Source organism: Kribbella sp. NPDC003505, from assembly GCF_040610875.1.
In the GTDB taxonomy this organism is placed as follows: Bacteria; Actinomycetota; Actinomycetes; order Propionibacteriales; family Kribbellaceae; genus Kribbella.
Genome location: NZ_JBEXNA010000007.1, coordinates 1 through 57,280 on the forward strand (window position 1 = coordinate 1; position 57,280 = coordinate 57,280).

Below are 57,280 nucleotides of genomic sequence, written 5' to 3' on the forward strand. Positions count from 1 at the left end.
TCCACTCTCGACGAGGTGGAGGCCGAGCTGGCCCGCCGGGAGGCGTACCGGCTGAGCGTGATCGCCGCGATCGAGTCCACCGGGTACGCCGAAGAACTCGGGGCCCGCGACACCGCCGAGCTGCTGCGGTTCCGGTACCGCCTGGACGCTCCGGCCGCCCGCCGCACCCTCCGGCTGGCCCAGACCGCCCCGCACTACCCGGCCGTCTCGGCCGCCCTGGACCGCACGGCCTCCTCCGCCACCACCGACGCACGCACCGACGCCCCCGACGACAGCCGATCCGACGACAGCGGATCCGGCGACAACCAAGCCGATGACAGCGGATCGGGCGACGGCGGATCTGACGGCGGGTGGTTGGTGCGGCCGGCGCAGGCGGCCGCGATCGTGTTCGGGCTGGACCGGGTCCGCTCCCGGGTGCCGGTGGAGCATCTGGACGCGGCCGCGGAGCAGTTGGTCGGGCTGGCCGGTCACCTGTCGCCCGGTGAGCTGCGCACGGCCGCGAAGGAGATCGCCGATCTGCTGGACTCTGACGGCCCCGAACCCGACGAGCACAAGGCGTACGAACGGGAATCGCTGACGCTGTCGGCTGCGGACAACGGGGTGAAGTTCCGGGGCTTCCTGGCCAATGAGAACGCCGAGCTGTTGCGGGCGGTCGTGCATGCCGGTGCCCGCCCGCACAAGACCGTCGACGGCGAACACGACCCGCGGCCGCGTGACAAGCGCCAGGCCGACGCCCTGTCCACCGCCCTGGGCATCGCCGCCGCCGCGTGGGACACCACCGGCCCCACCACCAGCCCCACCACCGGCCCCACACCCGCCCCCGCCACGGGCACCGCGGGTATTGAGGGCGCTGCGGGTACAGGTGGTGCCGCGGGCACCGCGGGCACAGGGGATATGGCAGGCACCGCGGGTGCCGCGGCTTCGGCGGCTGAGAGCGCCGCGGGCACGGGTGGTCGGGTGGCCGGGTATGGCGCGAAGGCGACGATCACGGTCACGATCGACTTCGACGACCTGAAGGCCGCGACCGCGGACGCGGTCGGGCGCACCGTCTACAGCGGCGGGCTGTCCGCCGCCACGATCCGTCGGCTGGCCTGTGACGCGAACATCATCCCGCTGGTGCTGGGCTCGAATTCGGAGCCGCTGGATGTGGGGCGCCGGGTGCGGCTGGTCACCAAGGCGATGCGCCGCGCGCTGGAGGCCCGTGACCGTGGCTGTGTGGTCTGCGGAGCCCCGCCGGTCATGTGCGACGCCCATCACCTGGTCTCCTGGATCGACGGCGGCCACACCAAAGTCTCGAACCTGGCCCTGCTCTGCCGTCGTCACCACACCGACCTGCACAAGGGCCGCTGGCACCTCGCCATCCTCGACGGCATCGTCCGTGTCGCCCGCCCGGCCTGGGCCGAACCCGCACCCACCCCCGCCACCGCGCGACGCACCGCGCCTCCGCGCGCCCGGCCACCAGGCAGCGGGCCAGGCTCACGCGAGTCCGAGCCCACCGAGCCCACCGGGTCGACCGATGCCGCCGGGTCAGCCGGGCCGACCGGTGCCGCCGGGTCCGCCGAGCCGACCGGGCCCACCGGGCCCGCCGAAGCCGACCTGCGGGTGTCCGCTGGCGGCGCGGTGGCGGCCGTCGCCGACCGGTCGCGATGGCGGGCCGACGCGGCTGCGCTCCAGCAAGCGGCCGACTTCGCAGCCACCGGCTGACTTCGCAGCCACCGGCTCAGACCAATGAACACAACAACCTCCTACCCGCAGGCCCGCGGGCAGGAGGCCGCTGTGCTGCGGCGGGTCAGGGGGCCGCGGAAGCTTCCCAGTCGCCTTCGGCTTCGTGCGGCTCGTCTCGTCGCCCACACCGAACCGGTGAGTTTCCGCTCATCGATACCTCAGTCCCGCCTTCAGGCTGCTTCGTCCGGACACCGCGTTCAAGGCGAATGGACGCGCAGCATCTGGTCGAGCAGCGCATGATCGAGCGGTAGATCCGCGACACGAGTGGTGGGCTTCCGAGGTTGATCCTCGGTGCCTACTCGTCGCTGTTGATAGCGGCGATGGGTTCAGTGTCGCGCTCGGGGTAGAGCAGCGCTATGGAGCCTTCGGCCGGCGGGTTGCCGTCGTGCGTGCCGACGAGGCGGATCACTGTGGCGTCGTTGGGCGCGGCGTTTGATCTCCTTGTTGATCCGCTTCAGTGGGTTGGTCGACCAGATCTTGGACCAATGCGCGCCGCGGGAACGCGGTGAAGGCGACGACTTCGGTTTGGCGGCGGCCGGCGAGTTGGTCCCGGACCTGTTCCCGGGCCGCGGTGACGGTCTCGGCGTCGGGTTGGGCGAACACGCTGCGGAACACTGCGGCGGCCATGTCGGCGTGGGTTTGGGCACGTCGACCAGCAGGTTGAGAGCGAAGTACACCCGGCACCGCTGGTGCGCGGTGCCCTGGAAGCAACGCTTCAACGCGGCGACCAGGCCGGCGTACTGGTCGGAGACCACGAGCTGCACCCCGGCCAGGCCCGTTTCTTCAACCCGGCCAGGAAGGCCCGCCAGAACACCTCGTCCTCGCTGTCCCCGACATCCACGCCGAGGATCTTGCGGCCATCGTCGGCGCGGACGCTGGCCACCACCACCCGCCACCGACACCATCCGGGATGCGGTGTTGCGCACGTACCCGCCCAGAACTTCTCACCCTCGGACGCCCGTACCCAGATCCCCAGCGCGTGCTTGATGCCGTCGACCCCGATCGCGATATGTGCGGCCTTGTTCCGCACGTGCGCGCGCCGTCGCGGACCCGGCGCGAGCCCCCGAAGACGCCGGCCTCGCAGGAAAAGCGCTGTGTTCCAGCCAGCGGGGTGCGGAACGCGGTGAACACCTCGTCCAGCCTGGCGCAGATCGCCGACACCTCCGACTTGGAGATACCCGAGTCGATCCCAAACGCGACCACCAGAATCGTCGACGGACCGCGCCGAGACCCCGCACACGTAGGCCTCCATCACAGACAACGCCTTGTCGATCCGCCGCCGGGGTTCGAGGATGACCGGGAAGAGCCTCGCAGCTTCGGGATCCGAAGCTCCGACATCGCCGGCCTGCGCGGCCAGCAACCGGGCGCGACCCATCACCCTCGTGCTGCGCAAACCCCACCACTCGCAGGGACGCTCACAGACGGTCGGCCGGCTGGAGCGCACGCGACGACGGTCTGACCTGAACAGCCCGGTCTCCAACTCGGTGACACGCCTGCGCCCCGCAGACAAAGAGCTGCTCGAGGTTGCCGAACATGCGGCGCAACTTCCGTGCGGGTGGTTGCATCGTGTGAGGTGTGAAGAGCTATCTGAGACGAACCTTCGTCGCGGGGGCAACCACCGTGCTGTTCGGCGGTCTTGCCGTGGCGCCAGCGCGTGCCACGGTGACGGCGCCGGTCGGCACCACCGCCGCCTGTCAGATTCCCGTTGGATCCATCACCAGTGGAGGCGATCTCGCCGACACGACCGTCACCGCGACCACTCCGCCGACGGCCAATCGCACGCCGGGCAGGCACCTGTTCACCCCCGGCATCGCCAAGATCAGCTCGACCTGGACCTACGCGGTCCTCAACCCGGTCGGGTACCGCGACTCCGGGTACGTCGTCCTGAACTCGTCGCTGTACTACGCGGCGTACGGCGAGGACACCGACGGCTCGACGATCAACACGTTGAGCAAGATCGGCGGCGGGTGGGGCAACTTCACCGCGGTCGAGGAGTCGTTCTACTGGGGCAAGACCTTCCGCGGCGCGGTGTACGGCCTGCGCGACGACGGCGTGCTGTTCCGCTGGACCGACGGTTTCCGCAAGGTCAGCTCGTACCCGGGCTTCTCGGCGGTGAAGACGATGACGCTGATCAGCGAGACCGCGACGTACGACACCTTCCTGGCGAACACCCGCGGTGGAGCGCTCTACACGATCCACATCCCGGTGGCGACGCCGATGAAGCCGGTGGTCAAGCAGGTACGCAGCCGCACCTGGCAGGCCTTCGAGCACCTGGTCGCTGACAAGTGCGGCAGCCAGAGCACGCTCCTGACCGCGATCGACAAGGACACAGGCTCGGCGTACCTGTACGCGGTCAGCCACGCGAACGGCGCCTCCACCGTCATCAACAGTCTGGGCAAGGTGCCCGGCACCTTCACCGACCCCACCTACTACCTCAGCACCTACGAAGGAAACGCACCGCTGTTCGGCGAGTGACGAACCACGAAAGGCATATCGATGAAATTCAACCGGGCTTCTGCTGTCACGGCCTCAGCCCTCCTGCTCGGCGGGCTGGCCGCGGCGCCGGCCGGTACGGCGAGCGCCGCGTCCACCGCGACGACCGCCGCCACCGCGGCCTGCTCGATCAACCTCGGCTCGATCACGGCCGCCGGTGACATGGCCAACGCCTCCGTCACCGCCACATCGCCCGCCACCGTCAGGCGATCGACCGGTCCGCACATGTTCTCGCCGGGCCTCGCGAAGCTCGCGTCCACCTGGACCGACTCGCTCGGCGTCGGCGCGGACTACACGGTGTACGGCGACGTGATCGTGAACGGCACGCTGTACGGCGGTTCGTACGGCGTGGACGTCACCGGCAAGCCGTTCACCTCGCTGAAGTCCCGCGGCGGCGGGTACATCGGCTACAAGGCGATCGAGACCTCGTCGTACTGGGGCAAGGTCTTCCGCGGCGCGGAGTACCGGCTGCGCGGCGACGGCGTGCTCTACCGCTACGTCCCGTCCACCCGGGTGATGTCGCGCTGGGCCGGATACTCGGCGGTGAAGACGATGGCGCTGATCAGCGAAACCGCGACGTACGACACCTTCCTGGCCACCACGAACGGCGGCGCGCTCTACACGATCCACATCCCGGTCAGCGGGCAGCCGGTCGTGAAGAAGGTCCGCACGTCGACCTGGCAAGGCTTCGAGTACCTGGTCGCGGAGAAGTGCGGCGCGCAGAGCACGCTGCTCGCCGGGATCGACAAGGACAGCGGCTCGGTGTTCCTGTACGCCGTTGGTCACGCCAACGGCGCCGCGACCGTGATCAAGGGTCTGGGCAAGGTTCCCGGCGACTTCAAGGACCCGGTCTACTTCCTGAACACCGCGGAGGGCAACGCCCCGCTGTTCGGCGAGTGAGGACAGGACGAGGCCCCGGTGACCACCTGGTCACCGGGGCCTCGTCCTGGGTGTTCTAGAAGTCGCCGCCGAAGTCGCCGCCGCCGAAGTCGCCGCCGCCGAAGTCGAAGCCGCCGCCGTCACCGCCGCCGTCACCGCCGTCACCGCCCATGTCGCCGCCGCCGTCGGCCATTCCGTCCTCGTAGCCGGCCGCGTAGTCGCCGTACCCGCCGCCAGCGAACATGCCGCCGAGCGCCGTGCCGATGAACATGCCGGTCAGCACGCCGCCGACGCCGCCGAACAGGCCCTGCGCGTACGGCGAGTAGGCCGGGCCCGCCTCCCAGTACGGAACGCGCTGCGGGCCGACCATGACCTTGCGGACGTCCGGCTCGGCGCCGGCGCGGACCCGCTCGGCGTCGGCGGCACACGCCGGCACCTCTCGCGGGGCGCCGCCTGGCGGCGACCACATCACGTCGACCACCGACGGGCCGTGCTGCGGGTTGAAGAAGCAGGCCGGACGGCGCTGCGGCAGCGGCTCGCCGGCCACGCGGGCCTTCACGCAGGCCGCGGCGTACCGCCCGTCCTCGAGGATCTCGACCACGTGCTTGATCTGGTCGGCCTGGGTGACCTGACCGATCGCCTGCTTGGCGGACTCGTAGGAGTCCAGCGCGCGCTGGTAGTCCTGCCGCGCGCCGTCGCCGAGGTCCTTGCCGACCATCTCGAGGTCGAGGTCCTGCAGCTCTTCGCCGAAGCGGGTGATGTCCTCGTCCGCGGTCCGCTTGACCGCCTCGAGTTCAGCGGCGGTGATCTCGTGCTGCTTCTTGGTCTGCAGCTGGGTCCGGCGGTACGAGCGGTACGCCAGCACCGCGATCACCACGACAGCGATGAGCAGGATGAATTCCATGTCGGGCCTCTTCTCGGGGGCTCTTTGGGAAGAGCCTATCCAACCCCTCAAGACGCCACGCAGGGTGATCGAATCCCCGGAAAGCGGTCACTCGCGGCGCATAATCGAAGTCGCGCCGCCCAGCGTCTGTCCGACCCTGCCGGAAGGTCATCGATGGGCATCACCTTCATGGGCAAGACCGCGCGACTGCTGCCGCTGGTGCTGACCGCGGCCGGATTGGTCCCGCTACCGCACGAAAACCCGTCGCCTGATCCGTCGCGCCAGTCCTACCAGGAGATTCCGCTCGACGGCCTGTCCGTCCGGGCGCAGACCGAACCGTACGGAATGGTCGGCATCACCTGGCCCGGCGGCGTGCGGGACGTGACCGCGAAGGTCCGCGTCGAACGGGACGGGAAGTGGACCGACTGGCAGACCCTGCGGGTCGAGGACGACCACGGCCCGGATCCATCGGCGCCCGAAGGAATTGCGCGGTCCGGTACCGAACCGTTGTGGGTCGCGGACGCCACCGGCGTGCAGGCGAGCGCGGTGACCGGTACCGGCGCCGCGGTGGCCGGTGCGAAGGTGGTGCTGATCCAGCCCGGCGTGCTCGGGTCCGATTCCGAGGACGTCGGCGGCGTCGAGGCGGCGGCCGGCAAGGCTCCGTACCCGATGCCGTTGATGGTGAGCCGGAAACGCTGGGGCGCCGACGAGCGGCTGCGTGCGTACAACGGAGCCTCTTGTGTACGGCCGAAGTACACGACGACCGTGCTGGCGGCGTTCGTGCATCACACCGCCGACCGGAACGACTACACCCGTACGCAGGTCCCGGCGATGGTGCGGGCGATGTACGCGTACCACGTGAAGAGTCGCGGCTGGTGCGACCTCGGGTACAACTTCCTCGTCGACCGTTTCGGCCGGATCTTCGAGGGCCGGTCCGGCGGTGCGCAACTGCCGGTGCTCGGCGCGCACACTGCGTCGTACAACGCGAACTCGTTCGGCGTCGCGGTGATCGGAAACTTCGAGCAGACCGCGCCGCCGGCGGCGATGCTGGAGTCCACGGCGCGCGTGATCGCCTGGAAGCTGGACGCCAACTACCGCTCGCCGCTGGCCACCGTGGTGCTCGACGGAAATCGTCTGCACACGGTTTCCGGGCACCGCGACACGAAGCCGACCGCGTGCCCGGGAACCCAGCTGTACAAGCAGCTCGGCTGGCTGAAGGGGCGCGTGAACACCTTGATGGGCGGGAGTTTCACGACGCCGATCTATGTATTCGCACGGAAACTTGGTTTCCGAAACATCGGACAGCCGTTCTGGGGCGAGCATCCGACGCGGACCGGCCGAGCGGCCTACTTCAGCACTCGGGACGTCTTCTACTCCGTTGCCACCGGCCCGCATTCCACCGCGGGCGCCTTCCGGACCCGCTTCCGGCGGCTCGGGGCCGGGAGTGCGCGGATCGGGCTGCCGATCACCGAGGCGTACCAGGTCGCGGGCGGGGCGCGGCAGAAGTTCCAGCGCGGGTGGCTCGTCTGGGACCGGCGTGACCGGCAGGTTCAGCTCGTCTACGGGAGAGTGTCGTGAGGAAACGTGCGATCGCGGCTGTCGTTCTGTCGTCCACGGTGATCAGCGCGACCGCGCAGGCGCGCGAGGTCGTGCCGGAGGCGGCGCCGGACACGACCATCATGGGTCGCGGCTTCGGGCACGGTCGTGGGCTGTCGCAGTACGGCGCGCAGGGCGCCGCGCTGGCCGGGAAGTCGGCACGGCAGATCCTCGACTTCTATTACCCCGGAACGACCACCGGGAAGGCGATCGGCAGCATCCGGGTCCGGATCAGCGCCGACACCACCGACGGGGTCCGGGTCGGCGCGGTCAACGGGCTGGTGGTCCGCTCGCTGGCCACCGGCAAGATCTATCCGTTGCCGAGAGCATCGACACGGAACCAGTGGTCGATCGACCCGAACGGCGAGCACGGCACGAAACTCAGCTCGTACGACGCGAAGACCCGGAAATGGACGCTCTACAAGACGTTTTCCGCGATGGCGCAGTTCGAGGGCGCCGCCGTGATCGGACTGGTGCTGCCGAGCGGCGCGGTCCGCCGGTACCGCGGCGCACTGCGGGCGATCGACGTGTCCGGGACACACCTGGACACGGTCAACGTGCTGCCGCTCGAGCACTATCTGCGCGGCGTCGTACCGCGGGAGTCTGTCTCGAGCTGGCGGCCGGCCGCGTTGCAGGCGCAATCAGTTGCTGCGCGCACCTATTCGGTCTTCCACCGCGCCCGGGCGGCGCGGAAAGCGTACGACTTGTGCGACACCACGTCCTGCCAGGTCTACGGCGGGTACGACTCGGAGGAGACGTCGACGAACACCGCGATCGCGGCGACCGCCGGCCAGGTCCGGCTCTACCAGGGCAAGCCGATCATCGCGGAGTTCTCCTCGTCGAACGGCGGGGCGACGGCGGCGGGCGACGCGCCGTACCAGGTGACGAAGGTGGACGGCTGGGACGCGTACCCGAAGAACGGGAACCCGAACGTGTCCTGGACCGTGACCCGGACCGCGGCCGAGATGCAGGCGGTGTTCGACGTCGGCGCGATCCGCTACGTCCGGGTCCTGAAACGGACCGGCGTCGGCCCGGGCGGCGGCCGGGCGCTCACCGTCGAGGCCGCCGGATCGCGCGGAAAACGTGTTCTCACCGCCGACCAGGTCCGGATCCGGCTGCACCTGCGATCCGCGTGGATCAGTTTCCCGGCCCGCACTTCTTGATATACCAACCGGTGACTCCTTTGGGTGGTGGCTGAGGCATTGACGAGGCATCCATGCGCCGGTTAGAACATGACATCGCTGTCAATCACCGCCCAAGAGGAGCAGGTCGATGCGCAGGAAAATTGGTATATCAACTCGTCTGGCCGCTGGAGTGCTCGCGGTCGCGGTCCTCGGATCGCTGAACATGACCACGGCCAGCGCCGGTGCGGCCGGGACCGACCCGACCGCCGCCGCGCGGGCGCGCGCGTCGTACGACGCGATCAACACCTACTTCGACGCCGGGAAGGGGTTGCTGCTCGAGGACTACCCCAGGACCGGGTCGAACCCGTACTCGTACGTCTGGCCGTACTCGCAGGCGGCGATCGCGGCCGAGAACCTCGCGGGTGTGCCGGGTGCCGGCCGCGCGGGTTCCGCGGAGGCCGACCGGCGCCTCGCGGCGTACGAGTTCTACTGGAACGCCGGCACGACGCCGACCGGCTACGACTCCTACGTCCGGCCGCCGAACGGGCAGGGCGGGGACAAGTTCTACGACGACAACGAGTGGATCGGGCTGAACCTGATCCAGCGGTTCAAGCGGACTGGTGACCGCGCTGCACTCGCTCGGGCGAAGGACATCTTCGCGCTCGTCGTGCACGGCTGGGACACCGACCCGGCGCACCCGTGCGCGGGCGGCGTGTACTGGACCCAGGCGCCGTGGAGCCAGGACCGCAACACGGTGTCGAACGGTCCGGGCGCCGAGCTCGGGGCGCACCTGTACCTGCTGACCCGGGACAAGTCGTACCTGACCTGGGCGCAGCGGATGTACCAGTGGGCGCAGACCTGCATGCTCGCGCCGAACGGGCTGTACTGGGACCACATCGACCTGGCCGGCAACATCGAGAAGACTCAGTGGAGCTACAACCAGGGCGTGATGCTCGGCGCCGGCGTCCTGTTGTTCAAGGCAACGGGTGACGCCCGCTACCTGCGCGACGCGAAGTCGGTCGCGAACGCGTCCCTGGCGTTCTACGACACGCCGGAGATCCTCGCCAAGAACGGCGCCGCGTTCAACTCGATCTGGTTCAAGAACCTGCTGATCCTGGACTCGGTCGCGCCGGATCCGCGCTACCGCAAGGCGATGCAGTCCTACGCCGACTACAACTGGAACACCACCCGGGACCCCGCCACGAACCTCTACAAGTTCCACGACGGCTCGGTGGAACTGCTGCAGCAGTCGGGCATCACGCAGATCCACGCCCTGCTGGCCTGGCCGCGCTCGCAGTACCACCTGCTCGCCTGACGCCTCTCGCACAAAAGCGCGCCGCCCGGCCCTGGAACTCGGGGACGGGCGGCGCGGTTTTCTTGTCAGGCTGCCGCCGTGGCCGACTTGATGTCGACCGGCGTGACCGGAGTGCCGTCCTGCGGGCCGTTCTGCGGGATGACACCGGCCTGGGCGACCTTGTCGATCAGCTTCAGGCTCGCCTCGTCGATCGTCCCGAACGCCGTGTACTGCGGGGTCAGGCCCGAGGCGTCGCCGTACACGATGAAGAACTGGCTGCCGTTCGTGTTGGCGCCCGAGTTCGCCATCGCGAGGATGCCGCGGCCGTACTTCAGCGTCGGGTAGACCTCGTCGGCGAAGCTGTACCCGGGCCCGCCCGAGCCGGTTCCGGTCGGGTCGCCGCACTGCAGCACCTGCAGGCCCTCGCCGACCGTGAGCCGATGACACTTGGTGTTGTCGAAGTACTTCTGCCCGACCAGGCTGAGGAAGTTCTTCACGGTGCACGGCGCCAGCGCGCTGTCCAGTGTGAGCTGCAGGTCGCCGATCGAGGTGTTCAGGCTGACGTTCGACGTCCCCGATGCCTTGGTCTTGCCATCCGCCGGCGGCTCGACCTTCTTCGCGGCCGCCTCGCCGGTCTTCTTGTACGTGCAGCTCACCTCGGCCGGGAGCGGAGTCTCCCGCTTGGGCGCCGCCGCCATCGCGGTCGGGATGCTGGCCGGCTTGTTCTCCGGGGCGACGGAGGGCGTCGCGGCCGGCTCGTCGTCACCGCCGACCCCGAACACCACGAAGACCCCCACGAGGACCGCGACCACCACTGCGATCGCGGACACGGTGATCCCCAGATTCCGCCGCTGCCGCCGCCGCTCGGCCTCCCGCTCCGCCTGCCGCCGAGCCTTCCGCGCCGCCAACTGCTGCTCATGGGTCTTCTTGGACATGCAGTAACCCTCCTCACCGAAACGCCTGGAGGGAACCTACAGCGAAAACCTGAGAACTGTCTGTCAATCCACGCCAAGCTGATCACCCGCGGCCGGCGGACCGGTACATCCACCAATTCACAACGATCCCCCGTCCCGTGTTAGCCGGTCACCCCACCGCCACACCTGCCCGGCCGGCCTCCTGCGAGGCGCGCCGGCCGTGGTGAAGCCCGTAGTGATCGGCGGAGGGACTGTGCCGATGCAGGGTGTCCTCGGTCGACGCGGCCGTGTGGGCACGGGGAGTTGGGGGGAGGATCCGCGCCGCGGCTGGCTCGGTGGGGGTGAACAGGGGATCGGGTCTGGGAACAGGTAATAGCTTGTTCACAGTCCCTAGGAGGTGTCGCCGGACGCGATGCGTGGGTCGGGGACGAGAACCCTGGATGCGAGCATCGATTACGAGCCTTACAAGGCAACCAGAGCGTTCTGGGAGCGAATGGGCTTCTTGCAGATCGACACGATCGACCCGCTACCAGGCTGGACCCCGGGGAACCCGGCGGCGATCTACGTTGCCGTCACCGATGCGTGGCCCGGGCGAGGGTAGGGCGCGCGGCGGTGTTCTTCAGAGGGCGTGTCCTTGGTCAAGGGCGGGTGGGGGAGCCGGCACCCCAGACGAAGCAGAATTCGTTGCCTTCCGGGTCTCGCATGACTTGCCAGAGGTCGCCGTCGTAGATGTCGTCGGCGCGGGTGGCGCCGAGGCGGAGGGCGTTGGCGATCGCCTGGTCCTTGCGGTCGGGTGGGACGTACAGGTCGAGGTGCACGCGGTTCTTGCGGACCTGCTTGCCCTCGGGGACCTGGGCGAAGTCCAGGCGGACGCGACCGCCGTGCAGTTCGATCACGCCGTCCCCCGGGCGCAGTTCACCGCCGAGCAGCGACTGCCAGAACTGCCCGAGCCCGTCCGGATCCTCGCAGTCGAACGCGACCGCGTCGATCACCGGCACCGGCTCGGGCGCCGCTCCCGCCTCCGGCACGGGTCAGTCCTTGATCTCGCAGATGGCCGCGCCGGCGGTGACGGTGGCGCCGACCTCGGCGGTGAGGCCGGTGACGATGCCGGACTTGTGGGCGTTGAGCGGCTGCTCCATCTTCATCGCCTCGAGCACGACGATCAGGTCGCCCTCGGTGACCGTGGCGCCTTCCTCGACGGCGATCTTGACGATCGTGCCCTGCATCGGCGACGTCAGCGAGTCGCCGGAGGCGGCCGAGTTCTTCGTACCGCCCGCGCGCCGCGCCGGCTTCTTCTTCGACCCGGCGGCGGCCGTGGCTGCGCCGACCGCACCGAGCCCGGCGGGGAGGACCACCTCGAGTCGCTTGCCGCCGACCTCGACGGTCACCTTCTCGCGCTCGGCGTCGGACGGCGCCTCGGCGGTCGGGCCCTCGTACGGCGTGAGCTGGTTGTCGTACTCGGTCTCGATCCACCGGGTGTGCACCGTGAACCCGTCGGTGCCGACGAACGCCGGGTCGGACACCACCGACGCGTGGAACGGGATCACGGTCGGCATGCCCTCGACGACGAACTCACGCAGTGCCCGCCGCGACCGCTCCAGCGCCTGCGTGCGGTCCCGCCCGGTGACGATCAGCTTCGCGACCAGCGAGTCGAACGCGCCCGGCACCGTCTCGCCCTGGTCGTACCCGCCGTCGAGGCGCACCCCCGGACCGGACGGCGCGTGCCACCGGGTCAGCGTCCCGGGAGCGGGCAGGAATCCGCGCCCGCCGTCCTCGGCGTTGATCCGGAACTCGATCGAGTGGCCGGACACGACCGGGTCGTCGTACCCGAGCTCCTCGCCCTGGGCGATCCGGAACATCTCGCGGACCAGGTCCAGACCGGTGACCTCCTCGGAGACCGGGTGCTCGACCTGCAGCCGGGTGTTCACCTCGAGGAACGAGATCATCCCGTCCTGCCCGACCAGGAACTCGCACGTCCCGGCGCCGACGTACCCGGCCTCGCGGAGGATCTTCTTCGACGACGAGTACAAGATCTCCAGCTGCTCGCCGGACAGGAACGGCGCCGGGGCCTCCTCGACCAGCTTCTGGTACCGGCGCTGCAGCGAACAGTCCCGCGTCGACACCACGACAACGTTGCCGTGGGCATCGGCCAGGCACTGGGTCTCGACGTGCCGCGGCTTGTCCAGGTACCGCTCGACGAAGCACTCGCCGCGCCCGAACGCGCTGACCGCCTCGCGCGTCGCCGACTCGAACAGCTCGGGGATCTCGTCCAGCGTCCGCGCGACCTTCATGCCGCGCCCACCGCCGCCGTACGCCGCCTTGATCGCGATCGGCAGACCGTACTGCTCCGCGAACGCGACGACCTCGGAGGCGTCGGCGACCGGATCCGGCGTCCCCGGGACCTGCGGCGCGCCGACCTTCTCCGCGATGTGCCGCGCCTTGACCTTGTCGCCCAGCGAGTCGATCGCCGACGGCGGCGGCCCGATCCAGATCAGGCCGGCGTCGATCACGGCCTGCGCGAACTCGGCGTTCTCGGCCAGGAACCCGTAGCCCGGGTGCACGGCGTCGGCGCCCGAGCGGGCGGCCACGTCGAGGATCTTGGCGATGTTCAGGTAGGAGTCGGCCGGTGTCGACCCGTCCAGCGCGTACGCCTCGTCGGCGAGCCGGACGAACAGCGCGTCGCGGTCCTGGTCGGCGTACAGGGCGACACTGCTCAGCCCCGCGTCGGCGGCGGCCCGGACGACCCGGACGGCGATCTCGCCCCGGTTGGCGACCAGCACCTTGGTGATCTGCTTGCTGTCGGTCACAGCTGACTCCCTTCGGTGGCCCGAGTCTAGGGTCAAGCGGCCGTCCTGGGGGCAGGGTGTTGCTCACACCACGGTCACAGTGCGGCGGGTTGTTTCTCGAAGAAGGTTTCCAGCACCACGATTGTCTGAGTGCTGGTCACCCCGTCCACTTGATGGAGCGCGCGCAGGGTCGCCTGCAGGTCCTCGGTGGTCGCCGTGCGGACCTTCACCAGCACCGACGCGGGGCCGGCGATGATGTGCGCCTCCTCGACGGCGGGGATCGTCCGCAACGCCTGCAGTGTCGGCTCGTCGCCCATCCAGGCGCCGGCGTCGAGCAGGACGAACGCCAGCACGCCGAGCCCGACCGCGGCCGGGTCGACGTCGACCGTCGTCCGCCGGATCACACCGGCCGCCTTGAGTTTCCGGACCCGTTCGTGGGCGGACCCGGCGGACAGCCCGACCGCCTGGCCGAGCGCGGCGTACGACTGGCCGGCGTCGTCCTGCAGCGCGGCGAGCAGGCCACGGTCCACATCATCTATTGTCATATCGGTCACAAGCCAAATCTCGTTCTGTCCGAATTGTCAGCAACAGGATAGCGTTCGGTTCATGACGATCACGATCAACGCCGCGCCGCGGCGGCTGCGGGCCGACCTGGTGGTGCTCGACGACCGTTTCCGCGCGATCGCCGGCGACGAGTACCTCGAATGCCTGTACGACGGGGGCCGCTGGCTCGAGGGACCGGCGTACTCGCCGGCCTGGCGCTGCCTGGTGGTCAGCGACATCCCGAACGACCGGATGCTCCGCTGGGACGAAAGCTCCGGTCACGTCAGCGTGTTCCGGGAGCCGTCCGGCTACGTCAACGGCAACACGATCGACCGCGCCGGCCGCCTGATCAGCTGCTCTCAGGGCGACCGCCAGGTGGTGCGGACCGAGCACGACGGCCGCCGTACGGTGCTCGCCTCACACTTCGAGGGCCGCAGACTCAACAGCCCGAACGACGTCGTCGAGCACAGCGACGGGTCGATCTGGTTCACCGACCCGCCGTACGGGATCACCTCGAGCTACGAGGGTCACGCCGCCGAGCAGGAGATCGACGGGTGCCACGTCTACCGGATCGGGCCGGACGGCACGCTGAGCGTCGTCGCGGACGACTTCGTCCGGCCGAACGGACTGGCGTTCTCGAACGACGAGTCCCGGCTGTATGTCGTCGACACGCCCGCCAAGCACATCCGGCGGTTCGACGTCGACGGCGACAAGTTGATCGGCGGCGAGGTGTTCGCGCCGTGCGAGGCCGGCATGTTCGACGGGATCCGGCTGGACAGCGCCGGCCGGGTCTGGGCGGCGACCCACGAAGGGGTGCACTGCTTCGACCCGGACGGCACGCTGATCGGCAAGCTGCTGCTGCCGGACGTCGTCTCCAACCTGACCTTCGGCGGCCCGAAAGGAAACCGCCTGTTCATCACCGCGACCACGACCGTGTGGTCGTGGCTGACGACCGCCTGTGGACAGCCGGGAGCGAACCGCGCCGCGACCGCATAGGCTCGGCGGCGGGCGTTTGCAGCCGAGTTCGCGAGGAGTCGTGATGACGGGAATTCTCGAGCCGTTGGCAGGGACCGCACCGGCCGTCTGGGAGAAGCTGGACGACCGGTTCGCCGGGATCCGCGGCGACAGCCGGCTCGAGCGGCTGTGGACCGGCGGCCGCTGGGTCGAGGGCCCGGTGTACTCGGCTGCCGGCCGCTACCTGCTCTGGAGCGACATCCCGAACGACCGGATCCTGCGCTGGGACGAGACGTCGTACCAGGTTTCCGTTTTCCGGCACCCGGCCGGAAACACGAACGGGCACACCCGCGACACCGAGGGCCGGCTGGTGAGCTGCGAGCACGGCAACCGCCGTGTGACCAGGACCGAGCACCACGGCGGTATCACCGTGCTCGCCCATGAGTACGACGGAAAACGTTTGAACAGCCCGAACGACGTAGTGGTCAAGCGCGACGGATCGGTCTGGTTCACGGACCCGGCGTACGGCATCGACAGCGACTACGAGGGGTACCAAGGCGCGATCGAGACCGGCGGGTGCCACGTCTACCGGGTCTCGCCGAACGGTGTGCTGACCCGCGTCGCCGACGACTTCAACCGGCCGAACGGGCTCGCCTTCTCGGTCGACGAGTCGTTGCTCTACATCACCGATTCGGAGGAGGCGACGATCCGCGTCTTCACCGTCGACGGTGACAAACTGAGCGGCGGCGAACTGTTCGCCGAGTGCGGCAACGGCATCTTCGACGGCATCCGCCTCGACACCCAGGGCCGCATCTGGGCCTCGGCCGCGGACGGCGTCCACATCTATCACCCCGACGGCACGCTGCTCGGCAAGCTCCTGGTCCCCGAGACCGTCAGCAACCTGACCTGGGGCGGCCCCAAGCGCAACCGCCTGTTCCTCACCGCGACCACCTCGGTCTACTCGCTCTTCACCACCGCCAACGGAGCCCCGGAGGCCTACGGCCCGGCCCGGTAATTCGGTCGCTCACCGACCCGTGGCTGCGTGATGATGGCCTGCTGACCTGATCCAAGGAGGACTGGTGAGCATGATTCCGGAACATCTCCGGGTGGTGGCGGACAACGTGGTGGCCGAGGCGGAGCGGGACCCGCGGGTGCTGGCGGTGCTGGCCGGCGGATCAGTCGCCACCGGCACCAGTGACGAGCACTCCGATCTCGACCTGGTGCTGGTGTGTACGGCGGAAGGCCAGCCCACGTGCCTCGCCGAGGCGAAGGAGTTCGCGGGCCGGGTCGGTCCGCTGCTGACGAGTTTCACCGGTGAGCACGTCGGCGAGCCGCGGCTGCTGATCGCGCTCTACGGGCCGCCGCTGCTGCATGTCGACCTCAAGTTCGTCACACCGGACGGCCTGCGGACGCGGGTCGAGGACGGCGTCGTCCTGTGGCAGCGGGACGGGACCGTCGACCGGATCCGGCAGGAAGGCGCGCCGGCCTGGCCGCAACCGGATCCGCAGTGGATCGAGGACCGGTTCTGGTGCTGGGTGCATTACACGGCCGTCAAGATCGCGCGCGGGGAACTGTTCGAGGCGATCGGGGCCCTCGATACGCTCCGCTCGGCAGCGATCGCGCCACTGGCCACGCTCGGCCGGACGGCGAGACCGGCCGGTGTCCGGCGGTTCGAGACGCTGGCGCCCGACCTCGTGCCGGAGTTGCGTGCCACGCTCGCAGACGCGGATCCCGAGGACTGTCTGCGCGCGCTCCGCGCAGCCGTCGACGTCTATCGCAAGGTCCGCGAGGGCGTCGAGGTGGTCCGGCGGACCGCGGCCGAGGAAGCAGTGGTCGACTTCCTCGGACACTGACCCGCCATTGAATCGGTCTGGTCAGTTCCTCCGGCCGGACCGGTTCGCCACTCGCGCGGAGACCCGCCCGAGCGCGGGCATGACGAGGTTCGTCATAGCGGTCACAAGGACACCGCTGATCAACAACGCCCGCACCGCCACCGGCAGAGATTCCAGCCAGGGGCCGGCGACCAGCAGCAGTACCGTCACGATCAAGTAGGCAGCCAGCCAGGCCAACAGCGTTACGGCGATCCGGCCCCCGACCCGCCGGCCCGGTACGACCTGTGAAGTGTTCATGGCCAAGACGCTACGAGTAACCAGGTCGATAAGTCCAAGACCTGTTGCTGCTGGTCATCATAGGATCTGCTTATGGAACTTCGGCAGCTGGCCTACTTCCTCGCCGTCGCGGAGGAACGCAACTTCACCCGCGCGGCCGAGCGGGTAGCGATCGCCCAACCGGCGATCAGCCAGCAGATCCAGCGCCTCGAAGCAGAGCTGAAGGAACGGCTGTTCGTCCGGGACCGACGAGCCGTGACGCTGACCCCGGCCGGTGAGGCGTTGCTGCCGCACGCCCGTTCGCTGCTCCTCGGCGCGGATCGCGCCCGAGAGGCGGTCGCGGAGTTGTCCGGCCTGATCACCGGCCGGCTCGCGATCGGTCTGGTGCAGCCGTTGCCGGATCGCCGGATCATCGGGCTGCTCGGCGCGTTCCACCGGGATCACCCGGCGATCGAGTTGTCCGTTGCCGAAGGCGAGACCGACGGGCTGCTCGACGGTGTGCGGGCGGGTCGGCTCGACGTCGCCCTGATCGGCCTCGGTCCGTACGACGATCGGCCGGGCGACCTGCGAGCCCTGGTGATGGACCGCGAACCCGTCGTCGTCGCGCTGCACCCGTCCAGCCCCCTCGCGCGCCGTCGTACGGTCGAGCTGGCGGCCTTGCGTGACGAGCCGATGGTCACGCTGACTCACGCCAGCAAACTCCGCACGACCCTGGAGGCCGCCTGCCGGACGGCGGGGTTCGCGCCCCGGATCGTCGCCGAGAGCAGCGATCTCGGGGTTGTCGTCGCGCTGGCCGCCGAGCAGGTCGGCGTGGCCGTCCTGCCGCGGTCGGCACTCGACGGCTCCACCGGTGTCGTCCGGCGGCGGCTCACCGCGCCGGCACTGGAGCGCCGGCTGCTGCTGATCTCGCCGGCTTCCGGCGCCTCGCCGGCGGGTCGCGCATTCGACGCGCTGGCCCGCCGGCGGTTTCCGGCGATGTCTAGAGCTTCTTCGCCTGGTCGATGATCGTGAAGACGGCCAGGAAGCCGAAGGCCAGGAACGAGAACCACAGGACCGCCGAGCGCCAGGTGGTGATCCGGATGGCGTGCGGGAGGGCTCTGGAGTTCATCCACCACAGCAGCCCGGAGTACACGAACATCATGGTGCCGGCGGTGCAGGCCGAGATCACCAGCAGGACCAGCGGCTGGGTGAGGCCGGCCAGCAGGACGATGATGCCGAAGGCAACAAGTCCCCAGACCAGCCAGAAGTACAGCTTCGACTCGGTGACGGCCGAGTCGCGCAGGTACCGGGCCTTGACCATGTCGGCCGCCAGCCGGGACGTGTAGTCGACGATGCCGGCCGCGGCGGCGAACAGCGCGAACGCGCCGATCGCCCAGAACAGGTACCCGAACCAGCCGCCGACGATCGTCTGCAGCGTCGTGCCCTCGACCTTCAGGAAGCTGATGCTGTTCTTCACGGCGTCGTTCCCGAACAGCGTGGCGTGCGCGAGCATCGACGTGAACACGATCGTCACCACGGTGATCGCCACGAAGGTCAGGGCCTGCTCGAGGTTCGCGAACTTCCACCAGCGCCGCCAGCGCGCCAGGTTCGCGTCGTTCGGCTCGAACGTGTACCCGTTGGCGGTCGGGTCGGCCTCGGTCTCGCCGGTCACCGGCGACGTCAGCCGCGGCACGTGCACGCCCATCCCGAAGCCCTTGTCGCGGATCCAGTTGCTCTGCACGAGGTTCTGCCCGCCGCCCGCGCCGGCGTACGCGATCGCGCCCATCACCAGCGCGAACCCGAGCTGCTCGGCCGGGAACTGCGGCTGCGTCACCGCGTCCCCGAGCGCGCTGTACGTCTTGCCCCGGATCGCGAACACCAGCGCCAGTACGACGAGCAGCGCGACGGCCGCGATCTTCACCGCGATCAGCCGCTCCAGCATCACGTACACGACCGGCGCCAGGGTCAGGATCGCCCCGATCACCACCAGCATCCCGATCGCGATCCAGCGCGGGTCGCCGCCGCCGAACAAGTACGTCAGCATGCTCGCCGAGCTCGTCGCCCAGCCGGGCCAGAGGTTCGCGAAATACGTCATGATCGCGAAGAACAGACCCCAGTGCTTCCCGTACCGGTTGAAGCCGGTCAACGCTGTCTCACCAGTTGCCAGCGTGTACCGCTCGATCTCCATGTTCAGGAACCACTGGACCACCACGCCGACCACGGCGCCCCAGAGGAACACCAGGCCGACCTGGCTGGAGATGTAGGGCCAGAGGATGAACTCGCCCGAGGCCAGCCCGACGCCGGCGCCGACCATGCCCGGGCCGATGATCTTCCAGGTCTTGCTGGGCGGCTCGGGAAGGTCGCGAACCTGCGGTGCGGGCAGGTTCTTGGTGGGCAGTGCGAATCTGCCGTGGTCAGTCGACTTGGTGTCTGCCATTGAGGCTCCTCACGGTCTCGAATATCACCGAGTCTCGACCCCCTGCTTCGCGAGAGTAGCGAATACTGTCGACAACGGCGACCCGACACAGGCAAATGGCAGACTGACGCGTATGGGTGGGGTGACAGTTCTCGTTGCGTCGTACGCCGGTGCCGCCAGCGCGCCCGCGTACGCACGGCTGGCGGGCCTGGCAGCGGAACTACCCGGGGAGCGCCTGATACGGCGGGACGCCGGGTGGCCCGTCCTGGCGTACGGCGATCCGGCGGAAGCGATCGCTGCCGCCGAGACGCTCCGGGAGGCGGCCGCTCTGGTCCCTGCAGGCGAATTCCTGCGGATCGCCTTGCACTCCGCGCCGGCCACCGCACCGGCGGTTCGCCACGCCGAACACCTGCTGGCACTGGCCAACGCCGGGCAAACGTTGCTGACCGCAACAACTGCGACGGCCGTCGAATCCGCGGCGGAGCCTTTACGTGATCTCGGCCTGCACCGGCTGCGGGACCTCGGCTCGCCCGAGCGGATCTTCGAGCTCACCACAACGACGGAGCCGCTGCGTTCTCTCGACCTGGTGCCGAACAACCTTCCGGTCATGCTCACCAGCTTCGTCGGCCGGGCGACCCAGGTCGCCGCCCTCCGCACACAGCTCGCCGGCAGCCGGCTCGTCACACTGACAGGCCCCGGCGGCAGTGGGAAGACCCGCCTGGCCGCGCAAACGGCCGCGCAGCTGGCCGAGCGCTGGCCGGACGGTGTCTGGTGGGTCGACCTGTCCGCGGTGACGGACAGTGCCCAGATTCCCGAGGCGGTCGCCGCCGCCAGCGGTCTGCTGGTCGAGTCGGGAGATCGGCTGCTGATCGGCCAACTGCGGACCAAGCGATCCCTCGTCTGCCTCGACAATTGCGAGCAGATCGTCGACGGTGCCGCTGAGTTCGTCACCGCGCTGCAAACCGGCTGTCCCGAACTCTCGATCCTCGCCACCAGCCGCGAACCGCTGGACGTCCCCGGCGAGACGATCTGGCGCGTCCCGCAGTTGGCGCCCGATGAGGCCCGAGCGCTGTTCCTCGAACGCTCCGCGACCAGCGAAGCCGAGCCGGAGTCGGAGTCGGACGCTGTTCGGGCGATCTGCACGCGGCTCGACGGCATCCCGCTCGCACTGGAGCTCGCCGCCGCGTGGACACGAACCCTGACACCGACGCAGATCGAAGCAGGCCTGGACGACCGGTTCGGTCTGCTGACGAAGAACGTTCGTGGGGTCGCGGCCCGCCAGCGCACGCTCGCCGCATCGATCGACTGGAGCTACGACCTGCTCGACGAGGACGAACGTCGTGCCTTCAGCCGTCTTGCGGTCTTCGCCGGCAGCTTCACCCTGGACGCCGCATCGGCCGTGACCGGCGCCGTGCTCGCTACGATCGCGCGTCTTGTCGACAAATCGCTCGTCGTTGCCGAAGGCGGGCGGTACCGGCTGCTGGAGACGATCCGCGCGTACGCCGCGACTCGCCTGGTGGACGCCGACGACGTACGCGACCGGCACCTCGACCACTATCTGCAGCTCGCCGAGACCGCGGAACCCTTGCTGGACAAGGATCGCGACGCCTGGCGCGCCCTGATCGAGCCGGACCGGGAGAACTTCCGCGCCGCACTGGAGCACGGCCTCGCCGCGGCCGACCCGGAACGCGCCCGGCGACTGGCTGCCGCGCTGAGATGGCTGTGGAACCTCCAGGCGACCGGCACCGAGGGCATCGGCTACCTGCGCCGCGCGATCGACCGCGCACCGGACGACCGAACGGCGCTCCAGGCCCGCTTGCTGTATGCCTACGCGACCGTCGCCGACACCGTCGACCCGTTCGGGTACGACGCCGCGGGCCGCGGGCTGGAGCTCGCGACCGAGTTGCGCGACGACCGGCTGCGTTCGCTGTTCCTCGCACTGGTCGCGGTCGGCGAGTTCTTCACCGACTTCCGGAAGGCCTGGGACCTGACGACCGAGGGAGTATGCCTCGCGGACGGGATCGGCGATGAAGCAGCCCGGAACGCGAACGTCGCGCTGCAGTGCGTACTGCTTGCGCTGTGGGACCGCCACGACGAGCTCCGTCCGCTGCTCGACCGCGCCGCCGACGGCCTGATCGCCAGCGGCGAACGCGGTATCGCCTCCACCGTGCTGACCGTCTGGTCCGAGAGCCTGTTCGCCACCGGGGAGCCGTTGCGGGCGGTCGAAGTGGCCGAGCGTGCTCTCGCCGCGGCCGAGCCCCTCGCCGACTTCCATCGCGTCGGCACGGCTCGCGCGCAGTTGGCGACGATGCTGGTCAGGACAGGCCGCCCCGACGACGCGCGGGCGCTGATGCGGCCGTTGGTCGAGCTGGCCGAGACCGCGGGCGCCGTCGTGCCGAATCTGGGGCAGGCGATGAGCCTGATCTCGTACTGGACCGGCGAGTACGACGCCGCGGTCGACTGGCTGGCCCGCGACACCGTGCCGGACAGCCCGCTCGCCGCGACGTTCGCGCCCGCGATGCTGCTGCCGACCGTCGCCGCGGCGGAACGCGCTCGTGGCCACGACGCCACCGCCCTGCTCGAACGCGCCGCCGAGTTGGCGCGCCGCTACGACCTGCCGCGGATCCTGGCCGACGCGCTCGATCAGCTCGGCCGGATCGCGATCACCGACCACCCCGAGCGGGCGGCAGACCTGCTCCACCAGGCCCTCACGATCCGCGTCGACCACGGCCTGCGCACGTACGTCGTCGACAGCCTGGAATCCCTTGCCCTGCTGGCGAACCACACGAACCGCGCAGCGGACGCCGCCCGGCTCGCCGGCGCAGCCTCCGCCGCCCGCGCCGACCTGGGCCTCGCGACACCGGCTGACCGTCCCGACCTGCCGCCGTCGGACGAGCCGACACTCGCGATGGACGACGCCGTCGCCTACGTCCGCCGTACGCGCGGAGCTCGCGGGCGGCCGTCGTCAGGGTGGGCCAGCCTGACGCCCACCGAGGAGCAGGTGGTTGCCCTCGCGGTCGACGGGCTCAGCAATCCGGAGATCGGCGAGCGGCTGTTCATCAGCCGCGGCACGGTCAAGACCCACCTGGCCCATGTCTACGCGAAACTGGGCGTCTCCAACCGCACCGAACTGGCGTCCCTCAAGAAGCCCTGAGCATCTCCAGCGCCGTCGCGAAAACCCGGCCGGTTACTTCTCCTTGGAGAGTTTGCTGGGCCACCAGATCTTCGGGCCGACGTCGTGGGCGAGGGAGGGGACCAGGAGGGAGCGGACGACGGTGGTGTCGAGAAGGACGCCGAAGGCGACCATGAAGGCGATCTGGACCAGGAACAGGATGGGCAAGACGGCGAGGGCCGAGAAGGTGGCGGCCAGGACGACGCCGGCCGACGTGATGACGCCGCCGGTGACGGCGAGGCCGACCAGGATGCCGGGTCTGGTGCCGTGTTCCTGTGACTCCTCGCGGACCCTGGTCATCAGGAAGATCGAATAGTCGATGCCCAGGGCAACCAGGAACACGAAGGCGTAGAGCGGGATACCGGGATCGGCCCCCGGGAACTTGAAGACGTGGTTGAACACCAGCGCGCTGACGCCGACGGTCGCGCCGAACGACAGCACGTTCGCGATCACCAGCAGGACCGCGGCGGTCAGTGACCGCAGCAGCAGCATCAGGACGACGAAGATCACCGCGAGGATGGTCGGGATGATCACCCGCAGATCGCGTTGCGCGGCGTCCAGCACGTCGAGGTTGATCGCGGTGTTGCCGCCGACCAGGATGTCGGGACTCACCTTGTCCAGCTCGGTCCGCAGGTGCTTCACCACCTTGGTCGCCTCGGGGGAATCGGCCGGGACCTCGAGCGTGGCCTGGACCAGTACCTTGCCATCGACCACCTTCGGCGGTACGCCGGGAGCGGGCGAGGCGGACGCCGCGCCGACACCGTCGACCTTCGTCGCGGTCTGGACCACCTGGTCGGCCTGGGCGACCGGGGTCAGGATCTGCACCGGGGTACCGGCCCCGGCGTCGAAGTGCTTGGCCAGCTCCTCCTGACCGGTGACCGACTCGACCTCGTTCAGGAACAGGTCCTCCTGCGACGTACCGCTGGCCTTGAAGGTCGGCAGGAACGCCGCGCACGCGAGCAACGCCAGCGCCGTGACCACCCAGACCCGCCGGGCACGCCGGCCGACCAGCCCGGACACGCGCCCCCAGAGGCGGCGGCCGCCGACCTGGTCGCTGGAGTGCACGTGGTCGACGCGGGGGATCGACGGCCAGAAGATCCGCCGGCCGAAGGCGAGCAGGATCGCCGGCAGGAAGGTCATCGACGCGATCAGCGCGCCGGCGATGCCGAAGGCGCCGACCGGCCCGAGGCCCTTGGTGCTGCCGAGCTTGGAGAGCAGCAGGCAGAGCAGGCCGAGGATGACGGTCGCCGCGCTGGCCGCGATGGGCTCGATCGAGGCCCGCCAGGCGACCCGCATCGCCTCGTACTTGCTCGTGTAGTCGTGCAGCTCCTCCTTGTACCGGGAGACGAGCAGCAACGAGTAGTCGGTCGCGGCGCCGACGACCAGGATGAACAGGATGCCCTGACTCTGACCGTTCAGCTGCAGGACGCCGTTCTTCGCCAGCGGGTACACCACGAGCGCGGCGAGCGCGAGGCCGAAGACCGCGGTGAGCAGGACGGCGATCGGGAGGATCGGGCTGCGGTACACGATCAGCAGGATCACGAACACGACCGCCAGCGCGACCCCGAGCAGGATCCCGTCGATCCCGCTGAACGCGACCACGAAGTCGGCGAACACCCCACCGGGGCCGGTCACGTAGACCGTCAGGCCGGTCGGTGTCAGGTCCTGCTTGATCGCGGTGCGCAGGCTGTCCGCGACCGCGTACAGGACGGTCTCGCCCTCCGCGACCACCTCGTCGGCGCGGTCGCCGTCGATCTGGACGGTGAGCAGCAGCGCCTTGCCGTCCTCCGACCGGATCGCCGGCGCGACCGGGGAGGCCAGGTAGTCGCCGAGCTTCTTGCCGCCGCCCAGGTCCAGGGTGGCGACCTTCGCCTGGAACGCCTGGACGTTCTTCAGGTCCTCCGGCGTGATGCCGGAGTCACGCTCGACCAGGACGAAGTACGGCAGCGCCTTGGAATCGACGAACTTTCCGGCCTCGTTGGCGACGACCGTGGACTCGGCATCCTTCGGAAGGAAGTTGGCGTTGTCGTTCTGCTGGACCTCGCTCAGCTTGCCGACCGCAGGGCCGCCCAGCGAGGCGAGCACCAGCCAGCCGATCAGTACGGCGGCGATCGCGGCCCGCCAGGCCCAGCGCCGCGGCGGACGCTGCTTCCCACTCGCTCCGGCGGCGTTCTGGTCGTCGTCGTGCACGGTGCCGTCCCCTCGGTCTCCGATCCCGCCCTGAGTCCGAACAGTACCCAGCGGCACCCGCAGATCTCTCACCACCCGGCTGCGGGTGTGCGGGAGCCGTTTCGGCGGCGTAACAACAAGATGACTACTCGGAAACACCCCGGTCATAACGTCCAGGCCTAATCAGTGAGGTCGGATGATCGGAGACTTGCGATGACGCTCGAGGCACGACAAGCGACCGTCGCCAGCCGCGGCCAGACAGACGGCAGTGGTGCGGTGGGTACGGTCGAGGCGCCGCGGCGCGGGCGCTGGATCGACGTCTGGGATCCCGAGGACGCCACGTTCTGGGCCGGGAAGGGCCGGGCGCTGGCCCGGCGGAACCTGTGGCCCTCGATCTTCGCCGAGTTCCTCGGCTTCTCGGTGTGGCAGCTCTGGAGCATCGTCGTGGTGTCGATGCCGAAGGCCGGCTTCACCTACAGCACCGACCAGCTGTTCTGGCTGGTCGCGCTGCCGAGCCTGGTCGGCGCGACGCTGCGGTTGCCGTACACGTTCGCCGTACCGCGGTTCGGCGGGCGGAACTGGACGGTGTTCTCGGCGCTCCTGCTGCTCGTCCCGACCACCGGGCTGGCGTACTTCATGACGCAGCCGGACACGCCGTTCTGGCTGATGGGCCTGGTCGCGGCGACCGCGGGCGTCGGCGGCGGCAACTTCGCCAGCAGCATGACGAACATCTCGTTCTTCTACCCGGAGAAGGAGAAGGGCTTCGCGCTCGGCGTGAACGCGGCCGGCGGCAACCTCGGCGTCGCCGTGGTGCAGCTGCTGGTCCCGGTCGTGATCGTCGCCGGCGCCGGTCTGTCGCTGAACCGATCCGGCCTGATGTGGCTGCCGCTGATCGTGCTGGCCGCGTTCTGGGCCTGGAAGGCGATGGCCAACCTGTCGGTCGCGAACTCGTCGTTCCGGACGTCGATCGCCGCGGCGAAGCGGCCGCACACGTGGGTGATCTCGTTCCTCTACATCGGCACGTTCGGGTCGTTCATCGGCTTCGGCGCCGCGTTCCCGCTGCTGATCAAGACCACCTTCGCCGACATCACGCCGGCGCACTACGCGTTCCTCGGCGCGCTGGTCGGGTCGGTCTCGCGGCCGTTCGGCGGCAAGCTGGCCGACCGGGTCGGCGGCGCGTGGGTGACGGTCTGCTCGTTCGTGGTGATGGGCCTCGGGATCCTGTCCGCGGTGTTCGCGCTGAAGGCGGAGAGTTTCCCCGCGTTCCTGATCAGCTTCCTGGTCCTGTTCGTGGCCAGCGGCATCGCGAACGGGTCGACGTACCGGATGATTCCGGCGGTTTTCCGGCTCACCACGCCGGGTGACCCGGGCCGGGCCCGGCGGGAGGCGGCGGCCTGTATCGGGATCGCCTCCGCGGTCGGCGCGTACGGCGGTTTCCTGGTCCCGCGCGGGTTCGCGATGTCGACGAGCCACTTCGGCTCGCTGATCCCCGCGCTGTACGTGTTCTGCGGCTTCTACGTGGTCTGCCTCGCGGTGACGTACTTCTGCTACCTGCGCAAGGGTGGCCCGCTCACCCAGGAGCGCGTGTGACGGCTACCCACTGTCCGTACTGCGCACTGCAGTGCGCCACGACGCTGCACCCGGTCGCTGGACCGGGTGCGGTGGAGGTGCGGGCGCGCGACTTTCCGACCAATCGCGGTGGGTTGTGCCGTAAGGGCTGGACGGCGCCCGAGGTGCTGACGGTGCCGGACCGGCTCACCGTGCCGCTCGTCCGCAACGCGGCGGGCGAACTGGTGGAGACCAGCTGGGACGCCGCGCTGGACTTCGTGACCGAGCGGATCGAGGCGCTGCAGGCTGCCTACGGGCAGGACGCGGTTGCCGTGTTCGGTGGCGGCGGGCTGACGAACGAGAAGGCGTACGCGCTCGGCAAGTTCGCCCGGGTGGCGCTGAAGACCGCGAACGTGGACTACAACGGCCGGTTCTGTATGTCGTCCGCCGCGGCGGCGACGAACCGGGCGTTCGGGATCGACCGCGGACTGCCGTTTCCGCTGGCCGATCTGGGCGCGGCCGGTGCCGTCCTGCTGGTCGGCAGCAACCTGGCGGAAACCATGCCGCCGGCCGTGGCACATCTGCAGGGCGCACGCGACTCGGGTGGACTTCTGGTCGTCGACCCGCGTCGCTCCGCCACCGCAAGCCTGACCGAGGAAAACGCCGGCCTTCACCTGCAGGCAACGCCGGGGACGGACCTCGCCCTGGTGCTCGCGCTCACCCACGTCGTACTGCAGGAAGGCTTGGCAGACAGCGCATTCCTGGCCGAACGGGTCGACGACCCCGACGTGCTGATGCGTTCTACGGCGTCGTGGTGGCCGGAGCGGGCCGAGCGGGTCACTGGTGTGCCCGCCGCCACGATCCGGCAGGCCGCCCGGGTGCTGGCCGCGGCCGCACCGGTGCACGGCGGCGCCGGGGCGTTCATCCTCACCGGACGTGGGGCCGAGCAGCACAGCAAGGGCACCGACACGGTGACCGCCTGTATCAACCTCGCGTTGACGCTCGGGCTGCCCGGGCGGGTGGGGAGCGGATACGGGTGCATCACCGGGCAGGGGAACGGGCAGGGCGGGCGTGAGCACGGGCAGAAGGCGGATCAGCTCCCGGGGTATCGGAGCATCGAGGACCCGGCAGCACGCGCGCACGTTGCGCAGGTCTGGGGTGTGGACCCGGAGGAGTTGCCGCGGTCCGGGAAGAGCGCTGTCGAGCTGATCGATTCGCTCGGTACTGCGGATGGTCCGAAGGCGCTGTTCGTGCACGGGAGCAACCTGCTGGTGTCGGCGCCCAATCTCGCCTCGGTGCGGGATCGGCTGGCTGCGCTGGACCTGTTGGTGGTCGCGGACGTGGTGCCGTCCGAGACGGCGCTGCTGGCGGACGTGGTGTTTCCGGTGACGCAGTGGGCCGAGGAAGAAGGGACCATGACGTCGCTCGAAGGGCGGGTGCTGCGGCGGCGTGCCGCGGTGCGCGCCCCGGGTGAGGTGCGCAGCGACCTCGCGGTGTTCGCGGGGATCGCGGAAAGGCTCGGAATCGCGGGGTTTTCCACCGACCCGCGCGAAGTGTTCGAGGAGCTGCGGCGGGCGAGTGCCGGCGGAAAGGCCGACTATTCCGGGATTTCCTGGGCGCGGCTGGACGCGGACGAGGCGCTCTTCTGGCCGGTGCCGCACAACGGGCATCCGGGCACGCCGCGGCTGTTCGCCGACGGTTTCCCGACCGCGGACGGCCGGGCCCACGTCGTAGCTGTCGATCACCGGCCGGTGGCGGACGATCTCAACGCCGAGGCACCGCTCTATCTGGTGACGGGGCGGTTGCTGCAGCACTACCAGAGCGGTGCGCAGACCCGGCGCGTTCCGGAGTTGGCCGAGGCCGAGCCGGAGGTGTACGCCGAGATCCACCCGCGGGTCGCCGCGCAGCTCGGGATCGGCGACGGCCGCCCGGTGCGGCTGCGGACGGCGCGCGGGTCGATGCTGCTGCCGGCCCGCGTGACGGCCGACGTCCGGCCGGACACCGTTTTCGTGCCGTTCCACTTCGGTGGCGCGGAGGCGGTCAACGAGCTGACCAACGACGTCCTCGACCCGGTGTCGCGGATGCCCGAATTCAAGGCGTGTGCCGTCGAAGTCACCGCCGCTGCCCTGCCAGCGACGGGAGTGCCGGCATGAGAGTAGTGATCATCGGCGGTGGAATGGCCGGCCGGCGGCTGGCCGAGCTGCTGCCGCCGGACGACGTGACGGTCCTCGGCGACGAGCCGTCGTACAACCGGGGCCGGCTGACCGAGTACGTCGCGGGCCGCGCAGAGGTTGCTCGCGGCAACGAGCCGGGAGCGATCGTGGTCGCGGTCGACCGGCGCCGACAGGTGGTGACGGACGCCGAGGGACGCCGGTATCCGTACGACCGGCTGGTCTTCGCGACCGGCGCGGTGCCTGTCGTGCCGGAAGGAGTCGGCCCGGCGGCGGGAATTCGTACGCTGCGGTCCGCCGACGATGCCGAGGCGATCGTCGCCGAGGCGGCGCAGGTACGGCGCGCGGTGGTGCTGGGCGGCGGCGTACTCGGCGTCGAAACGGCCTGTGCGCTGCGTGAACGCGGCGTCGCGGTGACCCTGGTTCACGACGGGGAAACCCTTCTGGACAGGACGGTTCGGCCCTCCGCGGGACGGAGGGTGGCGCGCGCGGTCCGGCGTCTCGGCGCCGAGGTGCTGCTCAACGCGGAGCTGGCCGGCACCGACACGAAGGACGGCCGGTTTCGCCGCCTGAGGCTGCGGAACGGCTCCGAGGTGTACGGCGAACTCCTGGTCGTGGCGTGCGGTGTGCGAGCGCGGACAGAGCTGGCGGACGGCCTGACGGTGCGCGGCGGGATCGTCGTCGACGACACGCTGACGAGCCCGGACGACCCGCGCGTGCACGCGATCGGCGACTGCGCCGAGATCGACGGCCGGCTCACCGGCACCGTCGAGTCCGCGTGGACACAGGCCGAGGCGCTGGCGAAACGCCTGACCGGCGAGGCCGCCCAGCTGCCGGACTACGAGGTCGTGCGGGTGACTGCCGGCGGACTCGACCTGCTCGTCCTCGGTGACAAGGACGAGGACGGCGAGGTGGTGCGGCTCGAGGACGACGCGCGCTACGTACGAGCCGTCCTGCGTGACGGCGTGGTGCGCTCGGCCGTCGCGGTCGGTGCGCCGGACGTCGCCGCGGAGCTGGTGCTGCTGGCGGACCGGGGCACGCCGGTGGTCGCGGACGGGCTGCTCGGCACGCCGCCCGCCGTACAGACGAAGAAGAAAGTGGCGACCGTCTGCAGGTGCAACGGCGTCACCAGGGTCGCAATCGAGGCGGCCTGGCGTGGAGGTGCCGACAGTGTCGCCGGCATCGCCGCCACGACGCGGGCGACGACCGGGTGCGGCAGTTGCACCGGCGCCGTCGGCGAACTGCTCGACCGCTTCCGGCGCGGCGAGACCGAACCAGTCCCGAGCAGGAGGGCGACGATGGCAGAGCTGAACAAGGCCAAGCACGTGGTGGTGGTCGGTGGCGGAATGGTCGCCCACCGCCTGGTCGAGGCGCTCCGGCAACGCGACACCGAGACCACCTACCGGATCACGGTCTTCGGCGAGGAGCCGCGACTGCCGTACGACCGCGTCGCACTGACCAGCTACTTCTCCGGGCGCGACCCGCAGGACCTGTCGCTCGGCGACCCGGGCCTCTGGGACGACCCGGCGGTGAACCTGCGCAAGGGCGTCCAGATCACGTCGATCGACACCAAGGCCATGACCGTCACGACGGCCCGCGGCGAGGAGGTCATGTACGACGAGCTCGTGCTGGCGACCGGCTCCGCGGCGTTCGTGCCGCCGGTGAAGAACAACGACGCCCAGGGCTGCTTCGTCTACCGGACCATCGACGACGTCGCCGCGCTCCGGGTGTACGTCGAGCGTCTGAAGAGCGAGGGCAAGCAGGTCAACGGTGTCGTGGTCGGCGGCGGTCTGCTCGGCCTGGAAGCAGCCGGTGCGCTGCGGGCACTCGGCGCCGGGACCAAGGTCGTCGAGTTCGCGCCGCGGCTGATGCCGCTGCAGGTCGACGAAGGCGGCGGCGCCGCACTGTCCCGGTTGATCGAGGGGCTGGACGTCGACGTACTGACCGGGACGCAGTGTCAGCGCGTGAAGCTGACGTCGCAGGGCGCGGCGCGCGCGATGAGCGTGGCCGACGGCCCTGATCTGCCCGCGGATGTGGTCGTCTTCGCGGCCGGTGTCCGGCCGCGCGACGAGCTCGGTCGCGCAGCCGGTCTGCAGATCGGCGAACGTGGCGGCGTCGTGGTCGACGAAGCCTGCCGTACGTCGGTCCCGGGTGTCTGGGCGATCGGCGAAGTCGCTTGTATCGAAGGGCGGGTCTGGGGTCTGATCGCCCCCGGCTACACGATGGCCGAGATCGTCGCGGACCGGTTGCTCGGCGGCGGGGCGACCTTCCCGGGTGCGGACACGTCGACGAAACTGAAGCTGCTCGGTGTCGACGTCGCCAGCTTCGGCGACGCGTTCGGCGCCACCGACGGCGCGCTGGACATCGTGTACGCCGACCCGGTCGCCGGTGTCTACAAGAAGCTCGTGCTGTCCGACGACGCCCGTACGCTGCTCGGCGGCATCCTGGTCGGCGACGCCTCGGCGTACTCCGGACTGCGGCCGATGGTCGGTCGCGAGCTCGGTGCGGACCCGGCCGCGTTCCTGCTGCCGGAAGGCGCCGGGCCGGTGCAGCTCGAGCTGCCCGACGACGCGCCCGTCTGCTCCTGCAACACCGTCGACGCCGGCACGATCCGCTGCGCCGTCCGCGACGAGGGCTGCACCGACATCAAGTCGGTCTGCGGCAAGACCAAGGCCGGCACGTCCTGCGGATCCTGCCTGCCGATCGTCAAGAACCTGCTGAACAGCGAGCTCACCAAGGCCGGCGTCGAGGTCAGCAAGGCGCTGTGCGAGCACTTCGCGCTGTCCAGGGCCGAGCTGTTCGACGTGGTCCGGGTGACCGGGCTGCGGACCTTCAGCGAGATCGTCGAGCGGCACGGCACCGGCCGCGGGTGCGACATCTGCAAGCCCGTCGTCGGGTCGATCCTGGCGAGTCTCGACCCGGCCGGTCACGTGCTCGAAGGCGAGCGCGCGACGCTGCAGGACACCAACGACCACGTGATGGCCAACATGCAGAAGGACGGCACGTACTCGGTCGTCCCGCGGATCCCCGGCGGTGAGATCACGCCCGAGGGGCTGATCACGATCGGCGAGGTGGCCCGCGACTTCGGGCTGTACACGAAGATCACCGGCGGCCAGCGCGTCGACCTCTTCGGGGCCCGGATCGAGCAGCTGCCGGCGATCTGGAAGCGGCTGGTGGACGCCGGCTTCGAGTCGGGCCACGCGTACGGCAAGGCGTTGCGGACCGTGAAGTCGTGTGTCGGGTCGACGTGGTGCCGGTACGGCGTCCAGGACTCGGTCGGGATGGCGATCGCGCTGGAGCTGCGGTACCGCGGGCTGCGCTCGCCGCACAAGCTCAAGCTCGGCGTCTCCGGCTGTGCGCGCGAATGCGCGGAGGCACGCGGCAAGGACGTCGGCGTGATCGCGACCGAGAAGGGCTGGAACCTGTACGTCGGCGGCAACGGCGGGATGACGCCGCGGCACGCCGAACTGCTCGCGTCGGACCTCACCGACGAGCAGCTGTTCCAGGCGATCGACCGGTTCCTCATGTACTACGTGCGGACCGGCGACCGGCTGCAGCGGACCTCGGTGTGGATGCGCGAGATCGGTCTCGACCAGGTGCGGGACGTCGTCCTCAACGACAGCCTCGGGATCGCGGCCGACCTGGACGCGGCGATGGCCAAGCACGTCGACTCGTACGTCGACGAGTGGCGGGCGACGCTCGACGATCCCGACAAGCTGGCCCGGTTCGTGTCGTTCGTGAACGCTCCGGACCAGCCCGACGCCGACCTGCGGTACGTGGTCGAGCGCAACCAGCCGCGCCCGGCCACCTCGGCCGAACGCGGGCAGCTGGAGCCGGTCCTGCTGGCCGGCCCCCGATTGGAGGTACGGCGATGAGTGTCACGGCCGTTGGTACGACGGTGGTCTGTGCTGTCGACGCGCTGCTGCCCGAGCGTGGTGTCGCCGCGCTGCTCGGGGACGTGCAGATCGCGTTGTTCCGCACCCACGACGGCGAGGTGTTCGCCATCGGCAACCAGGATCCGTTCAGCGGGGCGAACGTGATGTCGCGGGGCATCGTCGGCAGCCGCGGCGACGTACCGACGGTGGCGTCGCCGATGTTCAAGCAGGTCTTCGACCTGCGCACCGGGGCCTGTCTCGACGACGCGGACGTGTCGCTGCCCGTGTATCCGGTCGAGATCGTCGACGGACAGGTCGTGGTGGGTACGTGACCGGGGCGATGGGGTGGGGAAGGAATTCAACACAGTGACGACCAGGCCCGGGCCGCTCAGCGGCTGCACGATCGCGATCACCGCGCACCGGCGCGCGGAGGACCTGATCGCGTCGTTCGAACGGCGCGGCGCGAAGGTGCTGCACGCGCCGACGCTGCAGATCGTGCCGGTCGCAGACGACCACGCACTGCTGGAGGCGACCCGGCGGGTGATCGCGAACCCGCCGGACGACGTCGTGGTGACCACGGCCGTCGGGTTCCGGGGCTGGATCGAGGCGGCCGACACCGCGGGCCTGGCCGCGGACCTGCTCGGCACCCTGGAGCAGTCGCGGCTCCTCGCCCGCGGCCCGAAGGCGCGCGGCGCGATCCGGGCCGCCGGGCTCGTCGAGCACTGGTCGGCGAGGTCGGAGACGACGGCCGAGGTCGTCGACTGGCTGCGCGCGCAGGGCGTCGGAGGGCGGAAGATCGTCGTACAGCTGCACGGCCTGTCGGATCCGGCCCTGCAGGACGCGCTGCGCTCGGCCGGCGCGTCGGTGCGCGGGCTCGAGGTGTACCGGTGGGGCCCGTCGCCCGATCCGGTGCTCGTGGAGCGGATGATCTCGCAGGTCTGCGCGGGCACCGTGGACGCCGTCGTCCACACGTCCGCGCCCGGCGCGCAGGCGATGCTCGACGCGGCGGCGCTGAACGGGCAGTACGACGAGCTGACGTCGTCGCTGCGGACCGGCCGCGTGCTGAACGCCTGCGTCGGCCCGGTGACAGCGGGCCCCTTCGTGGCGCTCGGACTGGACCCGCTGGTGCCGGACCGGTACCGGTTGGGTGCGCTGATCCGGATCGTCACCGACCGGCTCACCGACGACAACGCCCGCTCGATCGAAACGGCGTTCGGTCAACTGGTCATCCGCGGCGGTGCAGCCGTACTCGATGGTGTGGTCCTGCCGCTGGGGCCCGGCCCACGCGCCGTACTCGCGGCCCTGGTCGCTGCCGGCGGCGACGTGGTCTCCCGCCCCGAACTGCTCGCCGTACTCCCCGGAGCCGAAGACGTCCACGCCGTCGAGGTCACCGTCAACCGCCTACGTACGGCGGTAGGCCGCCCCGAACTCGTCCGCACAGTAGTCCGCCGCGGCTACCGCCTCGCCGTAGAACCCGCCGGAGTCCCCTCATGACCGACCTCGTTGCCGTAGCCCACGGAACAGCCGACCCGGCCGGCATCCGCGTCGTTCACGACCTGGTCCGGGAGATGGCCGCGCAACGCCCGGATCTCCCGATTTCTCTGGGTTTCGTGGACCTCCTCCGCCCGGCGCTCCCGTCGCTGGTCCGGCGCATCACCTCGGACACCGACGACGCCGTCGTGGTCCCGCTGCTGCTCAGCGCGGGTTACCACGTGTACGTCGATGTCGCCGCAGAAGCTCGGCGCTATCCGGGGCGGGTCCGCGCGGCCGGCGCACTGGGCCCGGATCCCCTCCTGGCAGAGGTTCTGGCCGATCGGCTCGGCGACCTGAACCGCATCGATCACGTGGTACTCGCGGCCGCCGGCTCGTCCGACTCCCGCGCACTCCTGGACTGCGAGGAAACCGCGGCTCTCCTCGCGCGCCGCATCGACCGCCCGGTGACCGTCGGGTACCTGTCCGGCGCCGGCGACCGCCTCCCGGCCGTCCTCGCCCGCACCCCGGGCCGCGTGGCAGTGGCGAACTATCTGCTGGCCCCAGGCTTCTTCAACTCCCTCGTCCACCGCCACGCCCGCGGCCACCAGGCCGCGGACCCACTCGGCGCCGACCCCCGCCTCGCCACACTGGCCCTCCAACGCTACGCCGCCGCCCTCCACCCCACCGCCGTCGCCGTCTGATCCCACCCGGTCGGCCTGGGATGAGTTGTCAGCCGGGTTCTGCAGGGGCATCGTGAAGGGATGGCCGGGAAGACATGGGCTGAGCTGAGCCCACAGCAGCAGCGGTTGGTCATTGCCGGAGTCGTTGTCGAGAGCGTGTTGAAGGCCGTCGCACTGGCCGATCTGGCGCGGCGTCCTGCGGCTCAGGTTCGCGGGCCCAAGCCGATGTGGGCCTTGCTCCTCACCCTGTCCAACTCCCTCGGCGTGGCTCCGGTCATCTACTGGCTGTACGGCCGCCGTCGCGAGGGCTGACGCGAGACCTACGAGGACGCGGCCTGGCGGTTGCGGAGGGTGTTCAGGTCGGCGTGGCAGCGGGCTTCCACCTCGGCGAGGTCCTGGAGGGTTTCCTCGATGTCGCGGCGGCGTTGCTCGAGTTCGGTGCGGCGGTGGGTGATCTGGTCGAGGAGGTAGACCAGCTGGCCCTCCTCGCCGGGTTCGGCGTCGTACATGTCGACGATCTTGGCGATCTCGTCGAGGGAGAAGCCGAGGCGTTTGCCGCGCAGGATGAGGGCGAGGCGGACGCGGTCGCGGGGATGGTAGACGCGGGTGGTGCCGCGGCGTTCGGGGGTGAGCAGGCCGCGGTCCTCGTAGAACCGGATCGTGCGGAGCGTCACGTCGTACTCGGCGGCCAGTTCGGCGATCGACCAGGTTTCTGCGGGCACCTGGCTATTGTGCATGCTGCCTAGCGTGCTTTACGTTTACGTAAGCGTCAAGCACGAGGGAGTGCCGCATGTTCGAGTTGTCCGCGGAGCATCAGGAGTTCCGCCGTAGCGTTCGCGACTTCGCGGAGGCGGAGATCGCGCCGCACGCCGCCGAGTGGGACCGCAAGCACTACTTCCCGGTGGAGGTCGTGCAGAAGATGGGGCGGCTCGGGCTGTTCGGGCTGACCGCGCCGGAGGAGTACGGCGGCGCGGGCGGCGACTTCACCAGCCTGTGCGTGGCGATCGAGGAGATCTCCCGGGTCGACCAGTCGATGGGGATCACGCTCGAGGCGGCGGTCGGGCTCGGCATCAACCCGATCCTGACGTTCGGCACCGACGAGCAGAAGGCGACCTGGCTGCCCGACCTGGTCGCGGGCACCAAGCTGGCCGGGTTCGGGCTGACCGAGCCGGAGTCCGGGTCGGACGCCGGCGCGACCAAGACCCGCGCGGTGCTCGACGGCGGCGAGTGGGTGATCGACGGCTCGAAGCAGTTCATCACCAATTCGGGATCCAGCATCACGAGCTGCGTCACCGTCACCGCCCGCACCGGTGAGCGCGCGGACGGCAAGCCGGAGATCTCCACGATCATCGTCCCGAGCGGTACGCCGGGATTCACCGCGGAGGCGGCGTACGACAAGCTCGGCTGGCACGCCAGCGACACGCACCCGCTGTCGCTGGTGAACTGCCGCGTCCCGGAGGCCAACCTGCTCGGCGAGCGCGGCAAGGGCTTCGCGCAGTTCCTCGCCACGCTCGACGACGGCCGGGTCGCGATCGCGGCCGTCGCGCTCGGCTGCATCCGGGCGTGCCTGGAGATGTCCGTGCAGTACGCCGGTGAGCGGCAGACCTTCGGCGTACCGATCGGCCGCAAGCAGGGCGTCGCGTTCCAGATCGCCGACTTGAAGGTGATGGCGGACGCGGCCGAGCTGCTCGTCTACCGGGCCGCCGCGCTCAAGGATGCCGGGGCGTCGATGGCCGAGTTCAAGCAGGCCGCGTCGGTGGCCAAGCTGTACGCAACCGAGTCCGCGGTGACCGCGACCCGGATCGCGACGCAGGTGTTCGGCGGGTACGGCTTCATGGAGGAGTACCCGGTCACCCGCTTCTACCGCGACGCCAAGATCCTCGAGATCGGCGAGGGGACGTCGGAGGTGCAGCGGATGCTGATCGCCCGTTCCCTCGGCCTCCCAGTGGAATGATGGCTGCATGACCCACGATCACTGGACCGAGGTCAAGGTCGCCCGTGAGGCCACGCTCTCCCCGCCGGACAAGGCCGCGGCCAAGCTGAAGTCCCAGAACAAGCTGTACGTCCGGGACCGGATCGCGCTGCTCGTCGACGAGGGCAGCTTCGTCGAGGACGCGCAGCTGGCGAACGCGCTGAACCCGGGCCTGCCCGCCGACGGCGTCGTCACCGGCCGGGCCCTGGTCGACGGCCGCCCGGCGCTGCTCGTCGCCAACGACCCGACCGTGAAGGCCGGCTCGTGGGGTGCGCGGACGGTCGAGAAGATCGTCCGGGTCACCGAGGTCGCGATCCGCGACGAGCTGCCGATCTTCTGGCTGATCGACTCCGCCGGCGCCCGGATCACCGACCAGGTCGAGCTGTTCCCGGGCCGCCGCGGCGCCGGCCGGATCTTCCACAACCAGGTCGCGCTGTCCGGCAAGGTCCCGCAGATCTGCTGCCTGTTCGGCCCGTCGGCGGCCGGCGGCGCGTACATCCCGGCGTTCTGCGACATCGTGATCATGGTCGACGGCAACGCGTCGATGTATCTCGGCTCGCCCCGGATGGCCGAGATGGTCGTCGGCGAGAAGGTCACGCTGGAGGAGATGGGCGGCGCCCGGATGCACACCAGCGTCTCCGGCTGCGGTGATCTGCTGGCCGGCGACGACACCGAGGCGATCGAGCTGGCGAAGCAGTACTTCTCCTACCTGCCCGGCTCGTGGCGCTCGCGACCCCCGTCGTACGACGCCTCGGACGCCGGCCGCGACTTCACCCGGGACCTGGTGCCCGCCGAGGAGAGCGTCGGGTTCGACATCCACGACGTGATCGACGCGGTCGTGGACGCGGACACGTTCTTCGAGATCAAACCGGCGTACGCGCCGGAGCTCGTGGTCGGGTTCGGGCTGCTCGCCGGTCAGGTGGTCGGGATCGTCGCGAACCAGCCCGCGGTGAAGGGCGGTGTGCTGTTCGTCGACTCGGCCGACAAGGCGGCCCGTTTCATCTGGCTGTGCGACGCGTTCAACGTGCCGCTGGTGTACCTGTGCGACGTGCCGGGCTTCATGATCGGCAGCGAGGTGGAGCGGGCCGGGATCATCCGGCACGGCGCGAAGATGATCACCGCGGTGTCCGAGGCGACCGTGCCGACGGTGTCGGTGATCGTCCGGAAGGCGTACGGCGCGGGGCTCTACGCGATGTGCGGCCCGGGGTTCTCGCCGGACGCGTGCGTGGCGCTGCCGACGGCGAAGATCGCGGTGATGGGGCCGGAGGCGGCGATCAACGCCGTGTACTACAACAAGATCCAGGAGATCGCCGACGAGGGCGAGCGGGTCGAGTACGTGTCCAAGCTGCGCGAGGAGTACGAGACCGACATCGACATCCTCCGGCTGGCCGCCGACCTGGTCATCGACGCGATCATCGAGCCGGAGGACCTCCGCGCCGACCTGATCGCCCGGCTCGCCGCGGCCCAGTCCAAGGACCGGACGTTCTCCCACCGCCGACACGGCGTACCACCCGTATAGGTCGGGCATGTCTCCCAACCCCACGCCTACTGCGTGGGGTTGGGAGACATGCTCTAGGCTCAACCCGTGAATGCAAACGATTTCGCGCGCAGGGTCAGGGCGCGGGAGAAGCTGGTCGGGTACTGGGTCACGCTGGACGTGCCGCCGGCGGCCGAGCGGATCGCCCGGTTGGGGTACGACTACGTGGTGCTCGACGGGCAGCACGGCCTGATCGGGTACCAGGGGCTGATGACCGGGCTGCTCGCGATCGACGCCGGGTCCGCGATCGGGCCGCGGCCGACCGTCGGGATGGTGCGGGTCGAGGCGAACGACCCGACGCCGATCGGGCGGGCGCTGGACGCCGGCGCGACCGGTGTGATCGTGCCGCTGGTCGACAGCGCGGACGACGTGGCGCGCGCGGTCCGCGCGGCGAAGTACCCGCCGGCCGGGGTCCGCTCGTTCGGTCCGATGCGGGCCGCGCTGCGGATCGGGCCGGTGCCCGCCGACAGCAACGACGCCACCGTCGTGCTCGCGATGATCGAGACGCCGCTCGGCCTGCGCAACGTCGCCGAGATCTGCGCGACGCCCGGTCTCGACGGCGTGTACGTCGGCCCGTCGGACCTGAGCCTCGCGCTCGGGGCGCGGTTCCCGGGCGACCCGGAGGTCGAGGGGCCGTTCGAGGAGGCGGTGGAGCTGATCGCGCGCACCGCGCAGGAGGCCGGCATCGCGGCGGGCATCCACACCTTCGACGGCGACTCGGCGAAGAAGCGCCTGGACCAGGGTTACACCTACGCGACCGTGGCCTCCGACCTGAGCCACCTCGAGGCGATCGCCGCCGCGCACCTGGACACAGCCCGCTCCTAGGGCGGACTTCCATGACTCACCAAGCGGCCTCCCCTCGGGCGGCGCACGCTCAGCGCGGTCCCGCATCCGGCCGGTGGCGGGGGTTGGTGGGTGGTGGCGGTCCGGAACATCTCGGTGCGTTCTCGGGTTAAGTTCGTCAGAGCACACCGAGGAGGCCGGGATGAAGGCACCCGAGCGCGGCGCGTTGCCGCTGGGGCTGGCGGCGACGCTGGGGCGGGCCTACGGGCGGCTCACCGAGACGGTGCAGGGGCTCAGCGACGCGGACTTCCAGCGCGAGACCCGCTGCGCCGGCATGCCGATCGGTCCGCTGCTGGTGCACCTGTTGTACGACGCCGAGCGCGCGCTGATCGCATTCGCCAGCCCGGCCGTCGCCGAGCCGGACCGGGACTTCGTGACGTACTGGCACGACTTCCCGCCGAGGCCCGACGGCGACACCAGCTTCGTGCAGGGCGTGGCGGCGTCGTACCGCAAGCCCGGCCTGCTCGTGCAGCACTGGCGTGAGGTGTCCGAGGCGGCGGTCCGCGCGGCCGCGGCCGGCCTGGCGACCAAGGGCCGTCGGGTCGAGACCCAGGGCCATGTCCTGCGGGCGACCGACCTCGTGGCCACCTTGGTGCTCGAGGCAACCGTCCACCATCTCGACCTCACGGTCGGCCTGCCGGACGCGCCGGAGCCCGATCCCGAGGCGTTGCAGGTCACCGCGCGGACGCTGGACGGACTGTTCGGTCCGGAGGCCTGGGACGTGATCGGCTGGGACACCACGACGTACGTCCTGAAGGCCACCGGACGGCTGCCGCTCGACGAGGCCGACCACGACATGCTCGGCCCGCACGCCGCGCGCCTCCCGTTGCTCGGTTAGGCCCTAAAGCACGCCGGCGAACGGGTCGTCGAGGCTCGTCCAGTCGAGGTCGGCCAGCTCGGACTCGGTGAGCAGGCAGGCGTCGAGGATCGCCTGCAGGCGGGCCGGGTCCAGGCCCATGCCGGTCGCGACGACGGTGCACTCGGCCAGGTGCTCGGTCTCGGACCATTCGCCCAGCGTGCCGAGCGAGGCGCTGTAGCCCGCCGATTCCCACCGCACCCGCTGGGTCGGCCGGTTCGCCAGCCAGACCACGCCGCGGCTGCGCACCACGCCGTCCACGATGTCCTCGAGCGCAGCGTTCAGCCGGGCGGGATGCAGCGGCCGCGCCGACCGCCACAGGACCGTCGTCACGCCGTCGCCGCTCGGCCGCACCCGATCCGACGCCGCGAGCTCGCCGGCCCACGCCTCGGCCGCGTCGAAGTCGAACCGCCCGGTCCGCGCGACCGGTCCGCGGGGAACTCCGGCCAGGTCCGCCGGCGTCACCGAGGTCCGCGGGTTCAGGTGCAACAGCAGGTGCTCCAGCCGGGCGGCCGCTGTGCTGCGATGCGCGTTCGCCAGCACGCAGACGTCGGCGTACTCGATCTGGCGGGCGGTCAGCTCCGCGACGTTGCGCCGGTCCGGTACGCCGAGAGCTAGGCCGCGCTCGGCGAGCAGCTCGTCACCGGACAGTTGCTCGACGAGCAGCACGGCGTCGGCGACGCAGGTGACCGTGTCGACGGCGATCTCCGGCAGGGCGGACACCAGCGCGCCGACGAGCGGCCGCGCCTCCATCGCCGGCGGCGCCGCGAGCACGATGTGGTCCCAGTGCTCGCGGGCGGCGAGCGTCTCCAGCAACGGCAGGAGCGCCTCGATGAGCTGGCACGCGCCGCAGTCGTCCCCGATCGCGAACTCGCCCGCGTCGATCGGCCCCGACGCGTCCCGCACCCGCCAGGACAGCACGCCGCGGCTCGGGAGCTCGTCCTGGTCGATCGCCACGACCACGGTGGCGGCGTCGGTCATCGCCTCCAGCACGGGCTCCCGCAACGTCGTGGAGAGCCCCACCAGCAAGGACAACGGGGTTTTCGCTCGGGCGGTCATCTCCGCATTATATGAAAACGGTTTTCATCAGTCCAGACCTGGGCGAGCCGCGAAAACGGCAGCTGAAGCGCCCGGTCGTCTGATAGGCAAGGGACATGGCGATCGAGATCGGGCGGTTCACCGGTGAATGGGACGAGCTCCTGGAGCTCCTGGACATGGCGTTCTCGGCGCCGTGGACCGACGAGCAGTACGAGTCCGAGCGGCGGGTGTGGGAGCGGGACCGCAGCGTCGTCGCGAGCGAGGACGGGCAGCTCGTCGGACACACCGGGACGTTCTCGCACCTGATGACGGTGCCCGGCGAGCAGTTGCCGGTCGCGGGCGTGACGATGGTCGGCGTCCGGCCGACGCACCGGCGGCGCGGCATCCTGCGCGACCTGATGCGCAGGCAGCTGACCGACGTCCACGAGGCGGGTGAACCGCTGGCCGCGCTGACCGCGAGCGAGCCGGTGATCTACCCGCGGTTCGGGTACGGGCTGGCGTCCGACCACCAGGAGATCGTCGTACCCAAGGCGTCGCGGGGACTGCGCCCGGTGGCCGGCGTCGACGACGTCCGGATCCGGCACGTCGACATCCGCGAGAACCTCGCCCGCTGCGCCGAGCTGCGGAACACACTGGCCCTGCAGCGGCCCGGTCTGTTCGTGCACGACGAGCGCTGGCAGGAGTACGCGATCAGCAACACCGTCACGCTCAACTCAGGAAACGCCTCCAAACGCCGCTGTGTCGTCGCCGAGCGGGACGGCGAGCTCACCGGTTTCGCGTACTACCGCACGCGGCGGGCCGAGAAGGGGTACGTCGACGTGCAGCGGGTGCATGCGGTCGACCTCGCGTCCCACGCGGCCCTGTGGAGGTACCTGCTCGAGCCGGACCTGCTGAGCGAGACGCGCTGCGAGATGGTCGCGTCGGACGACCCGCTGCTCGACCTGCTCCTCGATCCGCGGGCGCCGGGGCCGATCACCCGGGACGGCCTGTGGGTCCGGCCGGTCGACGTCGGGCGCGCGCTCGCCGGCCGCACGTACGCGCGGGACATCGACGTCGTCGTCGAGGTGGTCGACGACTTCCTCCCGTGGAACGCGGGCCGCTGGCACCTGAGCGGCGGACCGGACGGCGCCTCGTGCGAGTCTGTGTCACGTGACGCCGACCTGACCCTCGACGTGCGCGACCTGGGCGCGGTGTACCTCGGCCGGCCGTCACTGGAGCGGCTCGGTCGCGCGGGTCTGGTCACCGAGCACACCGCCGGTGCGCTGGCCGCGACCTCGGAAGCGTTTTCCACATCTCGGCTTCCGTTCCTCGACACGGGCTTCTGACGAGGTAGCCTGCCGGGATGCAGACGCAGCGTCGGGGTGCGCTCGCGGTGGTCGCCGTGCTGCTCGTGGGGGTTGTGGTGGCCGGCTTCGTCGTGCTCGCCTCCGCGAGCGGGCCGGTGCGCCCGATCAGCGACAGCACGCTCAGCGCGAGCCCGCGCCCGCTGCCGACCATCACGCCGTCCGACTCCGCGCCGACGGCCTCGGGGACGCCCCCGCTGCGCGTGCTCCCGCAGGGCGAGACGCCTGGATGGGTGCTGGCGTTGTGGCAGGCGGTGGTCTACCTGGTGATCGCGGCCGTGGTCGCGTTCGTGATCGTGGTGATCGTCCGGATCCTGCGCCGGGTCCGCCTGCCGCACCTGGAGCCGGACGAGCCCGACTGGGAGCGGATGAAGACCGAGCGGCTGGCCGCGGCGGTCGACACCGGGCTCGCGCGCATCGACAGCGGTACGGCGACGGACTCGGTCATCGCGTGCTGGGTCGCGCTGGAGCAGGCGGCGGCGTCGGCCGGCGTACCGCGGGATCCGTCCGAGACACCGGCCGAGTTCACTGTCCGAGTGCTCGGAGTCGGCGGGATCTCCGAGCAGCACCTGGTCCGGCTCGGCGAGTTGTATCGCGAGGCCCGGTACTCCACGCACGGCTCGAGCGAAGAGGCACGTTGGGAGGCCCGCGCGGCACTGCTCCGGCTGCGCGAGGAGCTCACCGTAGGTGAGGCTGCCCGATGACGTCGTACCGCTGGTCTCCCTTGGAGGAGAAGGGGCCGCCGCCAGAGGTCAAGCGGAAGCGGCGGCTGTGGCCGAGCAAGCTGCTCGTGCAGCACCTCGGGCTCGCGGTGCTGGCGAGCCTGTTGTTCGTCGGGATCTTCAGCGCCGCCGGGATGGCGCCGCGGCCGTTGTGGTTCGTGGCGACGGGGATCGCGGTCGCGGTGGCGTCGCTGGCGATCCGGCTGGTGGTGCCGCAGATCCTGGAGACGAGCTGGCCCGGCCGGAACGACGACAAGCTGGCCGTGCTGCGCGCCCGGAACACTGACAACCGCACGCAGTTCGTCGCCACCTGGCTGCTGGAGTCGGGTCGCGAGCGGCGGGCCGGCGAGGGATCGCGGACGTTCCAGCGCCGGATCCAGCCGTTGCTGCTGGAGCTGGCCACCGACCGCCTGGTGCACCGGCACGGCGTGAACCCCGAGCTCGAGCCCGAGCGCGCCCGGGCGATCACCGGCGACCGGCTCTGGCTGTTGATGACTGGCGACGACAAGCGCACCGCGTCCCTCGACGAGATCGAGTACGCGATCCACACCATCGAGAACCTGTGAGGGATAGCAGTGACTGAGGCGGAGTTGACGCTCGGTGAGGTGTCCGCACTGAGCCGGCAGGTGCTGGAGCGGGTCAGCCAGGCCGTGGTCGGGAAGGCCGAGGCGCTGGAGCTGGTGCTGGCGGGCACCCTGGCCGGCGGCCACGTGCTGCTCGAGGACTACCCGGGCCTGGCGAAGACGCTGGCCGCGCGGTCGTTCGCGCAGGCGCTCGGGCTGGAGTTCCGGCGCGTGCAGTTCACGCCAGACCTGCTGCCGTCGGACGTGACCGGCGCGTTCGTCTACGACCAGAAGGAGTCCGAGTTCGTCTTCCGGCCGGGCCCGATCTTCACCGGCCTGCTGCTGGCCGACGAGATCAACCGGACGCCGCCGAAGACACAGGCCGCGTTGCTCGAGTCGATGCAGGAGCACCAGGTCACGGTCGAGGGGCAGACGTTCCCGCTGCCCAGCCCGTTCCACGTGCTCGCCACCGCGAACCCGGTGGAGTACGAGGGCACCTACCCGTTGCCGGAAGCGCAGCTCGACCGGTTCATGCTGCGGATCGGCTTCGGGTACCCGAGCCCCGCGGAGGAGTGGGAGGTGCTGCGCCGGCGGATGAGCCGCCGTCGCGAGGACCAGTCGGTCGAGGCGGTCACCGACGCCGAGGGGCTGCTCGCGGCGCAACGTGCCGTCGAGACGGTGACGGTGGACGACACGGTCGGTCAGTACTGCGTCGACCTCGCCACGGCGACCCGCCGCGACTCGCAGGTGCTGGTCGGTGCGTCGCCCCGTGGCTCGCTGGCGCTGCTGCTGACGGCACGCGCGTACGCCGTGATCCAGGGCCGCGACTACGTCGTACCCGAGGACGTGAAGGCAGTCGCGGTGGCCGCGCTCGCGCACCGGATCACCGTGCGGCCCGAGCTCTGGCTGCACGAGGTCACCGGCGCCACGGTCGTCCGGGCGGTTCTCGGCTCGGTCGCGGCGCCGCCCACCGTGTCGGGCCCGGCCGTCGCCCGCGCATGAGTTGGCGGCCGACGCACGCGCAGATCCGGGCGATCTGCGTCGCTGCGGTGCTGCTCAGCGTCGCCGTCCTGCTGCGGCGACCGGATGCCGCCGTGTTCGGGTTACCGCTGGCGTTCCTGGCGGCGTGGGGCCGGTGGTTCCGCCCTCGGGAGCGGCCCGAGGTGCACACCGAGCTGGACGCCGACGTGCTGTTCGAAGGGCAGGGGACGACGTACCGGCTGCGTGTCACGCCGTCGAGTTCGGGATCCGTGGATCCGGACATCGACCTGATCGTGGCCGCGCTGCCGCGGGCGGCATGGTTCCAGTTCGACCCGCCGCAGGCCGCGATCGCCGAACCGGTGATGCACGGTGCGGTGCGGCTCGAGGTCGGCGTCCGGTCGAAGCGGTGGGGCCTGCGCTCGTTGGATCGGCCAACGGTCGCGGCGACGTCGACGGTCGGGGCGTACCGGATCCAGGTGACCTCGGCCGAGACGCTGGCGGTGACGACCCTGCCGCTGCGCGAGGGGTTCGCGGCGGTGGACGCCGTACCGCGGCCGGCCGGGCTGGTCGGGTTGCACCGGTCGCGACGGCCCGGAGAAGGGACGGAACTGGCCGGTGTCCGGCCGTTCCGGACCGGTGACCGGTTGCGGCGGATCAACTGGGCGGTGTCCGCGCGGACGCAGGAACTGCACGTCACGTCGACGTGGTCGGACCGCGACACCGAGGTGGTGATCCTGGTCGACACCGGCGGCGAGATCGGGATCAGCGAAGGGATCGACGGGCGCTCCTCGAGTCTCGACACCGCCGTCCGGGGCGCCGCCGCGATCGCCGAGCACTACCTGCGCAACGGCGACCGGGTGCGGCTGATCGACACCGGGAGCCTGTTCCGCGGCGTGCGGTCGGGGAGCGGCCGCGGGCATCTGCGGCGGATCCTGGACACGCTCGTGCACGCGGACCAGCGTGGCCGGCAGCAGGACGAGGAGCAGCTGGCGCGGCGCAACCGGATCCGCTCGGACAGTCTGGTGCTCGTCCTCAGTCCGCTGCTGCGGCCGACGATCCTCGGGTACGTCGTCACGCTCGTGCACTCCGGCTGCACGGTGATCGCCGTCGACACGCTGCCCCCGGACGTCGCCTCGATCATGGATCTCGACGCGCACGACGCCCGCACCTGGCCGCTCGCCTGGCGCGTCCGGCTGCTCGAACGCCGTCGCGACCTCGACCGCCTCAGCGACCTCGGCGTACCGACCGTCCGCTGGCAAGGCGCCGGCACCCTGGACGAGGTCCTGCGCGACGCCTCCCGTCTGTCCGCCGCGCCGAGGATCCGCTCATGACCGTACTGATGCGACGCCTCCGCCGCGGCGGGTCATGGGGCTGTAACTCCCGTCCTTCCCTCGGCGCTCCGGTCGCTGCGCTCCCTGCGCTCTTCAGTCCAGGACGGGAGGCCCCATGACCGCCGACGAACAGATCACACTGTGGCTCGCGCAGTTGCGGGCGTCGGGCCGCGGTGTGCTGGTGGCCCGGCTGGTGATCGCGGCGGCGGGGATCGTCGCGCTCGTCGTGCCTGCGGTGCAACCGTGGGATCAGGCGGATCTGGTCCCGATCGCCGGTGCGGTGCTGCTGGTCGGCACGGTGGTCCTGCCCGACTCGCTGGCCGGGATGATCTTCCTGTTCGTGGTGGCTCTCGGCTGGCTGCTGCGCGGACCCGCCGCGCCGAGCTGGGGCCTCGTCGTCACCGCGGCGGCGCTCGTCGTCGTCCACCTGGCGGCCGCGTTCGCCGGCCAGATGCCGTCGTACGCACGCGTCCACCGAGCCGCCCTCCGCCGCTGGTGGTTGCCCGGGGCAATCGCCGTCGTGCTGACACCCGCCGCCGCCGTCGCGACCGCGCTGATCCGAGGCGCCGACGTACCGGGCTCGCTCCTGGTGACAGTGGCCGCCATCACCCTCACCGCCACCACCATCTGGTTCGCGGCCGACCTGAAACTCGGCCGCGACTAGGGAGCGTCCTGGCCGAAGGTGTTGGTGATCTCTTCGGCCCAGGGCATCGGGATGGCGTCGGGGCCGAGGACCTGCATCGCGGCCATGACGGTCATCAGCATGCCTGCGGACAGGAACTCGCGGGCCTCCTGCGGTGAGGCGCCGGTGAGGTCGCGGACCAGGGTGTAGATGCGGCCGAAGCGTTCGCGGACGCAGTCGCCGATGGCCGGGTCGCCGCTGGCCGAGAAGCCGTGCAGGAGGACGAGCAGGAGTTCGCGCTCGGACAGCAGCCGCTTGTAGTTGTGGCCCAGCGCGCTCAGCTCCGGCGTCTCGGCCGCGGCCTCGCGGAAGATCTCCTCGATCCGACCGCAGACGCTGTGCAGCGCGGCGAGGAACAGCTGCTGCTTGGTCCCGAACAGCCGGATCACGTACGGCTGCGAGACACCGGCAAGGCGGGCGATCTCGTCGGTCTTGGTGCCCTCGTACCCGGACGCGGCGAACGCCTGCACCGCGGCCCGCAGCACCTCGTCGCCGCGCTCCTTGGCGGTCAGCCGGACCTTCGTCGTCATCTCTGCTCCTTCCGTTCCCTTGACATGTTATCAGTGGATGCATACTCTCGTCATCAAGCTTGTTATCAGTCAATTACAACTAGGAGTACGAGATGACCTCGACCGCTCTCGACGAGAGGGAAGTGGCGGCGGTACCGCGGCACCGTGGGCTCGGTGTGGTGCTCGCCGCGGTGGGGATCCCGGTGTTCATGGTCACGCTGGACAACCTGGTGGTGACGAACGCGCTGCCGGTGATCAAATCCGAGCTGGGCGCATCGCTGTCGGACCTGCAGTGGTTCGTGAACGCCTACACGCTCGCGTTCGCCGCGCTGCTGCTGACCGCGGCCGCGATCGGTGACCGGCTCGGCCGTCGGCGCGTGTTCCTGGCCGGCATCGCGCTGTTCACGCTCGCTTCGGCCGCGTGTGCGCTGGCCAGCGAGCCGTGGATGCTGATCGGGGCCCGTGCGATCCAGGGCATCGGCGCCGCGGCCGTGATGCCGCTGTCGCTGACGTTGCTCGCGGGCGCCGTACCGGAGAAGCTGCGCAGTGCCGCGATCGGCATCTGGGGCGGCATCTCCGGCCTCGGGATCGCCGTCGGCCCAGTGGTCGGCGGAGCCGTCGTCGACGGCCTGAACTGGCAGTGGATCTTCTGGCTGAACGTTCCGATCGGCGCGATCGCCGTTGTCCTGGCCGCGCGGGTGCTGACCGAGTCCTGGGGTGCGGCGAAGCGGCTCGACCTGGTCGGGCTCGTGCTGGCGACCGCCGGTGTGCTGTCCGTCGTCTGGGGCGTCGTGCACGGCGCCGACGACGGGTGGACCTCCGCGGGTGTGCTGGGCTCGTTGGTCGCGGGCGGTGTGCTGCTGACCGCCTTCCTGGGTTGGGAGCGCCGTACGGCGGCGCCGATGCTGCCGCTGCGGTTGTTCTCGGTCCGCTCGTTCAGCGTGGTGAACGTGGTGGCATTCACGTTCGCGGTCGGGGTGTTCGGTGCGGTGTTCCTGCTGGCGCAGTTCTTCCAGGTGGTGCAGGGGTACACGCCGTTCCAGTCCGGTGTGCGGACGCTGCCGTGGACCGCGGCGCCGCTCGTCGTCGCGCCGATCGCCGGCCTGATCGTCGACCGGGTCGGTCCGCGCACGCTGATCGTCGCGGGGCAGGCGCTGCTGGCCGTCGCGCTCGGGTGGATCGCGCTGATCACCACGGCGACCACGCAGTACGGCGACCTGGTCGTACCGTTCGTCCTCGCCGGGATCGGCATGGGACTGACCTTCGCGCCGTCCGCGAGCGTGGTGATGGCCGGCGCCTCCGACGCCGACCGCGGCGTCGCCTCCGGCACCAACAACACGATTCGCGAGGTCGGCGTCGCGATGGGTGTCGCCGTACTCGCCTCCGTCTTCGCATCCTCCGGCTCCTACGAGTCCCCGACCCAGTACGCCGCCGGGTTGGTCCCCGCCGTCTGGACCGGAGCCGCCGTCGTCGCCGCCGGCACCCTCGTCGCGCTCCTGCTGCCGGGGCGGCAGCGCTCTAGAGTGTGAGCGTGCTGGACGCTGATGATGTACGACGGATCGCGCTGTCCTTTCCGGAGACGGTGGAGAAGCAGCGGTGGGGGCATCCGACGTTCGACGTGGCGGGGCGGATGTTCGTGACAGTGCCGGACGACCAGACGTCGTTCGCGGTGCGGTGTCCACGGCTGGAGCGCGACGAGTTGATCGCCGCGGAGCCGGAGAAGTTCTGGGTGCCGAAACACGAGGCGGGCTCGAACTGGGTTCGAGCCCGCCTCGAAGCACTCGAGGACGCCGACGAACTGCACGACATCCTCGTCGACTCCTGGCGGCAGGTCGCGCCGCCAGATCTTGTCAGCTGACGTTGGCCGGTGAGGCCGAGAAGGTGTTGCAGCTGGCCGGGTTGGCCGTGTTGAACGACTTCCCCATGAACCGCGCCTGACTCGCCACACTTCCGTGGTCGCCCTCTTCGGGCTTGTCGCCCGCGGTCACGACGTACTTCTTCCACACGTACAGCAGGTTCCCGTTGATCGGGTAGCTGCGCTTGTTCGCGGCCAGGAAGACGCCGGCGAAGCAGTTCGCCTGCAGCTCCATCCGGCGCGTCATCCGGGTCCGGCCCTCGTAGTCCGGCTGCTCGTAGCGCAGGTTGCTGGACGCCTGCAGGATGCCGGTCATGAACTGCACGCTGTGGCCGTACTCGTGGGCGATCGACCGGCTGTACCACATCCGCGCGTACGCCTGACCGATCGGATCGCCCGGGTACTGGGTGTACGCCTTCACGAAGACGTCCACCTTCATGTACATCATGTGGTTGCCGGAGCAGTAGAACGGTACGGCGACGGGGCCGTCGCCGCACGGGGTCGACATCGAGGTCCCGGACCAGTACGTCATCCGCGGCGCGGTGAACTTGTAGCCGGCCTTCGCCACCAACGGCGCCCAGGACCTGTCCAGGCACGGCTTGATCGCGGCCCAGTAGGCGGCCGCACCGCTCGCGTTCGTCGGCCGGGCCTTCGGCTCCTTGCAGTTGACCGTCCGCATCTGGCCGACCTTGTAGAGCGCGTTCTTGCCGACCACGACCGCGTCCGACGGCTTGTTCGGCGTGCTCGAGGTCTCCGTCGTGGTCGGCTCGGTCGTGGTGGGCTCGGTGGTCGTCGGCTCCTCGGTCGGCGACCCGGTCGTGGTCGGCTCCGGCGTGTACCGCGACGGGGTCACCGGCGGCGTGGTGACGTCGGTGGTTGCCTTCCGCACCAGACCGATGATCGTGCCGCCGACGACGGCGATCCCGACGATCGTCAGGATCGCGATCAGCGGCGCCTTCGACTTCTTCCGCGGCTGCTGCGGCTGCCACCCCATGCCAGCCCCAGCGGGACCACCAGGGCCGCCGGGACCGCCCGGGCCGAAGCTCGGACCCCAGCCGAACCCAGGTCCCTGCTGCTGCTGTGGCGGCGGGCTGTACTGCGGCGGGCCGCCGTACTGACCAGGGGGCGGACCGCCGTACTGACCCTGCGGCGACGGACCGTACTGACCGGGCGGAGGACCCTGCGGTGGCGGGCCGTACTGCCCCGGGGGCGGGCCCTGCTGGTACGGCGGGTTCTGGCCGGGCGGCCCGTAGGGTGGCTGGCTCAACGCCGTTCCTCTCGTCCCTCGTGCTGGCATTCAGCGACCGCCACAGTATCGGCAACAAACAGGTCAGCCCCGGCGACCCTCGGCGGGTAGGGTCGGCGTGTGACCGATGTCAGTACGCCGAACAGCCCGATCGACCAACTCGCCGAGCGGCACCTCGAGCAGGAGATCGCGCTCGACCCGCTGCTGGCGACCGAGCTCGGCGTCACCGGCCACGATCACGAGCTGCCGGACTTCACGCCCGCCGGGTTCGCGGCACGCGTCGAGCTGACCCGCGGGTCGCTCGCCGAGGCTGCGTCGATCGAGCCGGGAAGCCCGCGTGAGGAGGTCGCTAAGGACGCCTTCGTGGAGCGGCTCGGCCTGGAGTTCGAGCGCTACGAGGCCGGCGTACCGCAGCACCAGCTGAACTCGATCGCCTCGGTGCCGGTGGGCCTGCGGCAGGTGTTCGACCTGATGCCGACCGCGACCCCGCAGGACTGGGAGATCGTCGCGATCCGGCTCAACCAGATCGGTACGGCGCTCGACGGGTACCGCGACACGCTGCTCGAGCAGGCCGACCAGGGGCGGGTCTCGGCCGTCCGCCAGGTGACCGGGCTGGCCGAGCGGATCGCCAGCTGGACCGGTGCCGACGGCGACGACTTCTTCGGCGGCCTGGCTGCGCAGGCGCCGGACGACGCGGTCAAGCCGACCGTGGAAGCCGCGGCCGCCGCCGCGCGGAAGGCCTTCGACCAGTTCGGCGCGTGGCTGACCAGCGACCTGGCGCCGCGCGCGCCGGAGCGCGACGCGTGCGGCCGCGAGGTGTACGAGCTGGCGTCGCGGAGCTTCCTCGGTGCGGCGGTCGACCTCGAGGAGACGTACGCCTGGGGCTGGGCGGAGCTGGCCCGGATCGAGTCGGCGATGCAGGACATCGCGGCCGGGCTGAACGGCGGCGACCGGACCATCGAGGCGACCGCGGCCCTGCTGGACGCCGACCCGGCGCGGACGATCCACGGCAAGGAAGCGTTCCGGGACTGGATGCAGGAGTTGTCCGACACCGCCGTCGCCGAGCTGGCCGGCACCCACTTCGACATCGCCGACGAGATCCGCCGGCTGGAGTGCATGATCGCGCCGACCTCGGACGGCTCGATCTACTACACGCAGCCGAGCGAGGACCTGACCACGCGGCCGGGCCGGATGTGGTGGGCGGTCCCGAGCGGGCTGGACACGTTCGCCACCTGGCGTGAGGTCACCACGGTCTACCACGAGGGCGTGCCCGGGCATCACCTCCAGGTCGCGCAGACGATGCTGCGCACCGACCTGCTGAACCGCTGGCAGCGGCTGGCCTGCTGGGTCTCCGGACACGGTGAGGGCTGGGCGCTGTACGCCGAGCGCCTGATGGAGGAGCTCGGCTACCTCGAGGACCCCGGCGCGCGGTTCGGCATGCTGGACGCACAAGGGTTCCGCGCGGCGCGGGTGATCGTCGACATCGGCATGCACCTGGAGTTGGAGGTGCCGCGGGACAACCCGTTCGGCTGGCGGCCGGGCGAGCGGTGGACCGCCGATCTCGGGTTCGAGTTCCTGCGGGCGCACTGCCGGATGGAGACCGAGTTCCTGCAGGCCGAGCTGAACCGGTACCTCGGGTGGCCGGGCCAGGCGCCGGCGTACAAGGTCGGTGAACGGATCTGGCTGCAGGCGCGCGAGGAAGCCAAGCAACGCAAGGGTTCCGCATTCGACCTGCGGGCGTTCCACTCCGGCGCGCTGAACCTGGGATCGATCGGCCTGGACCCGCTGCGACGCGCGATGGCGAAGCTGTGAGCCCGCGGTTCGTCCTGGCGTCGGCGTCGCCGGCCAGGCTGAAGACATTGCGGGCCGCGGGTATCGATCCGGAGGTGATCGTCTCCGGCGTCGACGAGGACCACATCACCGCGGAGAACCCCGGCGAGCTCGCCCGCCTGCTCGCGACGCTGAAGGCCCGCGCGGTCGTCGCGAACCTGACGGACCACGCGACCGTGCTCGGCTGCGACTCGGTGCTCGAGTTCGACGGGGAGCCGTACGGCAAGCCCGAGACGCCGGAGATCGCCCGCGAGCGCTGGCGGATGATGCGCGGCCGCAGCGGCGTACTGCACACCGGGCACTGCTTGATCGACACCGCCGGCAAGCAGGAGCTGCGGGAGTTGTCGTCCACGAAGGTCGAGTTCGCGGACCTGACCGACGAGGAGATCGACGCGTACGTCGCCACCGGCGAGCCGCTCGTCGTCGCCGGAGCCTTCACCGTCGACGGCCTCGGCGGCCCGTTCGTGACCGCGATCGAGGGCGACTACCACAACGTCGTCGGCCTCTCGCTGCCGTTGCTGCGCCGGATGCTCATCGACGTCGGGATGTCCTGGCCGGAGCTGTGGAAGACGCAGCAGCCGTACAGCTACGACGAGACCGTGGCGTCGTCGTACGACGAGACGCGCGGCGGGACTGTGCGCGCGGAGGCGGCTGCCCGCGCCGTGGATTCCCTGCTGCCGAAGGGCGGACGGGTTCTCGAGCTCGCGGTCGGGACCGGGATCGTCGGCGCCGAGCTGGTTGCTCTCGGCAACTTGGTGCACGGCGTCGACCTGTCCACCGCGATGCTGCGCCGCGCACGGGTCCGGCTCCCCGGGCACGTCGCCGCGGCCGACGCGGCCCGCCTCCCGGTGGCCGACCGCCGCTGCGACGCGGTCGTCGCGGTCTGGCTGCTGCACCTGCTCGACGACAGCGAGCCCGTGATCGCCGAGGTCGCCCGCGTCCTCCGCACCGACGGCGTCTTCGTCACCACCACCGAGAAGTCCGACGCCGGCCGCTACGCCGACAGCCGCACCCCCGACGACACCCGCTCCCAGGACGCCCTCAGCCACCTGGTCGCCACCGCCGCCCGCCACAGCCTCACCCTCGACAGCGCCACCACCTTCCCCGGCCCACCCCGCAACACCGGCAACGCCCCGCTCTACCCGCTGGTCCGCTTCCGCCGTACCTGACGGTTAGGGTTCGCCGCGTGAACGAGTACCTCAGCGGCGTTCGGGTGATCCGGCTGCCTGAACCGCAGCGCCATACCGACGTCACCTTGACCTTCCTCGTGGGCAGCCGGGACGAGACCCTGCGCACGATCGGCGTCGCGCACGCTCTCGAGCACCTGGTCATGCATACCGTCCGCGACTTGCCGATCGAGATGAACGCCGAGGTCGACCTGCTGGCGACGACGTTCGTCGCCTCAGGCTCTCCGGCGCGTGTCGGCGAGTTCCTGAATCGCCTGTGCCGAGCGCTCGCAGGGCCACCGGTCGACCGGCTCGCGCTCGAAGCGCGCGTGCTGACCGCCGAGGAGGGCAACGTCGCGCATCCGGTGACCGCGTTCCTGTTGAACGTCCGGTACGGCGCCAAAGGTCCGGGACTCGCGTGGCTGGAAGGGGCGGGGTACGACGGTCTGACGCCGGAGCACGTGACCTCGTTCGCGAAAAAGTGGTTCGTCGCGGCGAACGCGGTGCTGCAAGTGGCGGGTCCGTTCCCCGAGGACCTCGCGCTCGAGTTGCCGACCGGCCCGGTGCCGACCCGGGTACCACCGGCGGAGCGTTCCTTCGACGTGCCCGTCGTGGTGGGGCACGGGATCCCCGCGGCGGGCGTCCTGCTGAGGATGCCGACGGACGACGACGTACGGCTCCCGACGCTCGCGATCATGACGCTGCGGGGGCGGATCGAGGAGAAGTGCCGGTTCGTCGGCGGTCACAGCTACGAGATCGACCTCGATCTGGTTGCCGCGCCGGACGGGGCGACCGACTGGGTCGTGTACGCCGAGGCACGCGAAGGCAGCGAGGACGCCGTGTCCCGTGCGGTCGTCGCCGCCTTGATGGATCTCGCGGAGAACGGACCGACACCCTCCGAGCTGGCGCACCAGATCGCGCGTGCCGAGGAGCGTCTGGCCGCGGGTGATCCCGAAATACGGCGAGCCTTCAGCAACGCGATGAACCAACTCTGCGGTGATCCCGAGCTGCCGCCGGTCGACACCACGCGGCTGGCAGCGGTGCAGCCGTCGGACATCGCCGCCGTCCTCGAGCAGGCCCTGTCCGGCGCGATCGGGTACGGCGAGGAAAGCACTCTGCACGTGTGGCAGGAGGCCGGGTTCACGCTCGCCCCGGCGTGTCCGGTGATTGCCGAGTTGCCGGCCGGCCGCACCTTCAAGCCGCCGTTGACGGCGCGCGCGTTCGTCAAGGAGGCGCGCTCGATGCTGTGGGTCCGCACCGACGACGCGCTCGTACTGCGCGACGACGACGGCATCCACCAGGTCCGCTGGGACGAGATTGCCGGCGTGATGCGCAGCCCCGACGGCATGACCCTGGTCTTGGGCGCGAACGGCTGCACGATCCCCGTCGACCCGGACATGTTTCGCGGCGCCACCGCCGTCGTCGACGAACTGACCACCCGCGTCCCCGCCGACCTCTGGTTCGACGAGTCCAAACTCAGCAGCGACGACTAACGATCAGGCGGTGAGTCCGGTCTTCTCGTCGAGGTACTGCAGCAGGTCGTGCGCGGCGAGCTCGACGGCCTTGTGGCGCCATTCGGAGGCCCGGTAGACCGAGGCGATCAGCGCGGTGCGGTGGATACGGCGGAAGTCGCCGAGCACGAACCCGTAGCGCGCCTTGGTCTCCTCGCCGGCGCCTTCGGTGAGCCCGAGGTGCCAGGCGCCGTACGCCTGCCAGCCGTGCTTGTCCAGATACGTGTTCTGGTCGTCGGCACGCGGCTGCACCTCACCCCAGTCGCTGTCCAGCACGTACTGCCGCGCGTCGATCAGCTTCCGCGCGTTGTCGATCGCTTCGGGATTGACCGCGTATTTGGCCATACCGCCAGTGTTTACGGATGAGCGCTGGCGCGCCACTGGCCCGGGCCCGGGTGGAACGGGGTGCGGGCGTTGCGCCAGTACGTCGACCAGTTGCTGGCTCGGTCGGTTTCCGGCTCGGCGGCCGGTGCGGCGGCGCGGGCGGCGATCACCGTGATCAGGGCCGCGAGTTCTTCAGGCGTCGGGTCGCCCTTGACGATCTGGATCACAATGGAATGTTCCCATGCTTCTTGGGGGGCAGGGTGTCTCGTTTGGTGCGGAGGAGGCGGAGGGCGCGGACGATTTCGGCGCGGGTTTCGCTGGGTTTGATCACCGCGTCGATGTAGCCGCGTTCGGCGGCGATGTACGGGTTCGCGAGGTGGTCCTCGTACTCGGTGATGAGTTGCTGCCGGCGGGTGTCCGGGTCCTCGGCGCCGGCCAGTTCGCGGCGGTAGAGGATGTTCACCGCGCCCTGGGCGCCCATCACCGCGATCTGTGCGGTCGGCCAGGCGATGTTCATGTCCGCGCCGAGGTGCTTCGAGCCCATCACGTCGTACGCGCCGCCGTAGGCCTTGCGGGTGATCACGGTGATCATCGGGACGGTCGCCTCGGCGTAGGCGTAGATCAGCTTGGCGCCGCGGCGGATGATGCCGTTCCACTCCTGGTCGGTGCCGGGCAGGAAGCCGGGCACGTCGACGAAGGTGAGGATCGGCAGGTTGAACGCGTCGCAGGTGCGGACGAACCGGGCCGCCTTCTCGGAGGCGTCGATGTCGAGGGTGCCGGCGAACTGCAGCGGCTGGTTCGCGACCACGCCGACCGGGCGGCCCTCGACCCGGCCGAAGCCCACGATCATGTTCGGCGCGAACAGCGTCTGCACCTCGAGGAAGTCGCCGTCGTCGACGACCGCCTCGATCGCGGTGTGCATGTCGTACGGCTGGTTCGGCGAGTCCGGGACCAGGGTGTCGAGCGCGAGATCGGTCTCGGTCGGCTCCAGGTCCGCGGGCGCGTCGTACACCGGCGGGTCCTCGAGGTTGTTCTGCGGCAGGTGACCGACGAGCGCCTTCACCCACTCGATCGCGTCCTCCTCGTCGGAGCCGAGGTAGTGCGCGTTGCCGGACTTGGTGTTGTGCGTCCGGGCGCCGCCGAGCTCCTCCTGGGTGACGTCCTCGCCGGTGACGGTCTTGATCACGTCCGGGCCGGTGATGAACATGTACGACGACTCGTCGACCATGACCGTGAAGTCGGTGACCGCGGGGGAGTAGACCGCGCCGCCCGCGCACGGGCCCATGATGAGGGAGATCTGCGGGATCACGCCGGAGGCGCGGACGTTGCGGCGGAAGATCTCGCCGTACAGGCCGAGCGAGACCACGCCCTCCTGGATCCGGGCGCCGCCGGAGTCGTTGATGCCGATCAGCGGGCAGCCGATCTTCATCGCCAGGTCCATCACCTTGACGATCTTCTCGCCGAAGACCTCGCCGAGACTGCCGCCGAAGACGGTGAAGTCCTGCGCGAACACGCACACCTGACGGCCGTCGATGGTGCCGAACCCGGTCACCACGCCGTCGCCGTACGGGCGGTTCCCGTCCAGGCCGAAGCTCGTCGACCGGTGCCGGGCGAACTCGTCCAGCTCGGAGAAGGAGCCCTCGTCCAGCAGCAGCTCGATCCGCTCGCGGGCGGTCTTCTTGCCGCGCGCGTGCTGCTTCTCCACCGCGCGCTCCGACCCGGCGTGCACGGCCTCGTCGAGCCGGTGCTCGAGGTCCGCGATCTTCCCGGCGGTGGTGTGGATGTTCACGGTCTCTCCCATGAATGGGCAGCCTACGCGCCAGTACGCCGTACCGCCTGTGACCTCGCTCGCAGACCCCTGACTGAACCGCTCCGGGGATAGGTTTCCGGCGTGGCTGCCGTCGACAGACTCGTCCAGCAGGTGACCCGGCTCGTCGAGAGGGACACCGTCGACGGTGTCGCTTCAGGACGGCCGCCCGAGCTGAGCGAGGGGCACGTGGAGATGCTCCAGCCGCTGGCCGACAACCTCGACCTGCCGGGTCGGCTGGCGACGACGCTCCGGGTGGTCTCGAACCACCAGGACGGCCGCTGGTACGACCGCCGCGAGGACGCCCGCGCCGGGCTGACCGAACTGGTCGCGCTGTGTGCGAACTCCCTCGAGCCGGACCCGTCACTGCCGCCGCCCGTCG

At 70.4% G+C, this 57,280-nt stretch carries 49 protein-coding genes and 3 pseudogenes (1 of these 52 cut by a window edge); 34 read left to right on the top strand and 18 right to left on the bottom strand.

Features of this window, described 5'->3' with window-relative positions:
* Positions 1-1,704, top strand: a 1,704-nt coding sequence (locus ABZX12_RS23925) for a DUF222 domain-containing protein (protein ID WP_355696409.1), incomplete at its 5' end; no start/stop codon positions are given.
* A 316-nt stretch (positions 1,705-2,020) separates the two neighbouring features.
* Here the strand turns inward: ABZX12_RS23925 and ABZX12_RS23930 are convergent.
* The 3 pseudogenes from ABZX12_RS23930 to ABZX12_RS23940 form a co-directional block, all read right to left on the bottom strand.
* Positions 2,021-2,614: pseudogene (locus tag ABZX12_RS23930) on the bottom strand (transposase); the annotation flags it as partial.
* A 30-nt stretch (positions 2,615-2,644) separates the two neighbouring features.
* Positions 2,645-2,758: pseudogene (locus tag ABZX12_RS23935) on the bottom strand (transposase); the annotation flags it as partial.
* A 101-nt stretch (positions 2,759-2,859) separates the two neighbouring features.
* Positions 2,860-3,028, bottom strand: a pseudogene (locus ABZX12_RS23940) (transposase); the annotation flags it as partial.
* Between the two features lie 272 nt (positions 3,029-3,300).
* On the opposite strand from ABZX12_RS23940, the gene ABZX12_RS23945 reads away from it, so the two are divergent.
* On the top strand, positions 3,301-4,200 hold the full coding sequence (locus ABZX12_RS23945; protein WP_355696411.1) for a hypothetical protein: 900 nt from the start codon (positions 3,301-3,303) through the stop codon (positions 4,198-4,200).
* Between the two features lie 21 nt (positions 4,201-4,221).
* Positions 4,222-5,118: a hypothetical protein gene (locus ABZX12_RS23950; RefSeq protein ID WP_355696413.1), complete on the top strand. Its 897-nt coding sequence runs from the start codon at positions 4,222-4,224 to the stop codon at positions 5,116-5,118.
* 55 nt (positions 5,119-5,173) lie between these two features.
* Here ABZX12_RS23950 and ABZX12_RS23955 read toward each other — a convergent pair whose 3' ends face one another.
* Positions 5,174-6,001, bottom strand: coding sequence for a hypothetical protein (locus tag ABZX12_RS23955; RefSeq protein ID WP_355696415.1), 828 nt, complete (start codon positions 5,999-6,001; stop codon positions 5,174-5,176).
* Between the two features lie 153 nt (positions 6,002-6,154).
* On the opposite strand from ABZX12_RS23955, the gene ABZX12_RS23960 reads away from it, so the two are divergent.
* The 3 genes from ABZX12_RS23960 (at position 6,155) to ABZX12_RS23970 (ending at position 10,015) form a co-directional block, all read left to right on the top strand.
* Positions 6,155-7,558, top strand: a complete 1,404-nt coding sequence (locus ABZX12_RS23960) for a peptidoglycan recognition protein (RefSeq protein ID WP_355696417.1) — start codon at positions 6,155-6,157, stop codon at positions 7,556-7,558.
* Positions 7,555-8,739 (top strand): SpoIID/LytB domain-containing protein, encoded by a 1,185-nt coding sequence (locus tag ABZX12_RS23965; RefSeq protein WP_355696419.1) that lies wholly within the window; start codon positions 7,555-7,557, stop codon positions 8,737-8,739. The genes ABZX12_RS23960 and ABZX12_RS23965 overlap by 4 nt, the downstream gene beginning before the upstream one ends.
* Positions 8,740-8,923: 184 nt before the next feature.
* Entirely contained in the window at positions 8,924-10,015 is a 1,092-nt protein-coding gene (locus ABZX12_RS23970) for a glycoside hydrolase family 76 protein (RefSeq protein ID WP_355696421.1), read from the top strand.
* Positions 10,016-10,080: 65 nt separating this feature from the next.
* Here the strand turns inward: ABZX12_RS23970 and ABZX12_RS23975 are convergent, their stop codons facing one another.
* From ABZX12_RS23975 to ABZX12_RS23990, 4 genes are all read right to left on the bottom strand, one after another.
* On the bottom strand, positions 10,081-10,929 hold the full coding sequence (locus ABZX12_RS23975; RefSeq protein ID WP_355696423.1) for a peptidylprolyl isomerase: 849 nt from the start codon (positions 10,927-10,929) through the stop codon (positions 10,081-10,083).
* Positions 10,930-11,546: 617 nt separating this feature from the next.
* On the bottom strand, positions 11,547-11,936 hold the full coding sequence (locus ABZX12_RS23980) for a VOC family protein (RefSeq protein WP_355696424.1): 390 nt from the start codon (positions 11,934-11,936) through the stop codon (positions 11,547-11,549).
* A 3-nt stretch (positions 11,937-11,939) separates the two neighbouring features.
* Positions 11,940-13,715, bottom strand: a complete 1,776-nt coding sequence (locus ABZX12_RS23985; RefSeq protein ID WP_355696426.1) for a biotin carboxylase N-terminal domain-containing protein — start codon at positions 13,713-13,715, stop codon at positions 11,940-11,942.
* 74 nt (positions 13,716-13,789) lie between these two features.
* Positions 13,790-14,224: an Lrp/AsnC family transcriptional regulator gene (locus tag ABZX12_RS23990; RefSeq protein WP_355696428.1), complete on the bottom strand. Its 435-nt coding sequence runs from the start codon at positions 14,222-14,224 to the stop codon at positions 13,790-13,792.
* A 76-nt stretch (positions 14,225-14,300) separates the two neighbouring features.
* Here ABZX12_RS23990 and ABZX12_RS23995 point away from each other — a divergent pair, with 76 nt between their 5' ends.
* The 3 genes from ABZX12_RS23995 to ABZX12_RS24005 all read left to right on the top strand — a co-directional run bounded on the left by ABZX12_RS23995 (position 14,301) and on the right by ABZX12_RS24005 (position 17,044).
* Positions 14,301-15,233, top strand: coding sequence for an SMP-30/gluconolactonase/LRE family protein (locus ABZX12_RS23995; protein WP_355696430.1), 933 nt, complete (start codon positions 14,301-14,303; stop codon positions 15,231-15,233).
* 43 nt (positions 15,234-15,276) lie between these two features.
* Positions 15,277-16,206 carry an SMP-30/gluconolactonase/LRE family protein gene (locus tag ABZX12_RS24000; protein WP_355696432.1) on the top strand — a complete coding sequence of 310 codons (930 nt, stop codon included), beginning with the start codon at positions 15,277-15,279 and terminating at the stop codon, positions 16,204-16,206.
* Positions 16,207-16,270: 64 nt separating this feature from the next.
* Positions 16,271-17,044, top strand: a complete 774-nt coding sequence (locus ABZX12_RS24005; RefSeq protein WP_355696433.1) for a hypothetical protein — start codon at positions 16,271-16,273, stop codon at positions 17,042-17,044.
* A gap of 21 nt (positions 17,045-17,065) precedes the next feature.
* On the opposite strand, the gene ABZX12_RS24010 is transcribed toward ABZX12_RS24005, so the two are convergent.
* Positions 17,066-17,320, bottom strand: coding sequence for a hypothetical protein (locus ABZX12_RS24010; RefSeq protein ID WP_355696435.1), 255 nt, complete (start codon positions 17,318-17,320; stop codon positions 17,066-17,068).
* Positions 17,321-17,392: 72 nt separating this feature from the next.
* Between ABZX12_RS24010 and ABZX12_RS24015 the strand changes: the two genes are divergently transcribed.
* Positions 17,393-18,304 (top strand): LysR family transcriptional regulator, encoded by a 912-nt coding sequence (locus ABZX12_RS24015; protein WP_355696437.1) that lies wholly within the window; start codon positions 17,393-17,395, stop codon positions 18,302-18,304.
* Here ABZX12_RS24015 and ABZX12_RS24020 read toward each other — a convergent pair.
* Complete coding sequence (locus tag ABZX12_RS24020; protein ID WP_355696439.1) at positions 18,279-19,715, bottom strand: Nramp family divalent metal transporter; 1,437 nt, start codon at positions 19,713-19,715, stop codon at positions 18,279-18,281. The genes ABZX12_RS24015 and ABZX12_RS24020 overlap by 26 nt on opposite strands.
* A 112-nt stretch (positions 19,716-19,827) precedes the next feature.
* Here ABZX12_RS24020 and ABZX12_RS24025 point away from each other — a divergent pair, with 112 nt between their 5' ends.
* On the top strand, positions 19,828-22,848 hold the full coding sequence (locus ABZX12_RS24025) for a LuxR C-terminal-related transcriptional regulator (protein WP_355696441.1): 3,021 nt from the start codon (positions 19,828-19,830) through the stop codon (positions 22,846-22,848).
* A gap of 33 nt (positions 22,849-22,881) precedes the next feature.
* On the opposite strand, the gene ABZX12_RS24030 is transcribed toward ABZX12_RS24025, so the two are convergent.
* Complete coding sequence (locus tag ABZX12_RS24030) at positions 22,882-25,056, bottom strand: MMPL family transporter (protein WP_355696443.1); 2,175 nt, start codon at positions 25,054-25,056, stop codon at positions 22,882-22,884.
* 192 nt (positions 25,057-25,248) lie between these two features.
* On the opposite strand from ABZX12_RS24030, the gene ABZX12_RS24035 reads away from it, so the two are divergent.
* From ABZX12_RS24035 to ABZX12_RS24065, 7 genes are read left to right on the top strand one after another with little or no spacing between them, the layout of a single operon-like run.
* On the top strand, positions 25,249-26,625 hold the full coding sequence (locus ABZX12_RS24035; protein WP_355696445.1) for an MFS transporter: 1,377 nt from the start codon (positions 25,249-25,251) through the stop codon (positions 26,623-26,625).
* The gene (locus tag ABZX12_RS24040) at positions 26,622-28,736 is read left to right on the top strand and encodes a molybdopterin oxidoreductase family protein (RefSeq protein ID WP_355696447.1); all 2,115 of its coding nucleotides are present in this window, start codon (positions 26,622-26,624) and stop codon (positions 28,734-28,736) included. The genes ABZX12_RS24035 and ABZX12_RS24040 overlap by 4 nt, the downstream gene beginning before the upstream one ends.
* Complete coding sequence (nirB, locus tag ABZX12_RS24045; RefSeq protein ID WP_355696449.1) at positions 28,733-32,629, top strand: nitrite reductase large subunit NirB; 3,897 nt, start codon at positions 28,733-28,735, stop codon at positions 32,627-32,629. The genes ABZX12_RS24040 and nirB overlap by 4 nt, the downstream gene beginning before the upstream one ends.
* Positions 32,626-32,961 (top strand): nitrite reductase small subunit NirD, encoded by a 336-nt coding sequence (gene nirD, locus ABZX12_RS24050; protein ID WP_355696451.1) that lies wholly within the window; start codon positions 32,626-32,628, stop codon positions 32,959-32,961. Before nirB ends, nirD begins: the two co-directional genes overlap by 4 nt.
* 34 nt (positions 32,962-32,995) lie before the next feature.
* Entirely contained in the window at positions 32,996-34,123 is a 1,128-nt protein-coding gene (locus ABZX12_RS24055) for a uroporphyrinogen-III synthase (RefSeq protein ID WP_355696452.1), read from the top strand.
* Positions 34,120-34,803: a CbiX/SirB N-terminal domain-containing protein gene (locus ABZX12_RS24060; protein ID WP_355696454.1), complete on the top strand. Its 684-nt coding sequence runs from the start codon at positions 34,120-34,122 to the stop codon at positions 34,801-34,803. Before ABZX12_RS24055 ends, ABZX12_RS24060 begins: the two co-directional genes overlap by 4 nt.
* A 60-nt stretch (positions 34,804-34,863) precedes the next feature.
* On the top strand, positions 34,864-35,094 hold the full coding sequence (locus ABZX12_RS24065) for a DUF5652 family protein (protein ID WP_355696455.1): 231 nt from the start codon (positions 34,864-34,866) through the stop codon (positions 35,092-35,094).
* An 8-nt stretch (positions 35,095-35,102) separates the two neighbouring features.
* Here ABZX12_RS24065 and ABZX12_RS24070 read toward each other — a convergent pair whose 3' ends face one another.
* Positions 35,103-35,504: a MerR family DNA-binding transcriptional regulator gene (locus ABZX12_RS24070; RefSeq protein WP_355696457.1), complete on the bottom strand. Its 402-nt coding sequence runs from the start codon at positions 35,502-35,504 to the stop codon at positions 35,103-35,105.
* Between the two features lie 68 nt (positions 35,505-35,572).
* Between ABZX12_RS24070 and ABZX12_RS24075 the strand changes: the two genes are divergently transcribed.
* The 4 genes from ABZX12_RS24075 (at position 35,573) to ABZX12_RS24090 (ending at position 39,972) form a co-directional block, all read left to right on the top strand.
* The gene (locus ABZX12_RS24075; protein ID WP_355696459.1) at positions 35,573-36,736 is read left to right on the top strand and encodes an acyl-CoA dehydrogenase family protein; all 1,164 of its coding nucleotides are present in this window, start codon (positions 35,573-35,575) and stop codon (positions 36,734-36,736) included.
* Between the two features lie 7 nt (positions 36,737-36,743).
* Positions 36,744-38,273 (top strand): acyl-CoA carboxylase subunit beta, encoded by a 1,530-nt coding sequence (locus ABZX12_RS24080; RefSeq protein WP_355696461.1) that lies wholly within the window; start codon positions 36,744-36,746, stop codon positions 38,271-38,273.
* 66 nt (positions 38,274-38,339) lie between these two features.
* On the top strand, positions 38,340-39,116 hold the full coding sequence (locus tag ABZX12_RS24085; protein WP_355696462.1) for an aldolase/citrate lyase family protein: 777 nt from the start codon (positions 38,340-38,342) through the stop codon (positions 39,114-39,116).
* Between the two features lie 160 nt (positions 39,117-39,276).
* Positions 39,277-39,972 carry a maleylpyruvate isomerase N-terminal domain-containing protein gene (locus tag ABZX12_RS24090; RefSeq protein ID WP_355696464.1) on the top strand — a complete coding sequence of 232 codons (696 nt, stop codon included), beginning with the start codon at positions 39,277-39,279 and terminating at the stop codon, positions 39,970-39,972.
* Between the two features lie 3 nt (positions 39,973-39,975).
* Here ABZX12_RS24090 and ABZX12_RS24095 read toward each other — a convergent pair whose 3' ends face one another.
* Positions 39,976-41,049: a GTP-binding protein gene (locus tag ABZX12_RS24095; protein WP_355696466.1), complete on the bottom strand. Its 1,074-nt coding sequence runs from the start codon at positions 41,047-41,049 to the stop codon at positions 39,976-39,978.
* A 95-nt stretch (positions 41,050-41,144) separates the two neighbouring features.
* Here ABZX12_RS24095 and ABZX12_RS24100 point away from each other — a divergent pair, with 95 nt between their 5' ends.
* The 6 genes from ABZX12_RS24100 (at position 41,145) to ABZX12_RS24125 (ending at position 46,632) form a co-directional block, all read left to right on the top strand.
* Entirely contained in the window at positions 41,145-42,353 is a 1,209-nt protein-coding gene (locus ABZX12_RS24100) for a GNAT family N-acetyltransferase (RefSeq protein ID WP_355696468.1), read from the top strand.
* Positions 42,354-42,370: 17 nt separating this feature from the next.
* Entirely contained in the window at positions 42,371-43,075 is a 705-nt protein-coding gene (locus ABZX12_RS24105; RefSeq protein ID WP_355696469.1) for a DUF4129 domain-containing protein, read from the top strand.
* Positions 43,072-43,659, top strand: a complete 588-nt coding sequence (locus ABZX12_RS24110; protein WP_355696471.1) for a hypothetical protein — start codon at positions 43,072-43,074, stop codon at positions 43,657-43,659. Before ABZX12_RS24105 ends, ABZX12_RS24110 begins: the two co-directional genes overlap by 4 nt.
* Before the next feature lie 9 nt (positions 43,660-43,668).
* Positions 43,669-44,658 (top strand): MoxR family ATPase, encoded by a 990-nt coding sequence (locus ABZX12_RS24115; protein WP_355696473.1) that lies wholly within the window; start codon positions 43,669-43,671, stop codon positions 44,656-44,658.
* Complete coding sequence (locus ABZX12_RS24120) at positions 44,655-45,968, top strand: DUF58 domain-containing protein (RefSeq protein WP_355696475.1); 1,314 nt, start codon at positions 44,655-44,657, stop codon at positions 45,966-45,968. Before ABZX12_RS24115 ends, ABZX12_RS24120 begins: the two co-directional genes overlap by 4 nt.
* Before the next feature lie 115 nt (positions 45,969-46,083).
* On the top strand, positions 46,084-46,632 hold the full coding sequence (locus tag ABZX12_RS24125) for a hypothetical protein (RefSeq protein WP_355696477.1): 549 nt from the start codon (positions 46,084-46,086) through the stop codon (positions 46,630-46,632).
* On the opposite strand, the gene ABZX12_RS24130 is transcribed toward ABZX12_RS24125, so the two are convergent.
* Positions 46,629-47,180: a TetR/AcrR family transcriptional regulator gene (locus ABZX12_RS24130; protein WP_355696479.1), complete on the bottom strand. Its 552-nt coding sequence runs from the start codon at positions 47,178-47,180 to the stop codon at positions 46,629-46,631. The genes ABZX12_RS24125 and ABZX12_RS24130 overlap by 4 nt on opposite strands.
* A 92-nt stretch (positions 47,181-47,272) precedes the next feature.
* Between ABZX12_RS24130 and ABZX12_RS24135 the strand changes: the two genes are divergently transcribed.
* Both ABZX12_RS24135 and ABZX12_RS24140 read left to right on the top strand, forming a co-directional pair.
* Positions 47,273-48,688: a DHA2 family efflux MFS transporter permease subunit gene (locus ABZX12_RS24135; protein WP_355696480.1), complete on the top strand. Its 1,416-nt coding sequence runs from the start codon at positions 47,273-47,275 to the stop codon at positions 48,686-48,688.
* A gap of 2 nt (positions 48,689-48,690) precedes the next feature.
* On the top strand, positions 48,691-49,017 hold the full coding sequence (locus tag ABZX12_RS24140; protein WP_355696482.1) for an MmcQ/YjbR family DNA-binding protein: 327 nt from the start codon (positions 48,691-48,693) through the stop codon (positions 49,015-49,017).
* On the opposite strand, the gene ABZX12_RS24145 is transcribed toward ABZX12_RS24140, so the two are convergent.
* Positions 49,010-50,281, bottom strand: coding sequence for a neutral zinc metallopeptidase (locus ABZX12_RS24145; RefSeq protein ID WP_355696484.1), 1,272 nt, complete (start codon positions 50,279-50,281; stop codon positions 49,010-49,012). The genes ABZX12_RS24140 and ABZX12_RS24145 overlap by 8 nt on opposite strands.
* 99 nt (positions 50,282-50,380) lie before the next feature.
* Between ABZX12_RS24145 and ABZX12_RS24150 the strand changes: the two genes are divergently transcribed.
* The 3 genes from ABZX12_RS24150 to ABZX12_RS24160 are packed head-to-tail and all read left to right on the top strand — an operon-like array spanning position 50,381 to position 54,749.
* Entirely contained in the window at positions 50,381-52,072 is a 1,692-nt protein-coding gene (locus ABZX12_RS24150; RefSeq protein ID WP_355696485.1) for a DUF885 domain-containing protein, read from the top strand.
* On the top strand, positions 52,069-53,259 hold the full coding sequence (locus ABZX12_RS24155; RefSeq protein WP_355696487.1) for a Maf family nucleotide pyrophosphatase: 1,191 nt from the start codon (positions 52,069-52,071) through the stop codon (positions 53,257-53,259). Before ABZX12_RS24150 ends, ABZX12_RS24155 begins: the two co-directional genes overlap by 4 nt.
* 17 nt (positions 53,260-53,276) lie before the next feature.
* Positions 53,277-54,749, top strand: coding sequence for a hypothetical protein (locus tag ABZX12_RS24160; RefSeq protein WP_355696489.1), 1,473 nt, complete (start codon positions 53,277-53,279; stop codon positions 54,747-54,749).
* A gap of 3 nt (positions 54,750-54,752) precedes the next feature.
* On the opposite strand, the gene ABZX12_RS24165 is transcribed toward ABZX12_RS24160, so the two are convergent.
* The 3 genes from ABZX12_RS24165 to ABZX12_RS24175 are packed head-to-tail and all read right to left on the bottom strand — an operon-like array spanning position 54,753 to position 56,892.
* Complete coding sequence (locus tag ABZX12_RS24165) at positions 54,753-55,112, bottom strand: hypothetical protein (RefSeq protein WP_355696491.1); 360 nt, start codon at positions 55,110-55,112, stop codon at positions 54,753-54,755.
* 11 nt (positions 55,113-55,123) lie between these two features.
* Positions 55,124-55,318: an acyl-CoA carboxylase subunit epsilon gene (locus ABZX12_RS24170; protein WP_355696492.1), complete on the bottom strand. Its 195-nt coding sequence runs from the start codon at positions 55,316-55,318 to the stop codon at positions 55,124-55,126.
* On the bottom strand, positions 55,315-56,892 hold the full coding sequence (locus tag ABZX12_RS24175) for an acyl-CoA carboxylase subunit beta (protein WP_355696494.1): 1,578 nt from the start codon (positions 56,890-56,892) through the stop codon (positions 55,315-55,317). The genes ABZX12_RS24170 and ABZX12_RS24175 overlap by 4 nt, the downstream gene beginning before the upstream one ends.
* A 90-nt stretch (positions 56,893-56,982) precedes the next feature.
* Between ABZX12_RS24175 and ABZX12_RS24180 the strand changes: the two genes are divergently transcribed.
* Positions 56,983-57,280, top strand: the start of a protein-coding gene (locus ABZX12_RS24180) for a hypothetical protein (RefSeq protein ID WP_355696496.1). The gene runs 1,055 nt beyond the window's last position; 298 of the gene's 1,353 nt are visible here — the first part of the coding sequence; the start codon lies at positions 56,983-56,985; its stop codon lies off the right edge, out of view.

Excerpts from the sequence above, each read along its gene's own strand:
- ABZX12_RS24095 (WP_355696466.1), bottom strand. The coding sequence starts at position 41,049 with ATGACCGCCCGAGCGAAAACCCCGTTGTCCTTGCTGGTGGGGCTCTCC.
- ABZX12_RS24125 (WP_355696477.1), top strand. The coding sequence starts at position 46,084 with ATGACCGCCGACGAACAGATCACACTGTGGCTCGCGCAGTTGCGGGCG.
- ABZX12_RS24135 (WP_355696480.1), top strand. The coding sequence starts at position 47,273 with ATGACCTCGACCGCTCTCGACGAGAGGGAAGTGGCGGCGGTACCGCGG.
- ABZX12_RS24060 (WP_355696454.1), top strand. The coding sequence starts at position 34,120 with ATGACCGACCTCGTTGCCGTAGCCCACGGAACAGCCGACCCGGCCGGC.
- ABZX12_RS24130 (WP_355696479.1), bottom strand. The coding sequence starts at position 47,180 with ATGACGACGAAGGTCCGGCTGACCGCCAAGGAGCGCGGCGACGAGGTG.
- nirD (WP_355696451.1), top strand. The coding sequence starts at position 32,626 with ATGAGTGTCACGGCCGTTGGTACGACGGTGGTCTGTGCTGTCGACGCG.
- ABZX12_RS24020 (WP_355696439.1), bottom strand. The coding sequence starts at position 19,715 with ATGGCAGACACCAAGTCGACTGACCACGGCAGATTCGCACTGCCCACC.
- ABZX12_RS24120 (WP_355696475.1), top strand. The coding sequence starts at position 44,655 with ATGAGTTGGCGGCCGACGCACGCGCAGATCCGGGCGATCTGCGTCGCT.
- ABZX12_RS24090 (WP_355696464.1), top strand. The coding sequence starts at position 39,277 with ATGAAGGCACCCGAGCGCGGCGCGTTGCCGCTGGGGCTGGCGGCGACG.
- ABZX12_RS24010 (WP_355696435.1), bottom strand. The coding sequence starts at position 17,320 with ATGAACACTTCACAGGTCGTACCGGGCCGGCGGGTCGGGGGCCGGATC.
- ABZX12_RS24075 (WP_355696459.1), top strand. The coding sequence starts at position 35,573 with ATGTTCGAGTTGTCCGCGGAGCATCAGGAGTTCCGCCGTAGCGTTCGC.
- ABZX12_RS24065 (WP_355696455.1), top strand. The coding sequence starts at position 34,864 with ATGGCCGGGAAGACATGGGCTGAGCTGAGCCCACAGCAGCAGCGGTTG.
- ABZX12_RS24175 (WP_355696494.1), bottom strand. The coding sequence starts at position 56,892 with ATGGGAGAGACCGTGAACATCCACACCACCGCCGGGAAGATCGCGGAC.
- ABZX12_RS23960 (WP_355696417.1), top strand. The coding sequence starts at position 6,155 with ATGGGCATCACCTTCATGGGCAAGACCGCGCGACTGCTGCCGCTGGTG.
- ABZX12_RS24105 (WP_355696469.1), top strand. The coding sequence starts at position 42,371 with ATGCAGACGCAGCGTCGGGGTGCGCTCGCGGTGGTCGCCGTGCTGCTC.
- ABZX12_RS23955 (WP_355696415.1), bottom strand. The coding sequence starts at position 6,001 with ATGGAATTCATCCTGCTCATCGCTGTCGTGGTGATCGCGGTGCTGGCG.
- ABZX12_RS24025 (WP_355696441.1), top strand. The coding sequence starts at position 19,828 with ATGGGTGGGGTGACAGTTCTCGTTGCGTCGTACGCCGGTGCCGCCAGC.
- nirB (WP_355696449.1), top strand. The coding sequence starts at position 28,733 with ATGAGAGTAGTGATCATCGGCGGTGGAATGGCCGGCCGGCGGCTGGCC.
- ABZX12_RS24100 (WP_355696468.1), top strand. The coding sequence starts at position 41,145 with ATGGCGATCGAGATCGGGCGGTTCACCGGTGAATGGGACGAGCTCCTG.
- ABZX12_RS23950 (WP_355696413.1), top strand. The coding sequence starts at position 4,222 with ATGAAATTCAACCGGGCTTCTGCTGTCACGGCCTCAGCCCTCCTGCTC.
- ABZX12_RS24035 (WP_355696445.1), top strand. The coding sequence starts at position 25,249 with ATGACGCTCGAGGCACGACAAGCGACCGTCGCCAGCCGCGGCCAGACA.
- ABZX12_RS24165 (WP_355696491.1), bottom strand. The coding sequence starts at position 55,112 with ATGGCCAAATACGCGGTCAATCCCGAAGCGATCGACAACGCGCGGAAG.
- ABZX12_RS23975 (WP_355696423.1), bottom strand. The coding sequence starts at position 10,929 with ATGTCCAAGAAGACCCATGAGCAGCAGTTGGCGGCGCGGAAGGCTCGG.
- ABZX12_RS23970 (WP_355696421.1), top strand. The coding sequence starts at position 8,924 with ATGACCACGGCCAGCGCCGGTGCGGCCGGGACCGACCCGACCGCCGCC.
- ABZX12_RS24015 (WP_355696437.1), top strand. The coding sequence starts at position 17,393 with ATGGAACTTCGGCAGCTGGCCTACTTCCTCGCCGTCGCGGAGGAACGC.
- ABZX12_RS23995 (WP_355696430.1), top strand. The coding sequence starts at position 14,301 with ATGACGATCACGATCAACGCCGCGCCGCGGCGGCTGCGGGCCGACCTG.
- ABZX12_RS24080 (WP_355696461.1), top strand. The coding sequence starts at position 36,744 with ATGACCCACGATCACTGGACCGAGGTCAAGGTCGCCCGTGAGGCCACG.
- ABZX12_RS24110 (WP_355696471.1), top strand. The coding sequence starts at position 43,072 with ATGACGTCGTACCGCTGGTCTCCCTTGGAGGAGAAGGGGCCGCCGCCA.
- ABZX12_RS24000 (WP_355696432.1), top strand. The coding sequence starts at position 15,277 with ATGACGGGAATTCTCGAGCCGTTGGCAGGGACCGCACCGGCCGTCTGG.